This is a genomic window from Nocardia sp. BMG51109, from assembly GCF_000526215.1.
Classification (GTDB): Bacteria; Actinomycetota; Actinomycetes; order Mycobacteriales; family Mycobacteriaceae; genus Nocardia.
Genome location: NZ_JAFQ01000004.1, coordinates 2122618 through 2180288, shown reverse-complemented (window position 1 = coordinate 2180288; position 57671 = coordinate 2122618). Strand labels below are relative to the sequence as shown.

The following is a 57671-nucleotide window of genomic DNA, read 5'->3' as shown; positions in this document are numbered from 1 at the left end:
GTGCTGGGCAGCGTGGTGATGTCGATGTTCCGGTACGGACTGGACGTGTCCGCGGTACCGGCGCCGCAGCTGGGCGCCGCGCGCGAATCGCTCGGCGGTGCCGTGGACGTGTCCGCGGGCCTGCCGGATCAGGTGGCCGCGACGCTACTCGATTCGGCGCGCGCGGCCTTCGTGTCCGGTATCCACCTGGCGTCGATCGCGACCGCCGCGATCCTGTTGCTCGCGGCGGTCATCGCCGCCCGCACCGCGACGTCCCCGGAGCGGCCGGCACTCGATCGTGGCACCGGGCCGCGGGAGCTGTCCGCCACCGAGCGGGTCCCCTGAGAGCCGGGTTCGTCCTGTCGGTCGGTCCGGACGGTCGGCATTGTCGCGCTCACCACATCCTCGGCCCGGCCCTGTCCGCCGACGTCACCGGACCGGCGCCGCGCGGGACCGGCCCGCCCGAGCTGATCTCGCGCGGCATCGTTCTCGTTCGTCGGGTGCGCGACGATTCGGGGCCGCAGGGCGTCCGGTCGGACGGGGCCGACTGGACGGGCATCCGGGAAAACCGTTGGTAGCTGGGCTTTTACATGTTCTACGTGAAACAATCCGCGTTTTCCGGGCGTGTCGTGCCGGGTCAGTCCCTACCGGGCGGGGGGAGTTGGCGCGGATCTCGGTGCTCGAATTCCCGGGCACCGGTGCGGGCGGCGACGGCGTCGTACCGGTTCGGCGTGGTCAGGCCCGCGCGGGCCGGATCCTGCGCGTCGACGATCCGGGATGCCACCTGCTGGGCGTACGGGTCCGAACCGGGGGCCGGTCCGCCGTGGCCCGATTCGTCGGAGTGCACCGTGACCTTGCGGGTACGGCGCAGGGTGAAGGTGATCTCCTCCGCCTCCTCGATCGCGTGCCGGACGGTCCGCAGTGGGTGCGTGGCGGTGCCGACGGCGTTGGCGACGAACGAGGGCACCAGCGGCCGGATCCAGCGGGCCGCGGTATCGGAGAACGGCACCGTGCCGATCACCGGAAGTTCCAGGCCGGCCTCCTTTTTCGCCGGCGGAACGCCGGTACCCGAGGAGGGCCGGGCGGGCAGGCCGGACGATGACATGGTTGCCTCCCGGGGAACGGGGTCGTGCTGTCGATGCTCGGGCGCGGGCGGAAGTTCGGCCAGCGTCTCGAAGTCGGCGACCGCCCGGCGCGCGGGTTCGGTGATGCCGATCTCGAAGTTGCCGAGGGCGGCGACGATGCGGGTGCGCTGCCGCTCGCGGTCGATGGCGGTGTCGGCGTGCGCGGCCAGCCGGGTCGCGGCCAATTCTTGGTCGGCGCGCAGACTTTCGGCCTCGGCGCGGACCTCCGCCCGCTTGATCGCGATAGCCGCCGCGGCGTCCTGCTCGGCCCGGTCGACCACCGCCCGCGCCGCCATGCGGCGTTCGAACGAGGTCTCCCCGCGCCACCAGCGCACCAGCAGGGGCAGCAGAGCGAGTACGACGCCCACCGCGAGGGTCGCGAAGCGCAGCAGCAGGCCGCCGGCGTGGCCCGTGGTGTAGTCGTTCATCGCCAGCCAGCGCGCGCCCAGTCCGCGATCGCCGGTTCCGACCGCGCCGGCGCGGGCCCGGTCGAGGTCCTGCTGCCGTCCGGCGATCCGATCGTCGAGCGGCCGCACCCGCGCCTGCGACGCGACCAGCCGGGCACGGGCGTCGTCGAGCATGGCGTTCGCGGTCTGTGCCTCCGGTCCCTGGCCCGGCACTCCGGTGATCTTGGTCTGCGGGCATTCCGGCGTCGGGTTGTATTCACAGCGAGCGACGATCAGGGCCTGTTCGATATCGCCCTGTGCCGCGGCGACCGTTCGGTCCAGCTCGGCCCGCTCGGTGCGTGCCTGTGCCAGTTCGGCGCGAGCGGTGACCGCCGCGGGCGCGGATTCGGCGTCGCGCCTTGCCCTTTCGTCGAGCGTCCGGTCGACGCTGCCGCCGAGCAGCACGGTCCCGGCGAGTTCGGCGATCACCACACCGGCCAGCACCGCCACGACGACGCGGCCGATCAGCCGGCCGCGGCGGCCGGGCAGCGCGGCAGTGGACAACGTCCGCGAAGAGGGGGTGGACAGTGCCCGAGAACCGGCCGCGACCAGCAGCACGGTGAGCAGTGTCGCGATCGCGACGCCGAGCGGCGGCCAGTGCGCCGCACCGGTGGCCGCGGCGACCACCACGCCGGACACCGCGGCGAACAGCAGCACCGCCGCGCCGCCGACCGCGTAGCCGGAGCGTTCGTGCCGGTCGATGGGTCCGGTGTCGGCGCCACCGAGCCAGGCCAGCGGCGCGGCGACGGAGAATCGGGAGGCCGGGTCGCCGGACGCGGTGGCAGCGGGCGACTCGGGGATGTGGGGGGCGGTCATGGGATCTCACATCCTCCAAGTCCCAGGGATTTTCGCGGGCTCGGCGACAGTCGTTCGGTGTCGCCCACACGGCGGATCGAGCCCGGCGGCGGCTCGCATCACCGCGGTGGCCTCGCCGAGCACGGCCGAGGACCGTGCGCGATCAGACACAGCGTGACAGGCTGGGGCCCGTTCTACCGAGTACGCCCCCGGGTATGTGGTCAGGTTCACAGATCATCGGCGAGTGCTACATCGCGGGCGCTCCCGAATCCATGGGGCACGGTGGTATGGACAATGGCCCGGAATTCGGTTCGGGCTCGGCGACAGGAGGTTTCGCATGCGTGGCGCCGTCCTCGCACTGACCGCGGCGATGTCGTTCGGGGCGGTATCCGTCCAGTTGTTGCCGATCCCCGCGGATCCCGTGGCGGCGGTCGCCGCCGCGGAGGTACCCGGCGATCCGGCCACCCCCGCTGTGGCCACTCCCGGCACGGCGGGCCCCGAAACCCTCGACCGCCTGGTGGAACTGGTGCTGGAGCGGCTGAACACCGCCGACGCGGTGGCCGCCGCCAAGTGGGCGACCTCCGTCCGCACCGGACAACCACCGGTGATCGACGACCCCGTGCGCGAGACCGAGGTCTACGACTCGATGGCCGCCCTGGGCGCCGACCTGGGTCTGCCGGACTCGTGGGTGCGGCAGGTGTTCCTCGGCCAGATCGAGGCCAACAAGATCGTGCAGCGCGGGCTGCACGGCCGGTGGCGGTTCGATTCGCGTTCGGTGCCCGCGACACCGCCCGACCTGGCCGCCGTCCGCCCGGTGATCGATCGGGCGAATGTCGGCATCGTGCGGGAGCTGGCCCGGGGCCGCGCGCTCCTGACCGGGCCCGACTGCACCCAGCGGCTGACCGGCACGGCGCTCGGCGTGCTGAGCTCGGGACGTGTCGATCCGCTGCACGGTGCGGCGCTGGTTCGCGGTTCCGCCGCGCTGTGCTCGGCACCCTGATTCGCGCTGTGCTCGGCACCTTGATTCGCGCTGTGCTCGGCACCCTGATTCGGGTCGCCGGGCGAGGGGCACCGCTGTGTGAGAAACCGCACGCGGTGGGTTTGCTGGCATGGTGCTGAGAGGTTTGTCCGGGAAAGCAAGCCGTACGGTCTGAACGCAGCTGCCTCCTGCTTCCCGCGTATCCGGAACGTCTCCTTCGCGTGACCGCGAAGTTAGCCGCCTTACAGTCGGTTTGTCCGTGGCGGAGCCTGGGAATTCTTTATTGATGCAGGTAAGAGGGCATCTTGCGGCGTATGTGCAGGCACAGCGAGCGGTGCGGCGCGACGATGGCGAACAGTGGCAAACACGACTCAGTGATCATCCAACCCTGCTTTACACTGGAGAACGCGCAGGTAGTGGAGGACCCATGAAGAAGCCCAGGTAGTAGCCATTATTAGCACAACCTAAGTTGGTTGGGCTCAGGTCCTGACTTATCGTTTGCTCTTATGTCGGGCACGAAATGTCCGACTACATCGCCCGTTCCGGCCACGAGCCGTGGCACCCAGCCTAGCGGGCGACAACGGCTCGGTGGGTAGGGAATTCGTAAGAGTTCCGTTACCGCCGAGCACCCGGCTACGACATCGAAGCGGGTAGGACAACTGGAGAGTCGACTGCACGGGATGACCATCAGCGCCGCTGGTCTCCGAAACGTCCGGGCGCAGTCTAGACGGAAGCGTTCGACGAAGGCCCGATTTCATCGAAGGCCTGATTTTTGAAGGCAGAGGCATGACGCAACTTCCTGGCCACCGGTCACCGGGGTCCCACGGGCAGCACCGCAACCCGGGACCCACCGGTCTCTACGATCCGGCGTACGAGCACGACGCGTGTGGCGTCGCGTTCGTCGTCGACATGCACGGCCGCCGCAGCCGCGACATCGTCGACAAGGCTATTACGGCATTGCTGAACCTGGAACACCGTGGTGCCGCGGGCGCCGAGCCCAACTCGGGTGACGGCGCCGGCATCCTGATCCAGGTTCCGGATCGGTTCTTCCGTGCTGTTCTCGCCGAATCGGACGCCGCCTTCGAACTTCCTCCCGAGGGTTCCTACGCCACCGGCATCGCCTTCCTGCCGCAGGCCCGCCGGGAGGCGGCCCGCGCCCGGTACCACGTGGAGAAGATCGTCCGGGAAGAGGGCCTGGCCGTACTCGGCTGGCGCGAGGTGCCCATCGACGAGTCGTCGCTGGGCGCGCTGTCGCGCGACGCGATGCCGACCTTCCGCCAGCTCTTCATCGCCTCGCCGCCCGATTCGTCCGAGCAGCTGTCCGGCATGGATCTCGAGCGCCGCGCCTACGTGGTGCGCAAGCGCGTCGAGCGCGAGCTCGGCAAGCAGGGCCCCGGCGAGGGCGCGGTCGGGCGCGAGACCGTCTACTTCCCGAGCCTGTCCGGCCAGACCTTCGTCTACAAGGGCATGTTCACCACGCCGCAGCTGCGGGCGTTCTACCTGGATCTGCAGGACGACCGGATGGAATCCGCGCTGGGCATCGTGCACTCGCGCTTCTCCACCAACACCTTCCCGTCCTGGCCGCTGGCGCATCCGTTCCGCCGGGTCGCGCACAACGGCGAGATCAACACCGTCACCGGCAACGAGAACTGGATGCGGGCCCGCGAGGCGCTGCTGAACTCCGACGTGTTCGGCGTCGACCACGAGGGCCGCAACCGTCTGGAGAAGGTCTTCCCGGTGTGCACCCCGGGCGCGTCGGACACCGCCCGCTTCGACGAGGTGCTGGAACTGCTGCACCTGGGCGGCCGCAGCCTGCCGCACGCGGTGCTGATGATGATCCCGGAGGCCTGGGAGCGGGCGGAGTCGATGGACCCGGCGCGCCGCGCCTTCTACCGCTACCACTCGTTCCTGATGGAGCCGTGGGACGGGCCCGCGTCGGTGTGCTTCTCCGACGGCACCGTCATCGGCGCGGTGCTCGACCGCAACGGCCTGCGACCCTCGCGCGTGTGGGTCACCGACGACGGCCTGGTCGTGATGGCCTCCGAGGTCGGCGTGCTGGATATCGATCCGGCCAAGGTGGTGAAGAAGACCCGATTACAGCCCGGCCGCATGTTCCTCGTGGACACCTCGCAGGGTCGCATCATCGACGACGACGAGATCAAGACCCAGCTCGCCACCGAGAACCCGTACCAGGAGTGGCTGGACGAGGGTCCGACGAAGCTGTCCGACCTGCCCGATCGCCCGCATGTGCACATGTCGCACGACCGGGTGCTGATCCGGCAGCAGATCTTCGGCTACACCACCGAGGAGCTGAGCCTGCTGGTCTCGCCGATGGCCAAGACCGGCGGCGAGGCGCTCGGCTCGATGGGCACCGATACCCCGATCGCGGTGCTGTCGGCCCGCCCGCGGCTGCTGTTCGACTACTTCTCGCAGCTGTTCGCGCAGGTCACCAACCCGCCGCTGGATGCCATCCGCGAGGAGATAGTGACCAGCCTGCGCAGCATGATCGGCCCCGAGGCCGACCTGCTGCACCCGAGTGCGGAGTCCAGTCGCCAGATCACGTTGACCTCGCCGATCCTGGACAACGACGAACTGGCCAAGCTCGTCCACATCAACGACGACGGCTCGCATCCGGGCCTGCGCTCGGTGGTCGTGCACGGCCTGTACCCGGTCAAGAAGGGCGGCAAGGGCCTGCGCAAGGCGCTGCAGGCGATCAACGAGCAGGTGTCGGCCGCGATCGACGGCGGCGCGCGCATCATCGTGCTGTCCGACCGCGAGTCCAACGAGAAGCTGGCGCCGATCCCGTCGCTGCTGTTGACCTCCTCGGTGCACCACCATCTGGTGCGCGAGCGCACCCGCACGATGGTCGGCCTGGTCGTGGAGGCCGGTGACGCCCGCGAGGTACACCACATGGCGACGCTGGTGGGCTTCGGCGCGGCCGCGATCAATCCGTATATGGCCTTCGAGTCGATCGAGGACATGCTCGAGCGGCACTCGCTGGAGCTGCCCGGCAGTACCGGCGATCTGGCCGTCGACTACGACAAGGCGGTCAAGAACTACATCAAGGGCGCCGGCAAGGGCGTGCTGAAGGTGATGTCCAAGATGGGCATCTCCACCATCGCCTCCTACCGCGGCGCCCAGCTGTTCCAGGTCGTCGGCCTGGCGCAGGAGCTGTGCGACCAGTACTTCACCGGCCTGAACTCGCCGCTGGACGGCATCGGCCTGGACGAGATCGCCGGCGAGGTCGCGGCCCGGCACCGGGTGGCGTTCCTGGAGAACCGCAACGAGCGCGCGCACCGCGAGCTCGAGGTCGGCGGCGAGTACCAGTGGCGGCGCGAGGGCGAGTATCACCTGTTCAACCCGGACACGGTGTTCAAGCTGCAGCACGCCACCCGTTCCGGCCAGTACAAGATCTTCAAGGAGTACACCAGGCTGGTCGACGACCAGTCCGAGCGGCTGGCCTCGCTGCGCGGCCTGTTCAAGGTGAAGACCGAAGGGCGCCATCCGATTTCGATCGACGAGGTCGAGTCGGCGCGCGATATCGCCAAGCGGTTCTCCACCGGCGCGATGAGCTACGGCTCCATCTCCGCCGAGGCGCACGAGACCCTGGCGATCGCGATGAACCGCCTGGGCGGCCGGTCGAATTCGGGCGAGGGCGGCGAATCGCCGGCCCGGTTCGAGCCCGAGGAGAACGGCGACTGGCGGCGCAGCGCGATCAAGCAGGTGGCGTCCGGCCGCTTCGGCGTGACCGCGCACTACCTGACCAACTGCACCGATATCCAGATCAAGATGGCGCAGGGCGCGAAACCCGGTGAGGGCGGGCAGCTTCCGGCGCACAAGGTATATCCGTGGGTCGCCGAGGTGCGGCACTCCACGCCGGGCGTCGGCCTGATCTCGCCGCCGCCGCACCACGACATCTACTCGATCGAGGATCTGGCGCAGCTGATCCACGACCTGAAGAACGCGAACCCGCAGGCTCGGGTGCACGTGAAGCTGGTCGCCGAGCCAGGTGTCGGGACGGTCGCGGCGGGCGTGTCGAAGGCGCACGCCGACGTGGTGCTCATCTCGGGCCACGACGGCGGCACCGGCGCCTCGCCGCTGACCTCGCTCAAGCACGCCGGCGGTCCCTGGGAGCTCGGCCTGGCCGAGACCCAGCAGACGCTGCTGCTCAACGGCCTGCGCGACCGAATCGTGGTGCAGGTCGACGGCCAGATGAAGACCGGCCGCGACGTGATGATTGCCGCGCTGCTCGGTGCCGAGGAGTACGGCTTCGCGACCGCGCCGCTGGTGGTCTCGGGCTGCATCATGATGCGGGTGTGTCACCTCGACACCTGTCCGGTGGGCGTCGCGACGCAGAATCCGGTGCTGCGCCAGCGGTTCACGGGTAAGCCGGAGTTCGTCGAGAACTTCATGCTGTTCATCGCCGAGGAGGTGCGCGAGCTGCTGGCCGCGCTGGGCTTCCGCACGCTCGACGAGGCCATCGGCCGGGTCGACCTGCTCGACACCACCAAGGCCAAGGAGCACTGGAAGGCGGCCAAGCTGGACCTGTCGCCGATCCTCGACGACGTCGAGACGGCGTTCATGTACCAGGACCGCCGCCGCACCAAGGACCAGGACCACGGCCTGGACAAGGCGCTGGACAACGAGCTGATCGCGCAGTCCGCCGATGCGCTGGAACGCGGCAAGCCGGTGAAGTTCGAAACCAAGATCACGAACGTGAACCGGACGGTCGGCACCATGCTCGGCCACGAGGTGACGAAGCTGTACGGCGGCGCCGGCCTGCCCGACGACACCATCGACATCACCTTCACCGGTTCGGCGGGCAACAGCTTCGGCGCGTTCGTGCCGGCGGGTATCACGCTGCGGGTGTTCGGCGACGCGAACGACTATGTCGGCAAGGGGCTTTCGGGCGGTCGCCTGATCCTGCGGCCCGCCCTGAACGCCCCCGCCGAGTTCGTGGCGGAGCGGAACATCATCGCGGGCAACGTGATCCTGTTCGGCGCCACCAACGGGCAGGCGTTCATCCGCGGCGCGGTGGGTGAGCGATTCGCGGTCCGCAACTCGGGCGCCACGGCGGTGGTCGAGGGCGTGGGCGACCACGGCTGTGAGTACATGACCGGCGGTCGCGTGGTCATCCTCGGCGACACCGGCCGCAACTTCGGCGCCGGCATGTCGGGCGGCATCGCGTTCGTCTACGACCCGGACGGCACCTTCGACAGGAGGGTCAACGCCGAGCAGGCCGATGCGATCGAGCAGCTGTCCGGCGACGACTTCACCTGGTTGCGCGACGTCGTGACCCGGCACCGCGACGAGACCGGTTCCGATGTCGCGGACCGGATTCTCGGTGACTGGTCGCAGCAGGTGAATCACTTCGTGAAGGTGATGCCGCGCGACTACAAGAAGGTCCTGCTCGCCATCTCCGAGGCCGAGAAGGCCGGCCGGGATGTGGGCGAGGCGATCATGGAGGCCGCTCGTGGCTGACTGCATGTGGACGAGGCGCTGTCACCATTCGGGGTCGCCCGTCGCTGAGAATTTTGTTGGTAAGGCGCGAAGGGCAGAGGCCGTTCATGGGTGACGCACAAGGATTTCTGAAGCACACGACCAGGGAGCTGCCCGAGCGGCGGCCGGTTCCGCTGCGGCTGATGGACTGGAAAGAGGTCTACGAGGAGGGTTTCCCGGACGAGACCCTGCAGACCCAGGCCAGCCGCTGCATGGACTGCGGAATTCCGTTCTGCCACAACGGATGCCCGCTGGGTAACCTGATTCCCGAGTGGAACGACCTGGTATACCGGGGCAATTGGCGCGAGGGCATCGATCGCCTGCACGCCACCAACAACTTCCCGGAGTTCACCGGGCGGCTGTGCCCCGCGCCGTGCGAGGCGTCGTGCGTGCTCGGGATCAACCAGGATCCGGTGACCATCAAGCAGGTCGAGGTCGAACTCATCGAGAACGCCTTCGACGAAGGCTGGGTGGCCCCGGTGTATCCGACCAGGCTGACCGGCAAGAAGGTCGCCGTGGTGGGGTCGGGGCCGTCCGGCCTGGCGGCGGCCCAGCAGCTGACCAGGGCCGGTCACACGGTGACGGTGTTCGAGCGCGACGACCGCATCGGCGGCCTGATGCGCTACGGCATCCCGGAGTTCAAGATGGAGAAGCGCTTCATCGACCGCCGGCTGGCGCAGATGGAGGCGGAGGGCACGGTCTTCAAGACCGGCGTGAACGTCGGCGTCGACATCACGGCCGCCCAGCTGCGCGAGCGGTTCGACGCGGTGGTGCTCGCCGGCGGCGCGACGATCGCGCGCGATCTGCCGATTCCGGGCCGCGACCTGGACGGCATCCATCAGGCGATGGAGTTCCTGCCGCAGTCCAACCGCGTGCAGCTGGGCGATCCGATCACCGACGAGAACGGCCTGCCCCCAATCAATGCCCGGGGCAAGAGGGTCGTCATCATCGGTGGCGGCGACACCGGCGCCGACTGCCTGGGCACCTCGCACCGGCACGGCGCGGCGAGCGTGCATCAGTTCGAGATCATGCCGCGGCCGCCGGAGACCCGCGCGGAGTCCACGCCGTGGCCGACCTACCCGCTGATGTACCGGGTGTCCTCGGCCCACGAGGAGGGCGGCGAGCGGGTGTACTCGGTCAACACCGAGCGCTTCGTCGGGGAGGACGGCAAGGTGACGGCCCTGCACGCGCACGAGGTGCAGATGGTCAACGGCCGGTTCGAGAAGGTCGAGGGCAGCGACTTCACCCTGGAGGCCGAGCTGGTGCTGCTGGCCATGGGCTTCACCGGACCGCAGAAGGCCGGTCTGCTCGAGGATCTGGGCGTGGGCTACGACCAGCGCGGCAACGTCAAGCGCGACACCGACTGGCAGACCACCGTCCCCGGCGTATTCGCCGCCGGTGACATGGGCCGCGGCCAGTCGCTGATCGTGTGGGCCATCGCCGAGGGACGGGCCTGCGCGTCCGCGGTGGACCGGTTCCTCGAGGGCGAGTCGGCGCTGCCGTCGCCGATTACGCCGACGACGGTCGCCCAGCGCTGACCGGCGACAGCGCACCGAATACACGGAAGTGCCCGCGGCCGCTGCCGCGGGCACTTTCTCGTCCACGGCCGAGTGGATTATGTTCGCGCCCCGGTCGTTTCGCGTGGGCACGGCCGTTCCCGCGGAGCCGGCGGCTGCGACGGAAATCGGACGAGTTCGGGTGGTCGAATGGCACTTCGGGTATATGCCCTCTATTCTTAGCGTCGGTTGTGGCACCGAACCGGCCCTTTGGTCTGTTTCCAAGCTCATAAGAACGAGTGATCCCGGTTAGCCTTTCGTTAACCGAATGGAAATTCGGTTGCCGCACCATGATCAGCAAAGATGGTCGGGATGTCCCCGTGCTGGGGCGGGCTTGAACTGGAGCGGTATGCGGTTGAAGAAGTTGGTCGCGGCTGCAGGGGCAGCGACAGCGGTGTTGTCTGGCGTGGTAACCGGCGTCGCACTCGGAACCGGCCCCGCGGCAGCGGATCCGGGCTGCCCGAGCCTCTACGTGGTGGCGATCCCAGGAACCTGGGAGACCGGCGATCACAAACCCGAGGACATGGTCGGCCCGGGCATGCTGTCCGGCGTCACGCGCGGGCTGCCGAGCTCCGCGGAGGTCGACTACGTGTCGTACGCGGCGACCGCCTTTCCCTGGGAGGGCGATGTCTACGGGGCGTCCAAGAAGCAGGCGATAGATGCCGCGCGCGGGTTGATCCACGATATGGCCGGCCGCTGCGGCGGAACCCGCTACGCCCTGGTCGGATACAGCCAGGGCGCCGACGCGGCCGGCGATCTGGCCGCCGAGATCGGTACCGGCCTGAGCGTGGTGACGCCGGACCGGATCGCGGGTGTCGGTCTGATCTCCGATCCGCGGCGTTCGCCCGCCGATGTCCAGGTCGGCCCGGTGGTCGCCGGTGCCGGCGCGGGCGGGCCGCGGCCGGGTGGGTTCGGCTTCGTCAGCGACCGGGTCCGGACGATCTGCGCCGAGGGCGATCTGTACTGCTCGACCGACGATCAGGACTTCGTCACGCGCTTCGCGGGCTTCCTGGCCCAGGCGTCGGGAGCCACCGCGGCCAACCTGTGGCGCTACCAGCTGGAGGCCGGTTCGATAATCGGTGATCTGATGGCGCACGGCGGAATTCCGACGCTGGGGGCGCAGCTGTCCGAGGGCGCGAACAAGCAGCGGGTGGAGCAGCTCGAGGGCTTCTACGGTTCCGGTACGCACACCTCCTACGGTGACTACTCGGTCGGCGGCGGACAGACCGCCATCAGCTGGATGCGCAACTGGATCGCCGGCATGGCGTAATTCCCGGTCTCGCCGGATTTCGTACACGAACCGAGGGCCGCCCCGCGCGGGCGGCCCTCGGCCGTATCCACCCGGTTTCTCGGCCGGCAGTTTCCTGGGAGTTCGGGAGTTTCACGCCTGCTCGGCCAGGTTGCGCGGCAGCAGGTCCCAGACGTGACCGTTCTCGTTGATGGTCGCCGCGGTGCGCCGGCCGGTGCGCGAGTACAGGATTCGGGTGATCGAGCAGTAGTCGATCGGGAAGGTCAGCGGGCGTTCCAGCCCCAGGACGTCCTGCAGCAGCACATTGATCACGCCGCCGTGCGCGAAGACGACGACGGTGTCGGGGCGGTCCGCACCCGCGGCGATCTCCTCGGCGGCGGCGAGCACGCGGCCGAGGAATGCCGGGCCGTCGATCTGTTCGGGCAGGTGGCCCGCCTTGATGCGTTCGTAGGTTTCCTGGAACTCCCGGCGCGCGTCTTCGATCGGTACGTAGAAGGGTAGGTCGCGGTCGTACTCCGCGAGTCCGTCGACGATATCGACGGGCAGCCCCAGCTTGCCGGCGGTCGGTGCGGCCGTCTCGCGGGCGCGGCGCTGCGGGCTGCTCACCACGCGGGTGATGCGGTGCGGGCCGCCCTGCATCCGGGTCAGCGCGGCCGGGACGCGGTCGGCCTGTTCGATGCCCAGTTCGGCGAGCTCCGGATCGGCGGGACCGGAGGCGGTGAAGTCCCGCCGGGGTTGGGCATGACGGACGAGAACGAGCTGCACCTGTTCCACTCTGCCGTACCCGGGCAGCACTCTCCTGCCGGGGCCCGGCCGACGGGACGCGCGCCCGAGATCAGGTCCGCGGTTTCACCAACGGGAACGGGAGGGTCTCGCGGATGCTGCGGCCGGTGATCAGCATGACCACGCGATCCACGCCGACCCCCAGCCCGCCGGTCGGGGGCATCGCGAACTCCAGCGCCTCGAGGAAGTCCTCGTCCAGTTCCATCGCCTCCGGATCGCCGCCGGCGGCCAGCAGCGACTGCTCGGTCAGGCGCCGGCGCTGCTCGATCGGGTTGGTCAGCTCGCTGTAGGCGGTGCCCAGTTCCACGCCCCAGGCCACCAGGTCCCAGCGTTCGGCCACGCCCGGGACGTTGCGGTGGGCACGGGTCAGCGGCGAGACCGAGGTGGGGAAGTCGATGTAGAAGGTGGGCTCCTCGGTGCGGGACTCCACCAGATGCTCGTACATCTCCAGCACGATCTGCCCGGCGTCCCAGCCGAACTGGTGCGGCACGCCCGCCTTGTCGCACACCAGCCGCAGCCGCTCCACGTCGGTATCGGGGCCGATCTCCTCGCCGACGGCCGCCGAGACGGCGCCGTGCACCGTCCGCACCGGCCAGTCCCCGGAGATGTCCACCTCGGCCAGCGAACCGTCCGGCTTCGGGCGTAACGCCACGCATTTCCCGTTGGCCGCGACGGCGGCCTCCTGCACCAGCTGGCGGCAGGCGTGCATCATCCGCTCGTAATCGCTGTGCGCCTCATAGGCTTCCAGGATCGTGAACTCCGGGTTGTGGCTGTAGTCGACACCCTCGTTGCGGAATACCCGGCCCAGTTCGAACACCTTCTCCATACCGCCGACACACAGCCGCTTCAGGTACAGCTCCGGTGCGATGCGCAGGTACAGGTCCAGGTCGTAGGCGTTGATGTGGGTGCCGAACGGCGCGGCGTTGGCGCCGCCGTGCACCTGCTGCAGCACCGGCGTCTCGACCTCGAGAAATCCCCAGCCGTTCAACGTGTCCCGCAGCGAGCGCACCACCGCGCTGCGCTTGGCGAGCAGCTCGCGCGCCTCGATGTTGACGGCCATGTCGACGTAGCGCCGGCGCACCCGCGCCTCGGGATCGGCGAGGCCCTTCCACTTGTCCGGCAGCGGATGCAGGCACTTGCCGATCATCCGCCAGTCCTGGGCCAGCAGCGACAGCTCGCCGCGGCGGCTGCGCCCGACCTGGCCGCTCATCTCGACCAGATCGCCGAGATCGAAGTACTCGTCGAAGGAGGTGGCGCGGTCGGCGCCGACCCGGCCGCGGTCGATCACCACCTGTATCTCGTCGGACCAGTCGCGCAGCACGGCGAATACGACCCCGCCGTAATCGCGAATGCGCAACAGCCGCCCGCACACACGCACCGTGGTGCCCTTGGGCGAGCGCCTGGCCGCGGCCACGGTGTGTGTCGGCGGGTAGGCCACCGGGTAGGCGTCGACGCCCGCGGCCTCCAGCCGCTCCAGCTTGTCCATTCGAACCCGCACCTGTTCCGGGCGGCGACCGTTGACCTGCGCCGGTTCGGCGGGCGGCGGCTCCGGCGCACTGCCGTCGGCGCGCAGGTCCCGCATGGTCGAAGGCACCGCCGGATGCAGGCCGGTGTGGACCGTGGCGTCCTGCTGCTTGCCGAGGCGCGGCAGGAAACCCTCGGCCAGCGCGCTGGCCATCGCGACCCGCGGCAGCTGGCGGCGATCCTCGAACAGGAAGAACCGGGGCACCCACTGCGGCTGGTACTTCACGTTGGATCGGTACAGCGCCTCCAGCTGCCACCAGCGCGAGAAGAACATCAGCACGCTGCGCCACAGCCGCAGCACCGGCCCGGCGCCGATCCGGGCGCCCTCCTCGAACACCGAACGGAACACCGCGAAGTTCAGCGAGATCCGGACGATGCCGTAGCGGGCCGACGACAGCGCCAGCTGCGAGATCATCAACTCCATGATCCCGTTGGGGCCCTGGGGATCACGCCGCATCACGTCCAGCGACACCCCGGCGCGCCCCCACGGCACCAGCGACAGCATGCCCCACACCCGGGAGTCCGCGTCGAGGGCCTCGACCAGCAGGCAGTCGCCGTCCAGCGGGTCGCCGAGGCGGTCGAGGGCCATCGAGAAGCCGCGCTCGGTCGAGGTGTCGCGCCAGGTGTCCGCGCGCGAGATCATCTGCGCGGTCTCGTCCGGGGTGAGTTCGCTGTGGCGGCGGATCCGCACGGTGAAGCCCTGCTTGCGCAGCCGGTTGGCGGCCTGGCGGACCTGTTTCATCTCCGGGCCGGCCAGCGTGAACGAGCGGGTGTCGAGGATGGCCTCGTCGCCCAGCCGCAGCGCCGACAGCCCGGCCCGGCGGTAGGCGGTGGCGCCCTGTTCGCCGGCGCCCATCACCGCGGGCGCCCAGCCGTGCCGGTCGGCGACCCGCAGCCAGGCGTCGATGGCCTGCGGCCAGGCTTCCCGCACACCGATCGGATCGCCCGACGCCAGGCATACTCCGAGCTCCACCCGATAGGTCACCGCTGCCTTGCCGCTGGGCGCGAAGACGGCGGCCTTGTCGCGGCGGGTGGCGAAATAGCCCAGCGAATCCTCCACATCGGACCGCTCCAGCAGGCCGCGCAGGGCCGACTCGTCCGGTCCGGTCATCGCGTTGGAGGCCCGCTGGGTGCGGAACAGCACCACGACCGCCGCCATCAGGGCCACGAAACCGAAGAAGCCCAGCAGCAGGTCGACCAGGTGCGGCGGGTGACCGTCGAAGTTGTCGTTGCTGACCAGGATCGCCGCGGTCACCCGGGAGACGGCCCACAGCGGGCGCTCCGCGCCGCGCGGCAGGCTGCCCGGGAACAGCTCCACCAGGCCCCAGCCGAGCAGGGAGCCGGCCGCGAGCCCGCCGATCAGGACGCCCAGCGCGGTCCGCGCCGCGCCGCGCCGCACCCGGGTGTAGAACTCCGGCCAGGCGGCGATCAGCAGGCCGATGACCGCGGCGTGCACGACCAGGGCGACCAGATCGTTGACGTCGTGCTCGTCGGCGAACTCGAGGGCGTTGGCGACCGCCAGCAGGGCCATGTAGGCGACCAGTAACCACCAGGCGATCCGCTTGCGGCTCGCGGTGGCCCCGGCCAGCAGGCCCACGATCAGGGCCCAGACGAGGCTGGTGTCGGGGGCGTCGAAATAGTAGGTGTCGAGATAGTGTCGGGGGACCTGGGTGATGAAGCGCAGGCCGGGGGAGATGCTCCACAGACCACACAGCACGGCGAACACGCCGAGAACCAGGCCCACCAGGTGGGGCACCTCGCTCAATCGGCCGTGGCCGCGGTGCGGTACTTCGGATGACCGCGGTCTGTGCTCGGTGTCCTGGTGTTGCCGGTCCTGCGTGGAAGTCACCGCATCAGTGTGAATGTTCACCCCGCTCGAGCGCAGAATGTGGGTGGGCATGTCCGGGGCCGATCGGCTCGGCGTGCCGGAGCCTGGATGGCGCGTTTGCGCCATTGGCGAGTTCGGTTGCCGCGCGGGGGAGTTCGCGCCCGAACCGGATGTCGGACGTTTGCCCGAATCCGGGCGTGTCCCGGCGTGCCGGCAGGGCCTGGGTGCGGCCACCCCGGGCCCGGAAGGTAATGATGTATTCCATGTCGGATCCAGTCGATGTGCCGATCGGTGACGAAGTCATCCGGCTCGGACAATTCCTGAAACTGGCCAACCTGATCGACACCGGCTCGGAGGCGAAGACCGTGATCGCCGCGGGCCTGGTCCGGGTCAACGAGGAGGTCGAGCTGCGGCGCGGCCGGCAGCTGCACCGCGGCGACGTGGTCACGCTGGCCGGGCACCGGGTCCGCGTGGGGGACTGACCTGTTCGGCCCTACTCGGCGCGCACCACGATGCCGTCGGCGTCGCTGTAGAGCATCTCGCCGGGGACGAAGGTGACGCCGCCGAACTCGACGGGCACGTCGCGCTCGCCCGAACCGGTCTGGGTACTCTTGCGGGGGTTGGTGCCCAGCGCCTTCAGGCCGATGTCGAGCGTGCGCAGGATGGCCGAATCGCGCACCGCGCCGTACACGATCACCCCGGCCCAGCCGTTGTCCACGCCGCGGCCCGCGATGATGTCGCCGATCAGCGCCGTATGCACGCTGCCGCCGCCGTCCACCACCAGCACCCGGCCCGCGCCCGCTTCGCCCAGCGTCTGCTTGACCAGCAGATTGTCCTGGTGGCAGCGGATGGTGACGATTCGCCCGGCGAAGGCCTCGCGGCCACCGAACCGCGTGAACTGGACGTCGCAGCTGCGGATGCCGGGGCCGATCTCGTCGGCGAGGTCGGCGGTCGGGATCATCGGCACGGATTCGGTCACGGGTGCCAGCTTGCCATGCGCGTTCGTCGGCGGCGTTCGCCGGGGATCAGGTACGGCCGTACCGCTGTTCGTAGGCGAGCCGGTCGGCGGCCGCGCGCGTGCGGGCGGTGGAATCGGCCAGCGCGGGGTCGAGGCCGTGCTGGAGCAGCCGGTGCCGCCGGTACACGTACATGAGCGCGACCGTGAAATAGATCAGCGGAATGTACAGCAGCGCCATCATCGCCAGACCCATCCACAGCGGCCCCGGAATCAGCAGGAACAGGGCCAGCGGCGCCAGTACCGGGATGAGGAGGCGAGCCAGGTAGCGGCGGGTCGCGCCGGGACCGACCAGGTCCTCGCGCACCCAGTCCCGCATCGAACCGGGCAGGGTGCGGCCACAGATGTAGCCCAGCCGCTGCGGGAACGTGGGGACGGTGCGGTCGGCCATGTATCCAGGATTCGCCGTTGCGGGCCCGGTGGCAACATCGGTCCGACCGGGGGCGCGTGGTATCCGTCACGTCGGGATTCGGACGATTCCGGCGCGGCCCGTGCGGGTGCGGCGCCGCGCTCACGCGGTGACGGCGAGCGTGGCCGCCAGCCCGAACACCAGCGCCATCGCCAGCACCTCGACAACCGCTCGGCGCAGCGAGGATTCGGCGGTCATCCGATGGTCGCCCGCGCGCGGGACCCAACTGCGCCGCCACCACCAGCCCAGCACCAGCAGCCCGGTCAGCAGCACCGTCTTCGCCAGCAGGATCCGCCCGTAGCCGGTGTCGATCAGCGGCGCGAGCCCGCCCATCCGCACCAGGCCGTTGCACACGCCGGTCACCGTCACGGCCGCGACGGCCGGCAGCGCCCACGCCGAATACCGGGGGAGTCGCGCCGCCCATTCGCCCCGGGTCCGGGTCACCAGCGCCAGCGCCAGCAGCAGCCCCAGCCAGAGCGACGCGGCCAGCGCGTGCACGGCCGCCAGCACGGAACCGAGCACCTGCTGCGACATGTGCCCGGTGATCGGTCGCAGAACCAGCGCGACGGCCGCGAAGACGAGCACGGGATCGGCGGTGGCGTGCCGCGGCCGCCGGTAGGCCAGTGTGCAGTAGCCGGTGACCACGCCGGTGCCGATCAGGATCGCGATACCCACCTGCCCGCCGCTGACGTGGGCGAGGTAGTCGCCGAACTGCCCGACCCCCAGGCGGCCCAGCGGCACGCCGACCACCTGGGCGGCCTCGCAGGCGAGTACCGCGAATTCCATTGCGGCCCACAGCCCGCCGAGACCGGCCAGCAGCCGCCACGGCGGCTCCAGCCGGTCGTGCAGGCGGGGCAGCGTGGCCAGGCCCAGGACGGTGGCGCCGGCGCAGTCGGCCAATGCCCGGACCGGCGCCTCGGACTGCACCGGATCCGGTCGCGCCAGCGCCCACGCCAGTGCGGCGCCGAGCAGCGCGGCCGGGACGACCAGCAGCAGTGCCGCCCGCAGCGCGGTCGCACCGCCGCCGGTCGCCTTGTTCATCGCCGGGTACGAGCGCTGCCCCGGCCGAGCAGCAGCACGGCCAGGATTCCGCCCAGAATCACCACGGCGGCGACGATGAACACCCATACCGGCACGCCACCGGAACCGCCGTCCTCGGAACCGCCAGCCGCGTCGGCCTTCGGCCCGGGGGTGCCGTTGCCCGGTGCGGTGAGCGTGAACGTGCGGGTGCCGCTGACCGGGTGCCCGTCGGCCGAGGTCACCCGGTAGGCGACCGTGTACCGGCCGACGGGACCGAGGTCGCCGACCTCGACGCCGACGACGGGCCCGTCCACCTGCGGGGAACCCTTGTCCCAGCGGTTCCCGTCGGGGCCGACCACGGTCAGCGACGGGAAACTGGGCTGCAGGTTCTCGTTGAAGGTGACGGTGACCCGGGCCGGTCCCGCGGCGAGCTGAGCGCCGTCCGCGGGGTCGGTGGCGATCACGGTCGAATGCGCGGCCGCCGGACCGGCGGCCGCGGCGGCGAATCCGGCGAGCAGCAGACCGGCCGCGAGACCTCCGAGCAGGCGGCGGATCACGACCGCCGTCCCCGGGCCAGACCGGCGAGCCCGAGCAGCGCGCCGACCGCGCCGAGGGCCAGTCCGATGCCGCCGAGCCAGCGGGCGGTGCCGTCGGATTCCTGTTGTGCGGCACCGGAGTCCGCGGCCCCGGAGTTCGCGGCGGCCGTGCCGTGGTGGTGACCGCCGCCGCCGGCCGCGAGGGTGAGCTGCGGGGCAGGATGTTCCGGTTCGGAGCCGTCGGGGCCCATCGGCTGGTTCCACTCGACCACCGAGCCGTCGCTGTAGGTCTGCGTGGCCGGCATGGTCACGGTGTCCTGATCGGGCAGCGGGCTGACCGACAGCACGAAGCGCTGGAACTGGTCGGGGGCCACACCGGGATTGCCGGGCTGGGCGGTCCAGGTCACCGCGACGACCTGATTCTTGTCGTTCTTCTCGACCTTGGACGTCCAGCCCGGCATCGGTTCGGTGCGGGCCGAGCTCAGACCGGGCAGCTGGATCCGCAGTCCGGTGGTGCCGGCGGTCTCCGATTCGGTCGGGACCTTGAAGGTGACGACGGCGGAGCCGCCCTGTTCGGCGCCGGGCGCGTCGGCGGTGACGTGGGCGGCGGCGGTGCCGGTACCCAGCAGGGCGAGCCCGGCCGCGGCGCCCACCGTGCCGAGGGCGCGCGAAATCGCTATGGACATGGAGATACTTTCTCGATCGAAGGAAAAGGTGTCGGTGGATCAGGCCGACACCGGCGGCGCGCGCGGGCCGATCGAGACGTCGCGGAGCGAGCGGCGGGCGGGTGCCACGAAACCCGGCCAGCGCCGCGAGTAGCGGGGCGGCGGTGCCGCCGGTGCGCCGACGACCACCCGGATCGCCTGCGAGACAAGGGCGTACAGCCGATCGGCGGCGACGATCAGCACCGTGCACAGCAGCGTCGCGAGTCCGTGCGCGAGCAGCATCCAGCCCGCGGGCAGGTGCACGCCGAGGACGAGAACGTCTGCCGCGTGGTTCGATTCGCCGTGTGCCGGGCCGTGGTCGTGGGTGATCGTTCCGGCCAGCACGGCATGGCCGATCAGCTGGCCGCCCGCCAGCGCCGCGAAAAGCGCCGCCCGCCCGAAGTTTCCGGTACCGCGCGAGATCGCCCCGGCGAACATGCCGCCGAGCACGGCCGCCGGTGACAGGAGCATCAGCGCGGTCGAATCCGGAAAACCGCCCCCGGCCAGCCCGTGCGCCGCTACCGCCAGCACCATGACGGCCGTGCCGACCAGCGGGCCGCGCAGGTGACCGCGGTCCGAGGAGCCGGCGGGCCGCGCACTGCGGGCCGGGCCGATCGGGCGAATCCGCCCGCCGGGCAGGTGCATCCGGTGGTCCGGGGTCGCGGTCGCGCGGTCCGGGCCGGTGCCCATCTCGGTCGCACCGTGGTCGGCGGGCGCGGTCGGGCGGCGGACCCGGTGCTCGGGGGGCCGGCCCGGTTCGGTGCTCACGTCTGTCGTACGTCGGTCATCGGGCCGGATGGGTGCCCGGCCTGCCGGTCGCGGCTCGCCACGTCGGCGCGGCTGCGGCTCGCCGCGGTGGTGACGCATCGATGCGGGTCTCCGGGGTCAGCGCACGCCGAGGCGGGCGAGGACATCGCCCTCGATCCCGGACAGCTCGTTCGAGATGGAGGCGTGCACGGCGCGGCGGCGCTGGGGCGGCATCTGCTCGGCGGTGCGGACCGCGGTGCTCAGGCTGTCGAGGCGGTCACGGGTGGCGGTGACGAACTTCTGGGTCTCGGCGTCGTTCTTGCCGGCCTTCGAGTCGATCTCGGCCAGTGACGACTCGGCACTGGCGACGCGCGCCCGCAATGTGGCGCCGTGCCCGCTGAAGTCGGCGAGCTGGTCCAGGCCGATGCCGAGCCGGTGCGCCCGGCGGTTGTCGATCTGCCCGCGCACGAATGTGGCGGCGCGATAGGCCAGCGGGGCGAGTACCGGAATCAGCACCCGGGCGACGCCGAGGTACTTCTTGACCTGCCCGGCGGACAGCAGGTCGCGATCGGCCTTCTCGGCGGCCTTCAGCGCCGCCTTCTCCTCCGCCTTCAGCGTCGAGATCTGCTGCTTGGCGATGTCACGCTGGGTGCGCAGCTCGGCGCGGTTGCGCTTGCGCTCGTTGCGCGCGCCGAGCTTGGCCTCGACGGCGGCCTTGTGCTTGAGGGCTTTCGCCTCGGCCTTGCGGTTCGACCGCCGCTTGCGCTTGGTGAACAACCCCATGAAAAGGCCCTCCGTCGTGCTGGTTCGCGCAGGCAGCCGGTACCTGCTGTGTCGTCGATGCACACAGTGTGCGTCAACCCTATCGGGTTCGCGCGGGTGCCTGCGCGGGCACGCTGGATCGAGTCGCCGATCGGCCACCGGTCGTCTCGGCGTGCTCGGAGCCCGCCCGTATGCGGAAAGTTTCCCGGCCGAAGCGAGTCGATGTCGCGTCGCGCCGGATCGAGATCCGGCCGTGCCCGGCGAGACCGCGCCGACGAGACCGCTGCATCTCGAGTTCGGCTCGGGTGGGACCGGCGGGTCGATTCGGTCCGAGCCGAGATCGGGCCGTGTCGCGGACCGGCCGGTCGACACCGAGCCGAGACCGTCGCGTGCGATGCGGTTCACGAGAGTGTCGGGGGTCTGGACCATACTGCTTACGTGTATACGGGCAGCGGCGACCGGAATGGTCGCGATGACGACGGCGGGAGCACCGCCGGGCCGGCGGCCGCGGTGCCCGGTGCCGCCGTCGCCGCGGCGGCCGACGAGGTGGCCGCGCGGGCGGTGGCCGGAGCCGAGTCGGGACGGGGTGCCTTCGTCGATGCGCGAGCGCTGGTCGGCTGTCGGCACCGCCTGCATCTGGAGGCCGCCCAGCCCGGTGCGCTGGCGGGGGTGGCCGAGGACGCGGGGGTCAAGCAGCGCCGCGAGGCGGCGGCCGCGCACCGGGAGCGAGTCCGCGACGAACTCGTGGCGGCCGACCCGGAGCACTGGATCGTGATCGATCCCGCGCTGCCCGCCGTCGAGCGGGTCGAGGCCACGCTGCGCGCCTGCGCCGCGGGCGTGCGGCGGATCTGGGGCGCGCTGCTGCCGCGCGAACCCGATACCGGCCGCCGCGGCGGGTCGGAGATCCTGCTGCGCGACGCCGCCCGCGGCGGCTATATCCCGGTGATCGTGGTCAACCACAAGGTCACCGACCCGCGGCAGCCCGACCCGGCCGACTTCCACCCGCTGACCTCGGATCTGTACCGCTGGGATCCGCAGCCGGACAGGCACGTCCGGGTGCGCACCCAGCCTCGCGATCAGCAGCGGCTGGCCCACCTCTACCGCATGTTGCAGCGGCACGGCCTGGCTAGCCCGGCCCTGGTCGGCGGGTCGATCGGCTACCACTTCGATCGCATCCTGGTGCACGATCTGGGGCCGATCCTCGCCGACTACGACCAGCGCTACGCCGATCGCATCGCCGTGGTGCGCGGCGAACTGCCCACGATCCCGTCCAAGGTGCCCGAGTGCCGGCGCTGCCCGTGGTGGTCGCGGCCGGTGCCGGGTTCGATCGTCGCGGGCGGCGCCTCGACCGGCACGACGAGTTGCGAGCGATGGCTCACCGAACATCGCGATGTCAGCCTGGTCGCCCCCGGCTCGCGCGCGGAACTGCTGCGCCGCCACGGCGTGCAGACGATCGACGACCTGGCCGGCTGGACGGGCGAGGACCCCGACGACTGGCAGTACGAGCCGTTCCGCGAGACGGTGGTCACGGCGCGGGCCTGGATGTCCGGCGCGCCCCTGGTCCGCCGCTTCGACGAGGTCCGGGTGCGCCGCGCCGACGTCGAGGTGGACGTGGATCTGGAGAGTTACCAGGAGTACGGCGCCTATTTGTGGGGCACCCTGCTCGACGGCGTCTACCGCCCGTTCGTGACCTGGGACCCGCTGCCGACGGCGGACGAGTCCCGCTCGTTCGCCGAGTTCTGGGGTTGGCTGATGGGCGTGCGGGCCGAGGCCGCGGTAGCGGGGAAGACCTTCGCCGCTTACTGCTATTCGCGCACCGCCGAGGACAAGTGGCTGTACGAGTCGGCGCGCCGCTTCGCGGGCCGGCCGGGTGTGCCGACCGAGGAGCAGGTCCGCGATTTCGTCGACGGCCCGCAGTGGGTGGATATGTTCCAGGCGGTCTCCGAGCAGTTCATCTGCCCGAACGGCAAGGGCCTGAAGAAGATCGCCCCCGTGGCCGGCTTCGCCTGGCGCGATCCGGAGGCCGGCGGCGAGGCGTCGATGAGCTGGTATCGCCAGGCGGTCGGCTACGACGGGGAACCCGATCTCACCCAGCGCACCCGCCTGCTCGAGTACAACGAGGACGATGTGCGCGCCACCTACGCGCTGCGGGTCTGGATGGTGCCCGATCGCCCCGGCGCGCCGGGCGCCGCGACCGAGGTGCCGGCGATGTCGGACTTCCGAGAGCCCAGCCGCGTGCCGTCGGCCCGGCCGCCGACGTAATATCTGGTCGTGACTGAGCACGTCGAAGAACTGGAGTTTCAGGCCGAAACCCATCAGCTCCTGGAACTGATGATCCACTCGGTCTACTCGAACAAGGACACCTTCCTGCGCGAGTTGATCTCGAACGCATCGGATGCCCTGGACAAATTGCGGCTGGAGTCGTTCCGGGACAAGGACCTGGAGGTCGACACCTCGGATCTGCATGTCGAGCTGGAGGTCGACAAGGACAACCGGATCCTGACGGTGCGCGACAACGGCATCGGCATGTCGCGCGCCGAGGTGGTCGACCTGATCGGCACCCTGGCCAAATCGGGCACCGCCGAACTGCGCAGGCAACTACTGGAAGCGAGGGGGCGCACCGAGGCTGAATCCAAGGACGCCGAGGAGCTGATCGGTCAGTTCGGTATCGGCTTCTATTCGACCTTCATGGTGGCCGACCGGGTCACCATGACCACCCGCAAGGCCGGCGAGACAACCGCAACACGCTGGGAGTCGACCGCGGCCAGCTCCACCTACACGATAGAGACGCTGGAATCGGCGCCGCAGGGCACCGCGGTGTCGCTGCACCTGAAGTCGGCCGATGACGACGACCACCTGTACGACTACACCCAGGAGTGGAAGCTCCGCGAGATCGTCAAGAAGTACTCCGATTTCATCGCCTGGCCGATCCGCATGCAGGTCGAGCGGACGGTCACCGTGGACGACGGCGAGGAGGGCGCCGAACCCGCAGAGAAGACGGTCGTCGAGGACCAGACCCTGAACTCGCAGAAGGCGCTGTGGACGCGGCCGCGCAGCGAGGTCTCCGACGAGGAGTACAAGGAGTTCTACAAGCACGTCTCGCACGCCTGGGACGATCCGCTGGAGATCATTCCGATGCGGGCCGAGGGCACCTTCGAGTACCAGGCGCTGCTGTTCATTCCGTCGCACGCGCCGTTCGACCTGTTCCAGCGCGAGCACAGTCGCGGTGTGCAGCTGTATGTCCGGCGGGTGTTCATCATGGACAACTGCGAAGAGCTGATGCCGGAGTATCTGCGCTTCGTCAAGGGCGTGGTGGACGCGCAGGACCTGTCGCTCAACGTGTCTCGCGAGATCCTGCAGCAGGACCGGCAGATCCAGATGATCCGCAAGCGGCTGGTGCGCAAGGTGCTGTCCACCATCAAGGACATGCAGGGCGCCGCCGCCGAGGCACAGGATGCCGGGGAAGACGCCGCCGAGAAGAGCGGCGACAAGTCGAAGTACGAGAAGTTCTGGAACGAGTTCGGCCGGGTGCTCAAGGAGGGCCTGCTGTCCGACTTCGACAATCGCGAGACGATCCTGCAGGTCTCGTCGTTCGAGTCGACCCATTCCGAGCAGGAACCGACCACGCTGGCCGAGTACGTGGAGCGGATGCAGGACGGCCAGGACCAGATCTACTACATGACCGGCGAGTCCCGGCAGCAGATCGAGAACTCGCCGCATATGGAGGCGTTCAAGGCCAAGGGTCTGGAGGTGCTCGTCCTCACCGACCCGGTCGACGAGATGTGGGTCGGCTCGGTGCCGGAATTCGACGGCAAGCAGTTCCAGTCCATCGCCAAGGGCGAGGTGGACCTGGAGACCGAGGAGGAGAAGAAGGCCTCCGAGCAGCTGCGCGAACAGCGGGAGAAGGACTTCGGCGACGTGCTGCAGTGGTTGAAGCAGACCCTCGACGAGAGCGTCAAGGAGGTGCGCCTGTCCTCGCGCCTGACCACCTCCCCGGCCTGTGTGGTGGGCGACGTCTTCGACTTCACCCCGCAGCTGGAGCGGATGTACCGCGCCTCCGGCCAGGTCCTGCCGGAGACCAAGCGGATCCTGGAGATCAATCCGGACCATCCGCTGGTCACCGGGCTGCGGGACGCGTACGGCGAGAACAAGGCGGAGGCCGACGCGGGCACGGCGGAGGAACTCACCCAGACCGCCGAATTGCTGTACGGCACGGCCGTTCTCGCCGAGGGCGGGGAGCTGAAGGATCCGGCGCACTTCGCCCAGGTCCTGGCAGACCGGCTGACCCGCACGCTCTGATTCGCCCGGACCCGAGCGCGGGGCCGATTGTGACCCTGGTCATGGTCGGCCCCCACGCGGGAACCTCTCCGGTTCCGATGCGTTAAGGTGATTGGTCGCATTTTTTGTGTGTTCGTGTTAATCATGCTCGCGCGGAACAGTGTGCGGGCGTCGCTTTCTCCTTGCCGGGCAAGTTGCAAGTCGCCGTCTGGATGCGACTCGGTGCCGCGACCGCGGCGACCGGCAGTAACACCTTTCAGGAGAAAACAAGATGGTTCAGGGAACCGTGAAGTGGTTCAACGCGGAGAAGGGCTACGGCTTCATCGCGCACGAGGGCGGGCCGGACGTGTTCGTCCACTACTCGGAGATCGAGGGCAGCGGCTACCGCGGCCTCGACGAGGGCCAGCAGGTGAGCTTCGAGATCACTCAGGGCAAGAAGGGCCCGCAGGCCTCCGGCGTTCGCGCCCTCTGAGCACAGTCGTTCGTGCTCTCCGAGCGCAACGGTTGCCTGCCTGGTAGGCGCAGCCGTTCGCGCTCTGTGGTGAGCCGTTCGAACAACCAAGGCTCGTATCGAGCCCGGTAAGTATGCGGTCGCCGTGACCTCTCGGATCGAGAGGTCACGGCGACCGTGTCGTTCGCGGGATTGCCCGGAGGACGTGTCCGTTACGCCCGCCGTGGGCATCATGGATGCATGGATGTGCTCGATACGGTGGGGGCGAGTCTCATGGACGTGGCTCGTCGAGACTTCTGGTGGATGGCCTGGAACACCGTGCTGGCGTGGATTCCGGTGGCGTTGGCGCTGTTGGTGTTCCGCACCGGTCGCGGCGTGTACGTCCAGTCCCGCTCGCCGGTGTGGTGGGCCGGCGTCGTGCTGTTCGTGCTGTTCCTGCCCAACGCTCCGTACGTCGTGACCGATCTGGTCCATCTGCGCGAGGACATCCACTTCGTCGGCGACGGGCCGGTGGTCACGACCGTGCTGCCGGTGTATACGGCGCTCATCGTCTCCGGGTTTCTGGCCTATCATTTCGCCCTGGCCGAGGTGGGCCGGTTCCTGGTCGGCAGCGGGCTGAGCCGCTGGCGGATACCGGCGCTGATCGGGCTGCATCTGCTGTGCGCCATCGGCATCTTCCTCGGCCGCTGGGTGCGGCTGAACAGCTGGGAGCCGGTGGTGCAGCCGCGCACCAGCCTCGACCGCATACTGCTGGCCTTCAGCTGGTCGTGGGCACCGGCGGCGATCGCGGTGCTGTTCGTCGTCACGGGCCTCGGGCATTTCGTGACGAAGGCGGTTGTCGAGGACACGATCGACACCACCCGCCGCGCGATCGTGTGGATGCGAACGGCGTAGCCGACGAAGGCCCGCACCGGAGCATGGTGCGGGCCTTCGATATTCGGTACCTACGGCATTCGGTACCTACGGGAGCAGCCGTCCGGTGTCAGCGCGGCGCCATGCGCAGGGCGCCGTCCATCCGGAAGGTCTCGCCGTTGAGGTAGTCGTGCTCGACGATGTACTGCGCCAGCTGCGCGTACTCGTCGGGGCGGCCCAGGCGCGACGGGAACGGCACGCCGGCCTCCAGGCCCTTGCGATACTCCTCGGTCACGCCGGCCAGCATCGGGGTGTCGATGATGCCGGGGGCAATGGTGTCGACCCGGATGCCGAACTGCGCCAGGTCGCGGGCGGCCGGAACGGTCATGCCGGCCACGCCGCCCTTGGACGCGGAGTAGGCGATCTGGCCGATCTGGCCCTCGAACGCCGCCACCGACGCCGTGTTGATGACGACCCCGCGCTGACCGTACTCGTCGACCGGCTCGGTCTTGGTGATGGCGTCGGCCGCCAGCCGCATCACGTTGAACGTGCCGAGCAGGTTCACGGTGATGACGGTGCGGAACAGCTCCAGATCGTGCGGGCCGTTCTTCGACAGGATGCGCCCGGCCCAGCCGACACCGGCGCAGTTCACGACGATGCGCAGCGGCACGCCGGACTCGACGACCTTGTCGACCGCGGCCGACACCTCGTCGGCGCTGGTGACGTCGGTGGGAATCAGGGTGACACCGGCCGGAACGCCGTCGCCGGCGCGCTCGATGGACTGCTGCAGGTCCAGCCCGAACACGGTCGCGCCCTGATCGGCGAAACGCTTCGCGGTCGCGGCGCCCAGCCCGGACGCAGCTCCGGTGATGATTGCGGCGGAGCCCGAAATCTCCACGGTGTTTGGTCCTCTCGTTCGTGACGGCCTTTCGCCGGCCTTCCGTCGACAAGAACACTAACCGGAGGGCCGGTCCGGGTTACGTCGGGCCGTTTGTGAACAGAAGTGTTCTTCGGTGCTACGGTCGTCGATATGCCAGAGCCGGTCAGCCCCACCCGCCAGCTGCCCCGCGGCCGTCACGGCCTGCCCCGGGAGACGGTGATCGCGGCGCAGCGCGACCGCATCCTGGATGCGATGGCCGACGCGATGGTCGAGAACGGTTACGTGGGAACGTCGGTGGCGTCGATCATCAAGCGGGCCGGCGTATCCCGGGAGACCTTCTACGAGCAGTTCCGTTCCAAGGAGGACTGTTTCGACACCGCCTTCGAGCGAGCGGTGCGGCTGCTGCTCGACCGGATCATGGAAGCGGCTCGGGTGCAGGCGGATTCGCTCGAGGCGATGGGCGCGGCCGAGGCATTCGAACACCGGATGGACGCGCTGCTGACCGCGTACCTGGAGGGCCTGGCGAGCGAGCCGGCCTACGCGCGGCTGTATCTGGTCGAGGTCTACGCGGTCGGGCCTGAGGCGATCGCCCGGCGCGCGCAGCGGCAGGAGGCCTTCGTGGCGCTGCTGGCCGATATCGTCGGTGCCCGCACCGAGCAGCAGCACTTCGCGTGCCAGACCCTGGTCGCGGCGCTGAGCGCGATGGTGACCACGCGCATCGCCGCCGCCGATCTGGAGGGCCTGCGGGCCCTGCGCGAACCGATGCTGAACCTCGTGCGCCGCAGCGGCGACCTGCTCGGCTCCGCGGTGGAGCTGGATGCGCGGCCCGTCGCAGGCATCGGATAGGCGGATCCACTGTCGGATCCCGCCGCGCGGCAGGCCAACTCGAATGCGTGGCTTGGCGCGGAGCCGACCCGAGTGTATGGCCTGCCGCGGCGCCGACTCGGATGTGCGGTCCGGCGACCGGATCGCCGTTCCTCGCCGATGCGGAACCGTCCGGTCCGGGCACCGATATCGCTCAGCTCGGGCTGTCGAGCCGCTCCGGTTCGCGGGCGGCGGCCGTGCGCTCGGAGCGGCGGCGCAGCAGCCACAGAATCGCCCCGGCGGCCAGCGGGGTCGCGGCGGAGATCGCCAGCTCCGCCACTCTGCCCAACTCCGGCAGCAGCGCGGACAGCAGGGTGGCGGTGCCGATGTACAGGAACAGCAGTCCCGATCCGGTGGCGATCAGACGCTCGGGCAGGTGCCGGCCGACGGTGATCCCGATCGCGATGGCGAGCGCGCCGGCGGCGACCATACCCAGGACCGATCCCGTCCACACCGCGAACCAGCTGTGGTTGGAGGCCAGTGCGACGGTGGCGAACATCGTCCGGTCGCCGAGTTCGGCCAGCAGGAACGCCGACAGCACGACGAAGAACGCCCGTCCCGGCGGCCGCGGGGCGGTCTCGGACGAACCCTCGGCCTCGTCGTCCCGGCCGAGGGTCTCGCGCAGCGTCCACAGGCCGACCGCCAGCAGAATGACGGCGGTGCAGAGCGCGATCAGATCGGTCGGCAGCGCGGCGCCCAGGAAGTGCCCGACCCCGGCGCCGATCAGATTCACCGCGACGCTGGCGACCGCGATGGCCGACAGCACGATCCACCAGCGATAGCGCAGGGCGAAGGTCAGGGCCATCAACTGCGATTTGTCGCCGAGTTCGGCGAGGAAGAGAACGCCGAAGCTCAGCGCTAGCGTGGCGATCATGAATCAGCTCCCAGGTCTCCGGCCTGCCGGCCGAAGACGGGGCGCCCTCGACCGACAACGCACCCGAAAAATCGATCGGTTTGTCATCGGCCGAAGGTCTCGCCCACCGGTACGGAGCCGGTTCACGTGGCCGGACGCCGCGGAGCGGAATCAGTATGTCGACCACGCGATTGGGGGCTACTCCCCTTCGCTGCGATGAAGCCTACCCTAAGTTGCCGCGATGTGCCACTACCTCATCGTCGAAATCGCAATGCGCGCAATAAGTTTGGCGATCCCCGTGGAAAGTTTCGGGTACCCGTCGCGCGGCGGCAGGGGGCCCGTCACGCGTTCGGCAGCCCACCCGTCACGTCGTCTGAAACACCCGTCACGTCGGCAGGAGCCCCGGTCACGCCGACAGCAGCCCGGTCGCGCCGACGGAGCCCGGTTGCGCGGACGGAGCCCGGTTGCGCGGACGGAGCCCGGTTGCGCGGACGGAGCCCGGTTGCGCGGACGGAGCCCGGTTGCGCGGACGGAGCCCGGTCGCGCGGACGGAGCCCGGTCGCGCGGACGGAGCCCGGTCGCGCGGACGGAGCCCGGTCGCGCGGACGGAGCCCGGTCGCGCGGACGGAGCCCGGTTGCGCGGACGGAGCCCGGTCGCGCGGACGGAGCCCGGTTGCGCGGACGGAGCCCGGTCGCGCGGACGGAGCCCGGTCGCGCGGACGGAGCCCGGTCGCGCGGACGGAGCCCGGTCGCGCGGACGGAGCCCGGTCGCGCCGACGGAGCCCGGTCGCGCCGACGGAGCCCGGTCGCGCCGACGGAGCCCGGTCGCGCCGACGGAGCCCGGTCGCGCCGACGGAGCCCGGTCGCGCGGACGGAGCCCGGTTGCGCGGACAGAGCCCTGTCACGCCGCCAGGAGCATGGCGAGCACGGCGGTGTCGGGATCGCTGATCGGATCCACGCCGACCCGGCTGACCATGGAGGTCACCGTGCCGTCGAGTTCCGCCTCGACCCATGCCGCGCGGTGTTCGAGGCCCAGGTGCGGCACCCCGGGGAGCAGCAGGCAGCCCGAGGCCGCGCCGTGGCATTCGGGGAGCGACGGCTGTGTCTCCGCCGGTGGGTGCAGCATGATCAGGGCGGGTGGCGCATGTTCGGCGAATCGGCCGGGCTCCACGGCCTCGTCGCCCAGCACGGGCCCCTCGGCCAGCACCAGGCCGACCGTCCCCGGCTCGGGATCGTCGGGCAAGTCCTCGCGGGCGCCGAAGACGGTGGAGGTGGCCAGCAGTCCGGGGAGGCTTGCGACCCGGACCGCCAGCACGAGCAGTTGCGCCCATTCCTTCGTGGTGTCGGGCCAGCGGCCGCCGATGAGGAAGCCCCGTAGGAGGCCCTGCGCCTGAAATGGTGTGACCAGGACCTGATCATTGCTTCGCATCGTCGCCTCCCGAGGGGTACGGAGGCCGGCCGCCCGGGTTTCGAGCGAGCACGTCCATTGACTTGTGGGTACCCGAGAATGGCGCGAACAATGTCTGGCACACAAGTACCAGAGAGTGCTAAGTCCCTGGTAACAGGGCTGAAACACGAACCGGGCCCGCGAACCGAAAGTCCGCGGGCCCGGTATGTGTGCGGCGAGTTCAGCCGAAGATGAGGCCCTTGCCCTGTGCGACCGCCTTGGCGAAGCGATCCTGCACATCGGCCCAGTTGACGACGTTCCAGAAGGCCTTGACGTAGTCGGCCTTGACGTTCTTGTACTGCAGGTAGAAGGCGTGCTCCCACATGTCGACCTGCAGCAGCGGAATGATGCCGAGCGGCACGTTGGCCTGCTGGTCGTACAGCTGGAACGTCAGCAGCTTCTGGCCCAGGGTGTCGTACCCCAGCACCGCCCAGCCCGAGCCCTGCAGGCCGTTGGCGGCGGCGGTGAACTGGGCGCGGAACTTGTCGAACGAGCCGAACTGGTCGTCGATCGCGGCGGCCAGTTCCCCGACCGGCTTGTCGCCGCCGTTGGGCGAGAGGTTCTTCCACCAGATCGAGTGGTTGACGTGCCCACCCAGGTGGAAGGCCAGGTTCTTCTCGTGCAGGAAGATCGCGCCGTGGTCACCGGCCTCGCGGGCGGCCTCCAGCTTCTCGAGCGCCGTGTTCACGCCGGCAACGTAGGTGGCGTGATGCTTGGAGTGGTGGAGCTCGTTGATCTGCCCGGAGATGTGCGGCTCCAGGGCGCCGTAGTCGTAATCCAGATCTGGCAGCGTGTACTCAGCCACGATGTCCCTTCCTCATGATGTCGGGCCGGGTGCGCTCGTTGTCTCTCGAGCGCACTCGACCATCATTCGTACACCCGCTCGGTTGCAACCGGGTTCGATGCCCCCGGATTCCAATTGCCCTCCGGCCGCCCGCGATGTGGGCTGTGCGGCCGGAGCGCATCGGGGGATCGACGTGCACGACGCTAGTACCTTCGGCCGTGCCGTGCCTCCGGCGAATACCCGGCCGGTGCGATTTCATAGCGGGCCGGGCCGCTGTTTCTCGGCGGGACGCTCACATCGGCGGCGCGACGTCCGGCAGCATGGTGCGCGGATCGCACGTGTCGTGAGCCTTCCACCAGCGCTGCCCGCCGGCCACGAAATCGGCCGCGGTGACCGGGCGGCCGTCGCCGTCCTCGATCTCCAGGTCGGTGAACCACACTCGCACGTCGAGTTCGCGCGGATCGATGCCCTCCTGCTGAGAGAACTCCAGCAGGTGCACGGCCGGGTGGTCGCCGACGGTGGTGTCGAAGCTCAGCAACTCGCGCCACAGTGACCAGCCGCTGTCGTCGACATCGATGAAATCCCAGCCGTGCAGCGCACCGCCGCCGAAACCGGCGACCGCGTCGGCGAGCGTCTCCAGGGTGAGCGGGAAGATCTGCGGCTCCAGATCGTCCCATTCCTGTTTGCGCAGGGAGGCGGCGACGCGGCTGACTCCCGTCAGGGTCAGGAACACCCGGCGGTCCTCGGGCGGCGGGCCGTCGACCGGGAGGGTCAGCACCTCCAGCTCGAGTCGCAGCCGGGCGGCCTCGGCATCGACCACGATGCCGAGGCACGTGGCCTCCGACAGCGCGGTGTTCAGCCCGGCCGCATCCAATCCGTCGAGTAACCCCCTGCGCGCGTCCATGATCCAAGGCTACCGATCGTGCCGGGGGTCGCCGGGGATTTCGATTCCCCGCCGGTGTGGTGGTCGCTGAGGTTGCCGGGGTTGTCGCATTTCCGAAACTTGTGGGAACCGAACGGCCGGATCTGCCGTCCAAGGTGTTGTCGGGAATCGCACCGCGGCCGTCGAGCGAGAGGGGCCTGCGGAGCGACCCGCTTCGGCGGTGGGTGGCCGTTCCGGGATGAGGAGGGGAGTTTCGGAACGGTCACCCGCATGCCCACCGTCGGGCTACCGCGCCGGTTTCCCGGCCACCGAGCGGCCGGATCGCCCGTGCCTGTGGATCAGGTTGTGGAATTTGTGGATAACAGAGGCTGCACTCTGCACAGTCGGGGGCGTTTCGGGATTCATGACGGGCTACGGCGCCCGGAACAGACCGCGTGTCGGGGGAGCGGTGTGCGGCCGGAACGATGGTGGTACTCCCCGCCCATCCATCGCCCGTGGCAGGATCGAAACTGTGACGAGCCCCGAAGTTCCGTCGGTGCCGGTCGATGAAGTGCCCGCCGAGTTCGATACCGAACCCGGCAGTTCGGCCATCCTGCTCGACGTTCGCGAGGACGACGAGTGGCAGCTCGGACACGCGCCCGGCGCCGTGCACATGCCGATGGCCGACGTGCCCGCCCGGGTCGACGAACTGGACTACGACGCGGAGATCTACGTCGTGTGCCGGCAGGGCGGCCGGTCCATCCAGGTCGTGCGGTACCTGACCCACGTCGGATTCGACGCCTTCCACGTCTCCGGCGGCATGGTGGCCTGGCAGCAGTCCGGCCGCCCGCTGGCGGGTCCGGGTGGCGGCGAAGCGAAGATCTACTGATGGCCCACGGCAATCCATGAAAGGGGGAGGCGCCCGGTGAGTACGGTGGTGCAGCCCTGCGCCCGCTGCGGTTCGCGCTGGGCGGTGCAGGGCAGGCCGATGCATTGGTGCCCGCGCTGCCGCGGCGTGCTGCTGTCTCCGGCTCCGGTCGATGCCCCCGCGGAGCGCCGCAACTACCGCTGGGTGGCGCGGCCGCCGGGCCGTGGCGCGCGCGGCGGCCGCCCGGCGCGCACCGCACCGCCCGCGGCCCCGGCCCCGCGCTACGCCGAGATTCCGCGCTGGGGATTGCGCGACGAGCCGCCGCGGTCGGCGACGGCGACCGCGCGGCACCGGCTGGCCGCCCTGATCGAACGCCGCGACCGGCTGCTGGTGACCACGGCGGTGCTGTTCGCGCTGGCCGCCGTCGCGGAACTCGGGCGGTACGGGGTGCTGCTGCGCAACCGCGCCCGGCTCATCGATCCCCTGGCGCTGTTCGCGTCGGATGTGTCGGTCTACCTGACGGCCTGCCTGGCGCCGGCGTTCGCGCTCGCCGGCGCGCTCGCGCTGGTCGGCTGGCTCGTGCACAGCCGCCGGGACGCCTACGCCGCGGTCGGCCGGAGCGATCCCCGGCCGCAGTGGATGCTGTTGTGCGGCTGCCTGATACCCCTGCTGAATCTCGTGATGGTGGGTGTCTTCCTGACCGAGCTGATCCGGCTGCGCGGTGACGATCCCCGGATCGAGCGCGCCGTGCGGTTGTGGTGGTGCGCCTGGGCGCTCAACGGTGTCATGGTGGTGGCCGCGCTGCTCTGGCGCGCTGCCGGGACGCTGCAGGCGCAGGCCGATGGTGTGATGTTCACCGTCTACACCGATCTCGTCGCGGCTGCGGTCGCCGTGCTGTCGCTGTGGCTGGTCCGCCTGATCGAGGGCCTCGACCTGCGCGGACGCGTCCGGCTGCCGAAACGGTGGGTGGTGACGTCGGATCCGGTGGCGCCGGTCATCGAGCCCGTGCATCCGGTCGCCGCGCCCGGCGAGGCGACGCCGGAGGCGGCGACCGGGAAGAATGACGCCTCCGAGGCGACGCCCGTTCGCGCGTCCGATGCCGCACAGGAGGAGGTCATGGCGAAGTGAACCGGGACAGTCGCGCCCCGTTCGTGGTGGCGCATCGGGGCGCGTCGGGGACCCGGCCGGAACACACCCTGGCGGCCTACGACCTGGCGCTGCGGGAGGGCGCCGACGGTGTCGAATGCGACGTCCGGCTGACCCGGGACGGGCATCTGGTGTGCGTGCACGACCGGACGGTGGACCGGACCTCCTCGGGCACCGGACTGGTGAGCGAGATGAGCCTGGAGGAACTGCGGCAGCTGGACTTCGGCGACGACGGCGCGACGGCCGACGTGCTCACGCTCGGCGAGCTGATCTCGCTCGTGCTGGACTGGCGCAGCCGCCCGACCAAGCTGTTCATCGAGACCAAGCATCCGGTGCGCTACGGCGCCCTGGTGGAGGCCAAGGTGCTGGCCGAACTCCAGCGCTTCGGTATCGCCGCGCCCGCCTCGGCCGATCATTCGCGGGCCGTGGTGATGTCGTTCGCCGCTACCGCGATGTGGCGGATCCGGCGGTCGGCGCCGTTGCTGCCGACGGTGCTGCTGGGCGAGTCGTCCCGGTATCTGGGCGGCAGCGCCGCCACGACCGTGGGCGCCACCGCCGTCGGGCCGTCGGTCAAGACGCTGCGCGAACACCCCGAACTGGTCGACAAGGCGGCCGCGGCCGGGCGTGCCACCTACTGCTGGACCGTCGACGCCGCCGAGGACGTCAAGCTGTGCGCCGATCTCGGTGTCAGCTGGATCGCCACCAATCACCCGGGCCGCACCAAAGCCGTTCTCGCGACGATGTGAGCCGTTCGCGCAAACGATGTGAGCCCGTTCTCGCGACGAGGTGATCGCAGGCGCGCCGACACCGAGACCGGCGCGCGGCTTTCGGTGCGCCCGCCGGGTCCGCGCGAATCGCGGCTCGCACTCGTGTCCCCTTGTGCTGTGCGCAATCCGACACTGTAGGTTCACCGTTCGTGGGTAAGTCGAAGCGGAACAGTCCCAAGCCCGACAGTAACCGGGCGCAGCGTCTCGCCGAGCGCCGCGCGGCGCGGGAAAGGGCGGCGCAGACGATCACGCGCCCGTTCGAGGGCTTGGCCGCCGAATGCGATCTCGTCGCCCTGCGGGAATTCGTGCCGTCCGCAACCGCGACCCTGAAGCTGTCGCCGCAGGTGGCCGCGCAGCGCCCCGTCACCTTCGCCACCGTGCTGCCCGGCGCCGTGGCCGCTCTGGTGCGCGCCGGCGACGAGCCGGCCGGATTCGTTGCCGCCCAGGTGCAGTTCCAGTCCGATGATCCGGCCGCCGATCTGGCCGCCGCCGTGTTGTGGACGCAGAAGGCCGAACCCGGCGAGTCGCTGCAGTCGGCCGCCGACGCGTCCGGGGACGCGCCCCCGTCGCTGGCCGAGGTCATCGACGCGGGTGCGGGCCTGGATCTGACCGTGCACCAGGACTTCCGCTGGTGGGTGCCCGAGGGTGTCACCCCGGACCCGCAGGTCGCGGCCACCATCGAACAGGCCGACCAGGCGATCATGCCCTCGGACCGGTTGGAACTGGGCGGGGATTCGCGCGGCGCGGCGTGGTGGGTCGACGCCGGTGAGAAGGCACATCTGCGCTGGGTCCGTCCGGAGGACGAGGACGAGCTGATGTTGGCGCTGGCGCGGGTGCACGCGGCCGGCGGCCTGCATCTGGGTGAGGGTTCGCGTTTCGCGGGATCGTTCCGCACGCACGGGCTGCTGGTCCCGGTGTTCGACCTGGACCGCGAGAAGCACCAGAGCGAATGGGTGGCGCCGGCGGCCGAGTTCGGTGCGCGCCTGGCCGAGGCCCTGGCCACGGATGCGCCGATGACCTCGGACGAGCGGCGGTCCCGGGACGGGCTGCGATCGCGTCAGGTCACGCTGCGCTGAGCGGTCGCCATCGGGCGTGTCGCCGGGCCGGATTCCGTTGGGGCGGCTGATTTCTCAGCCGCCTGGGTGTTGTCCGGTGCGGCATGCCGACGTGCGCGACATGCCGGTGACCGAGTCGGCCGCGGGCCACGAAAAACCCGGTCCCGCATCGTCTGCGGAGCCGAGCGTTCGCGGCGTGACAGGGGAGAACGTCAGATCGATCCGCCCGCGGCGTGCGGTGCGAACGAGGCGGTGTCCGGGCCGCTCATCTCGCGGCGGACGAAGTTCTCCAGATCGAACAGGTTGGACCCGGCGCGCTCGGCCACGGTGAGCAGCGTGCGCATCCGCGCGACCTCCTCGACCTGCTCCTTGAGGAACCACTGCATGAACTGCTCGCCGAGGTAGTCGCCCTCTTCCCGGGCGGTGCCGGCCAGCTGCACGATCTGATCGGTGACCGTCTTCTCCTGCTGCAGCGCGAGGGCGATGGGCTCGTGGGCATTCTCGAATTTCGACTTCGCCCCGTCGACGCCGGACAGTTCGATGCTCATATCGCGATCGAGGAAGTACTGCGCGATCATCATCGCGTGGTTGCGTTCCTCGACGGCCTGCTTGTAGAAGTACTTCGCCAATACCGGAAGATCGGCATTGTCGAACCACACCGCAATGGCGATGTACTGATGTTCGGCATTGAATTCGTGCCGAATCTGGTCGTGTAGCAAGTGATGGAACTTGCTGCGTGGGGGCTCGGGGTTGGTGGACATGATCCCGACATTAATGCTGGTTATCGGTCCTGTCATCCAAGTGCACCCTTATTGAGCGCTGCCTTATTGAGGCAAGTATTGCCTAATCAATTGCGGATTGTTCCGGCCATTTTGGGTGCGTCCGGGCCGGGCTCCGGTGCGGGCTTCTCCTCGCTTGCGACGAAATCCTCGACAGCGAACAAGTCGCCGTCGGCGCGGTCGAACACCGCCAGCAGGGTGGTCATCCGTGCGACCTCGTCGGCCTGGTCCCGCAGGAACCATCGGACGAACTGCTCGCCCACGTAGTCGCCGGTCTCCCAGGCGTTCCGGCTCAGCATGCTCAACCGGTCGGCCAGCAGGCGTTCCCGGCGCAGCATGAAATCTATTGCCGCGCGCGGGGATTCGAAGTCCGGCACGATCTCCTCCAGGCCGCCGACCCGGATCGGGAGATTGCGGTCCAGCAGGTGCCGGATCATGCGTAGCGCGTGTGCGTGCCGGTGTCCGGAGCCGCGATAACAGACTCCCGCCAGGCGCGGCAGCCGCAGCGCGTCCAGGTGGACCGCGGCCGCCAGGTATTGCTGCGCCGCGGTGAACTCGTGCCGCACATGATCCTGCAACAGGTCGGAGAACGGGCGCTCATCATTCGGATTACCACTGCCCGGATTGCCGCTGGGATTACCGCTGCCCGGGATATCGCTGTCGCCCGCGGTCCGGCCGTCGTTCGGCATGTGATCGACGTTACCGTGTGAGCAGGTCCTCCGGGACGGGCTTATCCGACGCGAGGGCATCGAAGAAGCGGCTCGCCCGGTCCTTGTCCCACACCAGCACACTGCCGCTGCCGGACACCTCGTCGAATCCGCCGATCGGAACCGTCGTCGTCACGGTGCCGCTGCGCAGCGCCCAGCCCAGCCGGGCCAGATCCCAGATGTGGTCGTCGTTGTCGACCTGCAGCGAGTTGGTCAGGCCCTGCGCCAGCGGCCACAGCCGGAACGGGTTGACCAGGGTGCCGGTGTCGGTCGACTTCTTCAACAGCGCCGACAGGAACATCTGCTGATTGCGCATGCGGTCCAGGTCCGCGCGGGGGGTAGCGCGGGTGCGGACGAAGCCGAGTGCCTGCGCGCCGTCGAGCCGCTGGCAGCCGGCGGGCAGGTCGATGCCGGCCAGCGGATCATCGATCGCTTCGGGCAGGCACATGTCGATACCGCCGACGGCGTCCACCATGCCCGCGAAACCGCCGAAGCCGATCTCCGCGAAATGGTCGATGTGCAGGCCGGTGGCCGTCTCGACGGTCTGGGCCAGCAGTTTCGGGCCACCCGCCGAGAAGGCCGCGTTGAGCTTGTCCCGGCCGTGGCCGGCGATGGGGACGTAGGAGTCGCGCGGCAGGCTGACGATGGTGGCGGCGCCGGATTTCGGGACGTGCACCACGATGATCGTGTCGCTGCGCTCGCCGCCGGCGTCGGAGGTGCCGCCGGTGGACAGCTCACTCTCCTGGTCGGAGGTCAGTCCCAGGCGACTGTCGGATCCGGTCAGCAGCCAATTCGTGCCCGGGGTGTCGGCGACCCGGCCCGAATAGTCGGCGAGCGCGTCGATGCGATGCAGTGAGCGATCCAGGTAGATCGCGGCCGCGATCGGCGTGATGACCAGCACCAGCAGCAGGACCAGCAGCCAGCGGCCCCAACGCCGCCGCTTGCGGCGCATCCGTGGCTCGTGGGGCGGCCGGTCGCGGCGGCGCGACGGGGCCGCGGGCGGGGGCGGCGGCGGTTCCCGGTACCGCTCGGGCCGCTGCGGCGGCGCGTGCGTCGGCGGTTCGTTCGGCGGGCGCCGGCGGAAGCGGGGCGGGTCCTCGTTCGGCGGCGCCTGTGACCAGGCGAGGGCCCGGTCGGGGTTGCCGTCACGCCGCATCACCTGGGTCGACTCGACCGGCCGGCGCCGGGGTGGGCCGTCGCCCGGCGGTGGAGGTGGTGGGCCGCCCCGCCTTTGCGGTGGTTCGCCCCCGTGCCGACGGGGTGGTTCGCCGCTGTGCCATTGGGGCGGCTCGCCGCCGTGCCATTGGGGTGGTTCGCCGCTGTGTCGTTGGGGCGGCTCGCCGCCGGGTTGCCGCTGGTTCCCGGGAGGAGGCCCGGGACGTCCGCGTCCTGGCGGCGGCACCCGGCGCGTCCGCGCGTACTGCTGGGGGTCGTCGCCGTTCATCACCGTGATGGTACTGACCCGGGGCGCCCTCGGGTTCATCTCGATTCGATGACGAAGCTCACGGCAGCCAGGACACGTGCCCGTGCAGCACGGCATAGCCGATGTAGGCGACGGCGTCGATGGCGGCGTGCGCGAGCACCAGCGGCCACAGCCGGTTGGTGCGCTGCCAGAACGCGCCGAAGACCAGGCCCATCACCAGATTGCCGAGCCCGCCGCCGAGACCCTGATAGAGGTGGTAGCTGCCGCGCAGCAGCGCCGAGGCGAGCAGCGACCGGTGCTCCGTCCAGCCCAGCGCCCGCAGCCGGGTGACGAGATACGCCACCACCAGCACCTCCTCGGCCACGGCGTTCGCCACCGCCGACAACACCAGTACCGGCAGCCGCCACCAGTGGTCGCCGAGCGAGCTCGGCACGATGGTCACGCTCATCCCGAGCGCGTGCGCGATGAGATACAACCCCAGCCCGGGCAGTCCGATGACCGCCGCCAGCACCAGCCCCGGCAGCACGTCGCCGCGCCACCGCATGCGCGCGAGCCCGATCATTCGCGGCCCGATCCCACTGCGCCACAACAGGTACAGCCCGAGTGCACCCCAGCCCAGCAGCCGGAGCACCCCGAGCAGCTGGAACAGCAGATCGATGGTCGACTGCGCCGCCCGCGACGGATTCAGCGCCGCCGTCTGCCCGCCGACCCCACCAGGCGACAGCGCGCTCTCGATCAGCGACAGCGCGGCGTTGATGCCGCTGAGCCCGAACGTGACGACCAGAACGATCGCGATCTCGAGCTGTATTGCTCTGCGCTGCTGTCCGTCTGCGGGCTTGCCCGGTCCGGAACCGGTATCGGCGGAAAACACCATGCCCGCCAATCTATGGCTGTGGTTCGAGTGACACCTGGCCGGTGGCTTGCGGGCGTGCCCAGCTCAGGTGGTCGGGACTCCGATTGTGGCTTCGGCGGTGGGTACCGACGCACCGAATACCGCGCGGTGCCCGCGGGCGGTGTCCATGTACTCCCGCACCCGGTGAATCAGCCCGTCACGCAGTTCGAAGACGAGACAGTAGTCGTTGACGTAGGCGTTCCCGTTGGCCAGCGTCGCGCTCATGGTCTCCTCCACGATCACCCGGTCGCCGTCGACGTGGAAGCCGTGGAATTCGACGGCGACGTCGCGCACGAACAGCCGCCCGAAGTCGTCGGCGAGGAAACGGGTGATGGCGGCGCGGCCGACCATGTGGCTGGGTCCGCCGAGGGCGACCGCGGTGGCGTTGTCCGTCGGGGCCAGCCACTCGGCGTCGTCGGTGAAACAGGGGGCGATCCGCTCGGCCTCGTGGCTCGCGAAGGCGCGCCACGCATTCTGGATGATGGTCCGATTGTCAGGCATGTCGTGATCGTAAGAGCGGCGAGTGCGGACGGCTGGCGGGAAACGGACGGGGTCATCCGATTGCCGCAGCCCATCGCGAAAAGGTTGCGGGCCGGTCGGATTCAGCGCATGCCGTGCAGGAAGGGGCAGCCGGCGAGGATGCGGACGGCGCGGCTGAGGGATTGCACGTCGTCCACGGGGGTTTCGAACGGCAGCCGGACGTCGTGGTCGCTGTCGCGGCTCTCCACCCGCAGGGTCACGCCGTAGCGGTCGATGGCCAGCGGGTGCACCGCGCCGCCGCGCAGCCGGACCGGCAGGTGCCGCGCCAGTTGCGCCACGACGTCGGCGTGGTCGGCATCCATGTGTTGCAGCCACGCCGATTCCAGCTCCCAGAACGGGTCGGGGTGGGCGGAGCGCAACTGGTCCAGGCAGGCCGCGGCGGCACCGCTGGAATCGGCGACCACGGCGGAGTCGACGACCACCCGCAGCAGCGTGGTGGTGTGGCCGACATCGAGCAGCGACGGGTGCGGGTGGTCCTTGGCCACCTCGCCGGCCAGGGCGCGCTGGGCGTACCCCGGCACCGCGCGGACCCGGCCGCGCAGCCACACCAGCGACCGGACCGGCTCGCGCAGCGGGAGCGGGGCCATATCGGTCAGCTCGAGCACCGCCGGGGAACCGAGCGGACCGGCGGCCGCTTCCACGGCGGAGGAATCCAGGGCGACAGCGATCACCGCGTCGCCGCACGCGCGCAGATGGTGCACGGTCGTGGAAACCGGATCGGCGCCGGGGAGGGCGAGGACCGCATGCTCGGCGTGGGCACAGGCACTGCGCACCCGCTCGGCGGTGGTCGGTGCGGCGGTGGTTGTCGTGCGGGGCATGCGTACCTCCAGATATCCGAACCCGGCGCCATAATTAGGTAAACCTAAGCTAAGTGACGAAGCGGCGTTGCGCAAGCGTTCCGATCGCTACGGTGGAAACCGTGCCGCACGATTCGAATCCAGCCGCCGAGCCCGTTCTGGTGCCGCTGCACATGCCGGCGCCTCGCGCGAGCCTGGTGGGTGGCTTGGTCCGGGCGGTCTCCGCCGAATCGAGTCCGGCGGACGGTTCGGGCTTGATGTCGCTGGACGGTTCGGGCTTGATGTCGCTGGACGGCGATGCCGCCGATGAGCGGGTGGCCGACTTCCTGGCCGCCGCCGCGCACGCCGATACCGGCTTCGTGGTCCGCACGTCGTCGGGCGAGCGGGCGCTGGCGCTCGTCGCCGCCACCGCCGCGGCGCTGTGCGGTGACGATATCCGCGCGGCACTGCGCCGGCCCGATGTCGAATTCCTGCGCGGCCTGCAGCCGCCGGCGGTGCGGGCGCTGCGCGAGGTCCTGCTGGCTATCGAGTCGGACGAACCCGAAGAAGTGGCCCTCGGCCTGGCGGTACTGGCATCCGACATCGCGCAAACTCCGAGCTTGCCCCCGACTCCCCAGTAATGTCGTATTCGTGCCGCACATCGCCTATTTCGGGCCGTCGGGAACATTCACCGAGATGGCCCTCGCCCAGCTGGAGTCCGCGAACGCCTTCGAGGGGCCGGTCGAACGCATCGCCGCGCCGAGTCAGGGGGCCGCGCTCGAGTTGATCCGGGCCGGTGAGGTGGACGGGGCGGTGGTGCCGATCGAGAGCTCCGTCGAGGGGTCGATCTCGGCGACGCTCGATGCGCTCGCCGTCGGGCCGCGGCTGCAGATCGTGGCCGAGACCGAGCTGGATGTGGCGTTCACGATCCTGGCCCGGCCGGGCGTCGAGCTGTCCGAGGTGCACACGATCGCCGCCTATCCGGTGGCCGCCGCGCAGGTGCGGATGTGGCTGGCGCACCGCCTGCCCGAGGCCCGGTTGTACACCTCGGCGTCCAACGCCGCCGCGGCGGAGGACGTGGTCGCCGGGCATGCCGACGCGGCCGTATCGACGACGCTGGCGGGCGAGCGGCTGGGCCTGGCGGTGCTGGCTTCCGGTGTGGCCGACCACGATCGGGCGGTGACCCGGTTCGTGCTGGTGACCAGGCCGCGGACGGCGCCGCCGCGCACGGGTGCCGACCGGACCTCGCTGGTGGTGCTCGAGCTGGCCAACGAGCCCGGCGCGCTGATGCGGGTGTTCGCCGAATTCGCCGACCGCGGAGTCGATCTCACCCGCATCGAATCGCGGCCGACGCGCACCGGGATGGGCAGCTATCGGTTCTATCTCGATTGTGTCGGCCACATCGACGACACCGCGGTCGCCGAGGCGCTCAAGGCGTTGCACCGCACCGCCGGACGGGTCCGCTTCCTGGGTTCGTGGCCGGCGAGCGCGCCGAGCGGCACACCGCCGCCGCCGGACGAACCGGCCGCGGCATGGCTGGCGGATCTGAAGAAGGGGGTCGCGGACCTGTGAGTGAACGCAGTGCGGGCGGCGGTGAATCGGACAGAGTCGGCAGGGAGTCGGACAGAGTCGGCAAGCTGATCCTGGTCCGGCACGGCGAGACCGAGGGCAATGTCGCGAAGGTCCTGGACACCCGGGTGCCGGGCCTGCCGCTGACCGAGCGCGGTGTGGCGCAGGCGAAATCGTTCGGGGCGACGCTGAGGACGCCGCCGCGGCGGCTGTTCAGCTCGGCGGCGTTACGCGCCCGCCAGACCGCCGGACACGTCGAATCGGTGACCGGGGTGTCGGCCGAGGTGCTCGACGGGGTGTACGAGGTGCAGGTCGGCGAGCTGGAGGGGGCCAATTCCGATGCGGCGCACGAGATGTTCCAGGATGTCTACCGCACGTGGCATCTGGGACGGCTGGATGTCCGGCTGCCCGGCGGCGAGACCGGGCAGGAGGTGCTCGATCGGTACCTGCCGGAGCTGGAACGGCTTCGGCAGGAATTTCTGATTCCCGGCGCCACCGCGGTCGGCGACATCCTGGTGGTCAGCCACGGCGCGGCCATGCGTCTGGCCGGTCGGGCGGTGGGCGGGGTGGCGCCGCCGTTCACCACGAACAACCATCTCGACAACACCGAGACCATCGAGCTGCTGCCGCGCTACGGCGGCCCGGACGGCCGCGGCGAGTTCCGCGGCTGGGAATGCGTGCGGTGGGGCCGGTACACGCCGCCGTTCGAGGCCGACATCGAACCCACCGCCGACGATCCGATGGGATGAGCGCGCGAGCCGGCGGATCGGCCCGCGCGCTCAGCTGCCGGCGGCGCTCAGGTGCCCAGCGGTGAGCTGCCGTGCGGGAAGTCCTCGCGGAGCGGCATCGAAGCGATCAGGTCCTGCAACGCGATGCGCAGCCGGGCGGACGTGCCGGTGCTCAACGAGGACCACTTGACTCCGTCGTCGGACACGCTCGTGGTCGACAGGAATCGGCCGTGGCGGGTGTTGATGACGGAGATGTGGTTGGGGGTGAAATCGCGGGTGCCGTCGCCGTAGATGAGGCCGATGATCTCCGCGGCCGACTCGATTTCCACCAGGGCCGCGGCCAGGGTGGGAGCATCCTGACTCGGCTTGCCGAACTTCGCCAACCGCTGCGCCGTGGTGGTGCTGTCGCCGGTGTCGCCCAGGATCGGGGCGAACTCCTCCGTCGGTATGTTCATGCCGTACAGCTCGAGCGGCTGGGCCGGGCCCAGCGCCGCGATCACGGTTCCCGGCAGGTCGGGGCCGGCCTCGTCGACGACGTACGTGCCCTGTCCGCGCAGGACGACGACCTCGAGCTTGTCGCCCTTGGCGATGCAGAGCCGGTTCACCTGCTCGCCGACCATCCAGCGCATCTCCAGCGCCCAGTGCGGCAGGCTCAGTGCGCGCAGGCGTTCGGCCAGCTCCGGTGTGACGACGTCGCCGTGCAGCAACTCCCGCTCGGTGAGTGACCGCTCGGCGATCGACATCGCCTCGGAGTAGGTGTCGGAGTTGTCGTAGTACCGGTTCGCGGAGAGTACGACCGGGATGTCGACGAGCTCCAGATTCTGCTGTAGAAACTGGAACTCGTCGAACGACAACACCACCGATTCCAGCATCGACGGCCCGTGGCCCTCGCCCAGCACCGTCACCTAGCGCTCTCCGCGGATGGGTCGCCACCGATGACACCGGGCGCGATGACGCCGCCCTGCCCGAAGTGGTCCCCCCGCAGATAGTCGTTGCCGTGCTGCTCCGACTCCTCCTCGTCGTCGCGAGACTGGTTGCCGAGCAACGGATTACCGGACGTTCCGGCCGGCCGGGTCGGCGCGGGCGCCGGGCCACCGGCCGAGGCCGGGCTCACCGGTTGCACCGTCGTCGGACTCGCCGCACCGCCGCCGCCGATGGCGCCGGCACCCCAGCCCTCCGGCAGCTTGAGCGACCCCGCGTTGTTGCCGATGCCGACGGTGGAACCACCGGACAGCGACATCGTGCGGGTCGCCGTCGCGGTGCCGCCACCGACGGCGCCGATCGACGCCATCATCGGCCCCGCGAAGCTCGGCACCCCGCTGCTGCCGTGGACGGCCGTGGAAATCGCTGTGCCGGCGACGTTTCCGGCGGTGGTGACGCCGGAGCCGGCCATCGACATCGCCGACGAGGCGGCCTGCGTCGCGGTGCTCACCACGGACGGGTTGCTCGCGACCGCCTGTGCGGCGGCGATGGTGGCCTGTAGCGGATCGCTCGGGTTGGCCTGCATGGTCGCCCCCTGTGCGGCCTGGCCACCCTCGGCCGCCGACCCGGCGCCCGGGACGATCGGCGGCGGCAACAGGAACTCGCCCGGCGTCGTCGCGATGGCGCTGGTCGCCGCCTCGTAGATCTCCATCACTATGGCCGCGCGGGCATCCATCGCCGCCCGCGCCGCCTCGGCCAGGGCGAAGCTGCCACATGCGATCCCGGGCGGGGTGTGCGCGGCCGTCACTGCGGCGTTGGTGGCCGTGATCTCCGGCGGGCTCGGCATGGCGAGCGCCGCGACCCCGTACGCCACGGCATTACCGGTGGCCTTGGCGGCCATGACCGTCGACATGGCGGTCTGCTGGCCGGCCCAGCCGAGGAAGCCGCCCAGCTTGGCCAGCGCGGCCACGCCGCCGAGGCCCTCCATGCCGACACCCAGTTCGGCCATCGTGCGGACCACCGTGGCATCGGCCTCGGCCCACACCGCGGTGAGGGCTCCCCAGGCCGTCGCCGCCGCCGTGATCGGTACGGCGTGCGCGCCCGCATGCAGTGTGGCGCAGTTGACTTCGGCGGGGCGTAATTCCCATATCGCCCCCGTGATACCTACAACCATGGTTGTTACTCCCCTGTGCGGTACAAGTCGTGGTCGGGTGGTGCTGCGAGGTCGGGTGGTGCTGCGAGATCGTGGTGCGAGGTCTAGGGCGTGATCGCGTTGACGGCGGTGACGGCGGCGGCCTGCACCGCGTCGCCGGCCAGGTGGCTCGCGCACTGCATGCGGAGGGTGTGCGCGCAGTGATGCAGCTCGAGCGCCCCCTGCGCGACGGCGCCGTCATGGGTGGCCGCGGCGTGGTTGAAATGACCGGCGGCCAGCAGGGACACCTCCTCGCAGCCGGAGGGCAGCACGTGGGTCGCCGGGCCGCTGAGTGCCGATGCCGCCATCAGCCGCTCGGCGAGCAGATCCAGCTCGGCGGCGGCGGCGAGCATCAGTTCGGGCGATATGAGCATGCCAACCATGACTCGAACTCCTTCTTGTGGTGGCTGAAGCGCTGACGAGCCGACATAGGTCGACCCTTCGGTGGAACCACAATTCCCCCTACGAGTTGATTGGACGCGATGGCCCGCGTTCCGGTTCCCTCGAGTCCATAGTTTTCTCCGGCTTGACCCGCTTCGCGGGTCAAGACTAACCCCATCCCAGCTCATGCAGGCGGTCTTCGTCAATCCCGAAGTAGTGAGCTATCTCGTGAATCACCGTGATCGCCACCTCCTCCACCACGTCCTCCGCGCTGTCGCAGATCTCCAAGATGGCGTCGCGGTAGATCGTGACGGTGTCCGGCAGCGCGCCGCCGTACTGGCTGTCGACCCGGTCGATCAGCGAAATGCCGTGGTAGAGGCCCAATAACTGCGGGTCCTCCGGGTTGCGGGGCTCGATCAGCACCACCACGTTGTCGATCGCGCGGGCCAGCTCCGCGGGGATCAGGTCCAGCGCCTCGCCGACCAGTTCCTCGAACCGGTCGTCGGATATCGAGACGGGCATTCGGTCGCTCACCACCCGTAAGTCCGCTATCGCGGGGGCGGGGCGCCGGGGAGTGGTGACGGGGTGGAACGGCCGGAATTCGGCGGTGGCACCGGCGCCTGGCCGTCGATGAGCACATCGCCGCGGGCCGAGCCGGTGATCGTGGAGAAGCCGTCCTGGGTTCCCTTGCCCACCAGGCAGTTCAGCCGATGACTGCCGACCAGCCAGCTGCGCGTATCGAGGTTGTCCCAGAAGATGGTCAGCGTCTTGTTGATCAGCGCGTCCTGCCCGCCGAGGTATTCGTCGGCGGCGCGGGAGCACTCGTCCTGCATGAACTTGTCCTGGTCGGCGTTGTCCGGTGCGGCGCCGGTGAAATGCGCGCCCAGGTCGACCGCCGACATCACCTCGTAGGCATGCGGTTTGGCGCAGTCGACCGGCTCGTTGGTCGGCAGGCTCTGGCTGATGCCTATGCAGGTGCCGGCCTCGAAGGTGCGGGACTGGTCGCTCTCGCTCACCCGGCCCGCGGTCGGCTGGGTGGCGTTGCCGGTGGCGCTGACCAGCTGCAGTCCGCAGCGGATGGTGCGGTCGCCGTTCGCCCAGCCGGGTTCGCCCGGGTTGATCATGCCGACCACGAAGCGACCGCGCGGGTCGAGACGGCCGCCGAGGTAGGAATTGGCGGCGGGGGTGCAGTGCTCGTCGCGGAGTTCGGAGAAGCGCAGCGAGTCGGGGAATCGCGAACCGGGCCCGAATTCGCGGCCGGGATAGCGGCTCAGGTCGATGTCGGCGGTGACCTCGAACAGGTGCTCGTCGGCGCAGTTGACCTTCTGCAGATCCAGTGTCTTGGCGTTGGTCCAGGACAGGCAGTCGCCGGATTTCGCGCTGCCGAACGCCGTCACGGCCCGCTTGCCGGCCGGCCCGCTGCCGGGATCGTGCGCCTCCAGGCCGTTCGAGCTGCGGAAACCGGTGAAGAACATGGTCACCAACGCGGCCACGACGGCGCCGATCGCCACCGCCAGCAGCCCCCACCGCAGCTTGTGCGCGGGCAGGTGCACCCGCCGGGACGGCGTGGCGTGTGCGGACGACCTCGAGCCGCGCCGATCCGGACTACCGGGGGCACCGGTCGGTTCGCTGCGGGGGTCGGGCGCCTGAGGCACGTCATCGGTGGACATCGCGCTCCATCATGGCAGTGCTGTCTCCGACCCGCTACGACCTGTCTCCGACCCGCCGCGCCTTGTGCTCCCGCGATCTGTTCTTCCCCGACCCTGTCTTCCCCGACCGGCCGCCGACTCGTTCCGGAGCGGCCGCGCGCGGGGGGTGAGCCCGGTATTGCTCGCTATACCTGTGGAAATTCGTTTTGCGGCGGCTACTAGGCTGACAACCCATGATCGACCTCCGATTCCTGCGCGACGATCCGGACGCGGTGCGCGCCTCGCAGCGGGCCCGCGGTGAGGATCCGGCGCTGGTGGACGCCGCGCTCGAGGCCGACGCCGCGCGCCGCGCGGCGGTCGCGACCGCCGACAACCTGCGCGCCGAGCAGAAGGCGCTGGGCAAGAAGGTCGGCAAGGCATCCCCCGAGGAGCGGCCCGCGCTGCTGACGCACGGGCAGGAGCTGGCGGCGAAGGTCAAGGAGGCCGAGGCGGCCGAGCATGCGGCCGATCGCGAACTGGACCGGGTGCAGCGCGAGCTGTCGAACGTCGTGCGGGAGGACGTCCCGGCCGGCGGCGAGGACGACTACGCCGTGCTCGAAACCGTCGGCACGCCCGCCGCATTCGACTTCGAGGCGCGCGACCATCTGGAACTGGGCGAGTCGCTCGGCGTGATCGATATGGAGCGCGGCGCCAAGGTGTCCGGTTCGCGCTTCTACTTCCTGACCGGCTACGGCGCGCTGCTGCAGCTGGGCCTGCTGCAGCTGGCGGCCCAGCGCGCGGTCGCCAACGGTTTCACCATGATGATCCCGCCGGTGCTGGTGCGCCCGGAGATCATGGCGGGCACCGGATTTCTCGGGCAGCACGCCGCCGAGGTGTACCGCCTGGAGGAGGACGATCTGTATCTGGTGGGCACGTCGGAGGTGCCGCTCGCCGGCTACCACTCGGGCGAGATCCTCGATCTCGGCGCCGGTCCCAAGCGATACGCGGGCTGGTCGTCGTGCTTCCGCCGGGAGGCGGGCAGCTACGGCAAGGACACCCGCGGCATCATCCGGGTGCACCAGTTCGACAAGGTCGAGATGTTCGTCTACTGCAAGCCGGAGGAGGCCGACGCGGAGCACCGGCGGCTGCTGGGCTGGGAGCAGGACATGCTGGCCGCGATCGAGGTGCCGTACCGGGTGATCGATGTGGCGGCCGGCGATCTGGGCAGCTCGGCCGCGCGCAAATTCGATTGCGAGGCATGGGTGCCCAGTCAGGGGACCTACCGCGAACTCACCTCGACATCGAACTGCACCACGTTCCAGGCGCGCCGGTTGTCGGTGCGCTACCGCGACGACAACGGCAAGCCGCAGACGGCGGCCACCCTGAACGGAACCCTGGCCACCACGCGCTGGCTCGTCGCGCTGCTGGAGAACCATCAGCGGGCCGACGGATCGGTGCGCGTTCCGGCCGCGCTGGTGCCGTTCGTCGGCCGGGAAATCCTGGAGCCGTTGCGGTAACTGGTGATTCGCGCGAGTGCCTGAAATGACGCATGTGTGCCCGTGCATGAGCCTAGAACGTCGAAATCTGTGACTTTGCCGGTCGATTCCTGCCGATGTGACTACTGCACCGGACAACTGTTCTAGGCTAGGCATCGTGCGAGGAATCGACTCTCGCGGCGATACCCGCACGCGGGTGCGGACGGCATCGGCGCTGGCGACGGCAATGGTCATGGCTCGGACCACGGGGGCCTTCTATGTGATGGGCGGGGTGCTGGGCCTGGTGATCACCGTCATCGCCCCGGGTGACGAGGGAAACCGGCCGCTGGTGGGCGCCGCGGCGGCGGTCGCGCTGCTGCTGGGGGTCAGCCTGCTGCTGTGGGGCCCGCGGCTGCCGCATTCGATTCACCACGTCTATGTCGCGGTGGCCACGATCCTGGTCACCGTTGCGGTGCACTGGTTCCCGAATACCGTCGGCGGTATCGGGCTTGCCGCATTCTACGTGTTCGTGGCCTGCGATGCCGCGATCTTCTTTGCCTGGCAATGGGTTGCGGCGCATGTGCTGTTCGCGGTGGTGCTGTGCCTGTGGGCCGTGCCCTCGCGGGGGCTGCCGTGGTGGTCGGGTCTGATACCGGCCGGTGTGACGGTGGGCGCGGGCATCGTCGTCGGAATCCTCACCCGGATGGCCTCCGACGCCGATATCGATGTGCTCACCGGCCTGCTGAACCGGCGCGGCTTCGATCGAGCCCTGAATACCGCCATCGCGCACGCCGGCCGCACCGGCCAGGGCCTGGCGCTCGTGCTGGTGGATCTGGACCGCTTCCAGAAGATCAACGACCATCTCGGGCACCGGGCCGGCGACGCCGTGCTGCAGCGGGTCGCCGACACCTGGTCCAAGCTGCTGGGGCCGGATCAGCGGCTGGCCCGCTACGGCGGCGACGCGTTCGCGCTGCTGCTACCCGACACCACCGAACAGGCCGCGATCCTGCTCACCGAGCAGCTACGGGCGGCGGTGACCACCGGATGTTCGGCGGGCGTCACCTCGTGGCAGCCGGGCGAATCCGGGTCGCTGCTGGTCAGCCGCGCGGACGTCGGTCTGTACCGGGCCAAGCAGGCCGGCCGCAACCGGACCGTGCTGGAGTCGTCGCGGCAGCTCCCGTTGGCGGTCGAGCTCCGCCAGGCCATCGACGAGGGCGCGCTGGACGTGCACTACCAGCCGATAGTGAGCCTGACCGAGGGCGGCGGCAAGGCCGTCGGCGTGGAGGCCCTGCTGCGCTGGTCGTCGAACGCCCAGCCGGACGTCACCACCGAGGGGCTCATCCGGGTGGCCGAGGAGTACGACCTGATCTCCGACCTGGACGAGCTGGTGCTGCGCCGCGCCTGCGCCGACGCGGCCCGGCTGCAGGACACCTTCGCCCAGCTCGATCTCACGCTGAACGTCAATGTGAGCGGGCTGGAACTGGCCGAATCCGATTACGCCGACCGGGTTTCCGGGATTCTCACCGATACCGGATGGCCCGCCGAGCAGCTGGTGCTCGAGGTCACCGAGAGCGAACTGGCCGCCGAATCGCAGACGGCCGTCGAGAACCTGAACACGCTGCGCGAGCGTGGCGTACGAATAGCGATCGACGACTTCGGCACCGGATACTCCTCGCTGAGCCGCCTGGCGACCATCCCGAGCGACATCCTGAAGGTCGACCAGTCCTTCGTCGCGGCGATCCGCTCGGGCACCCCGGCCCCGCCGCTGCTGGGAGTGATTGCGGCGCTGAGCAAGTCGCTGGACCTACAGGTCATCGCCGAGGGCGTGGAGACCGAGTACCAGGCGGCCGTGCTCACCGAACTGGGTTTCGCGCTGGCCCAGGGGTACCACTACAGCGACTCGCACCCGGTGGCGGAGCTGATCGACGATCTCAACGACCGGCACGGCCTGGTCGGCGCCGGAGCCGACCGCGAGTTCTCCACGAACGGCTGGGTCCCGATCGATAACCCCTTCGACACGGGATCGTTCGGCAGCCAGAACTGAGCATTGCGTTCGGCCGCCGGCCATCGGCGCTCGGTGTCTCGAAACGTCGCGCGCGGAAGAGCGTGCGTGAACGATCTTCGGCGATCGCTGATTCGACGGATCCGCACAGTCCGGCCGGTGCGTCGCGTCTCTCGCGATACAGGCGAGAAGGCCGCGGCTGAATTCGGGGATCGGTCCGAGGGGCCGGGGATGCGTGAGTCGGCCGGGGAGCCATGCCTGGTCGACAGACACAGGCGGCCCTGCGTCGGCGGCGGGCGAGTTCCGCATCGAGCGCTCGGGCGGTATGCCGTGGGTGTTGTGCGCACACGGTGATCGCGACGGGGGACGGTTCGACCGGGTAGTCGGCTGGGGGTCGAGTGCGGCGGCTGGGCCTGAGCGAGTCGGCGGGCCGGTGTCGGTCGTGCGGTGTCGGGAACTCGTTTCTCGAGTCGTTGTGGCGTGGTGGTGGGCGGGAGCCGGTGGGGATCCGGAGAATCGGGCGGGTGGGTAGAGGTTGGGGTATCGGGGCCGGGCTGTGTATCGGTGCGGGGGTGGCGGTTCAGGGGCGGGTGAACGGGGCGCTGGGGGTGCGGTTGCAGGATGGGATCGCGGCGGCGGTGATCAGTTTCGGGTCGGGGCTGGCGGTGTTGGCGGTGGTGTTCGTGGTGAGCGGGCGGTTGCGGGCGGGGGTTCGCGAGGTGTGGCGTGCCGTGGCGGGTGGCGGGCTGCGCTGGTGGCAGCTGCTCGGCGGGCTGTGCGGGGCGTTCTTCGTTGCGTGCCAGGGGCTTACGGTGGCGGCGATCGGGGTGGCGGCATTCACCGTGGCCACCGTGGCCGGGCAGCTGACGAGCAGTCTGGTGGTGGACCGGCTGGGGTGGGGGCCGACCGGGCGAACACCCGTGACCGCACTGCGCGTCACGGGTGCGGCGCTGGCCTTGGCGGCGGTCGGGATCTCGGCGGTCGGTGGGTCCGGATCGGGCGCCGCCGGGTCGGCGGCCGGGGACCTCGTGCGCGCCGTGCCGGCCGCGGCGCTGGTGCTGCTTCCGGCGCTGTCGGGTATCGGCCTGGCCTGGCAGCAGGCGATGAACGGGCAGATCGGCGTGGTGGGCGGGCCCTACTCGGCCACGCTGGTCAACTTCGCCGCCGGTGTCGCCGGGCTGCTGGTCGTCGAGGCCCTGGTGCTCGCCCGGGTCGGGTGGCCGCAGCGTTTTCCGACCGAACCGTGGCTGTACCTCGGCGGCGTCATCGGTGTCGTGTTCATCGCGCTGGGGGTCCTGGTGGTTCGTTGGATCGGCGTGTTGTTGCTCGGCCTGACCTCGGTCGCCGGGCAGCTGCTCGCGGCGGTGGTGCTGGACATCGTGGTGCCCACCGGCTCCGGATTGTCCGCGTCCACCGTTGTCGGCGGCGCCCTGACCCTGGTCGCCGTCGGTATCGCCGCGCTACGGCCCGTTCCGGCCCGGTCGTAGGAGCGCTTCGCCGGGCCGGCGGGGCGCTCCTGGCCGGATCGGATGCTCGGATGAAGTTGTCGGATGCTGCGTTGCGGGTGGCGTATGGGCCACAGGCATGCCGGAGGAGGGCGTGCCGGGTAATGCGGGATTGGGACGGGAGAGCACTGGGGAATGATGGTCGGATCGAAGGCCGGTGGTCGAGGAGGACGGTATGGCGGAGCTGGGTGTTGCGGTGATCGGGTACGGGCTGGCCGGGGCGGTGTTTCATGCGCCGCTGGTCGCCGCCGAACCGCGGCTGCGGGTGGCCGCGGTGGTGACGTCGTCGGAGCGGCGGGCCGAGCAGGCCCGGCGGGAACATTCGGGCGCGCGGGTGGTGCCGACCGCCGATGAGCTGTTCGCCGATCCTGCCGGGGTCGACCTCGTCGTGGTCGCCACGCCCAACCGCACGCATGCGCCGCTGGCGACCCGGGCGCTGGCAGCCGGACTGCCGGTGGTCGTCGACAAGCCGTTCGCCCTGACCGCCGCCGAGGGCGAGCAGATGATCGCCGCCGCCGAGCGGGCCGGCCGCCTGCTCACGGTCTTCCAGAATCGGCGCTGGGACAGCGACTTCCGCACGGTGCGCCGGCTGATCGAGGACGGCAGCCTGGGCGCGGTGCGGCGTTTCGAGTCCCGGTTCGAACGGTGGCGGCCGGTGCCGAAGGGTGGCTGGCGGGAGGTCGGCGGCGCCGCCGAGGGCGCGGGCATCCTCTACGACCTGGGCAGCCACCTCGTCGACCAGGCCCTGCACCTCTTCGGTCCGGTGGCCGGCATCTACTGCGAACTGGATTCCCGCCGCGACGGCGTACCCACCGACGACGATGCCTTCCTGGCGCTGACGCACGTCTCGGGCGTGCGGTCACATCTGTGGATGAGCGCCGTCGCCCCGCAGCTCGGGCCCCGCTTCCGGGTGCTCGGCTCCGACAGTGGTTATGTGAGCTACGGTCTCGACCCGCAGGAGGAGGCGCTCCGCTCGGGCCGCCGCCCGGACGGCAGGAAGCCTTGGGGCACTGTCGATTCCGAGAACTGGGGTCTGCTCGGCACCGAGGGCGACGTGCACCCCACGCCCAGCGAGCCGGGCGATTACCCGGCCTTCTACGCCGCGATGGCGGACGCACTCCTGGACGGGCTCCCGGTCCCGGTCGACCCGTGGGACGCCGTTGCCGCACTACAGGTTCTGGAGCAGGCGCGGTCGGTGGCAGCGGCGGAGTCCTGAAGCGGGACGGCACCGGGGTGTGCCGGTCAGACCAGCTTGCGGGAGCGCAGTTCGTGGCCCTTGGAGGTCTTGCAGCGGCCGGACTCCAGGTCCCACTGCCAGCCGTGCAGGTTGCAGGTGAGCGTGTTGCCCTCCACCACACCGAATTTCGACAGGTCGGCCTTCAGGTGCGGGCAGCGGCGCTGCACCTCCCAGCCGGCCAGCTCGCACGACGCCGAATCGTCGTGTGCCTCGGAGAACCAGCCGTCGGCGTAGGCGATGCGCTCGTCGGTGAGGCACTTGAAGAACGTGTACAGGTACTCGTTGTAGCCGCCGATGCGCCACGCCTGGAAGCGAGTGGACAGGAAGATGGTGTTCACCCAGTCCGGCTCGTCGTCGCGCAGCACGGTCCGCACCAGCTGCGGATCGATGCGGAATCCGTAGCGGTACTTGCCCTCTCCGTCGATCGGGCCGCGCACCACGCGCTTGGGGAAGTCCAGCACCACGGTCTCGTCGCCGAGTACCAGGCCGACCGGATAGCCGATGCCGTCGCAGATCAGGTCGCTCTGCGTCATGATCGGCTCGAACAGCTCCTTCAGCCGCGGGAGCAGCGGGTCCTCGCCGGACGCCCGGGACGCCCGCTCGGCGGCCAGCACCGGCGCCGCGCGCTCGGCCATCCGCTCGATGTATCCGGCCTTGTCGTCGTAGATCTCGGCCGGATCGAACGGATGGGTCAGGCTCAGGTCGGCGCCGTGGACGTCGGCCACCGAACCCGGAATCATCAGCACCCCACCCGAATTGCCGTGTTGGTGCAGATGTTCCAGGAACACCGTCTGGTCCGGGAAGATGTTGCCGTTCTCCTCGGAGAAGCGGTCGTCGCCGTCGTCGTTCAGGTAGCGCAGCTCCGGGTCCAGGAACATCGGCGGACCGGCGGAGGGGACCACCCAGGTCGCCGCGACCTGGTCGACGTAGCTGCGCGCCCGGTCCATCCCGCGCTGCCGCTTCTGCTTGCCGAAGTTGGCCTTGGTCCGCCGGGGGATGTCGTAGACCATCGGGTACCAGATGGCGCCCGAGTACTGGAGCAGGTGGATATCGATGTGGCCGAACTGTTCGTGCAGCACATCCATGTCGACCGGCCGCGCGTCGTTCATGTTGAAGCACACCGTCTCGCCGTCGGAGACCACCAGGCCGGAGTCGCCGATCGGCCCGTCGGCCGGGGCGCGCAGCGCGATGATCATCACGTCCAGCTCGGCCCCGCCGGCGCCGGTCACGGTGTGCTTGACCGAATCCTCGGTCTCGAAGAACGTGTGGAAGCCCAGTTTCTCCAGCTCGCGGCGGAGATCGGGCACCGGGTAGTCGGGCAGCAGGACGGTGGCGTCCTTGTTGATGTGTTCGGTCAGGTTCTTCGCGTCGAAGTGGTCCCGGTGCAGGTGCGACACGTAGAGGAAGTCGCAGTTGCCCAGCTCGTCCCAGTCCAGCCCGGTGTTGTCCGGGAACGGGAACCACGAGCCGAAGTACGCCGGGTTGACCCACGGGTCGCAGAGGATCGTCCCGGCCGCGGTGCGGATATGAAATCCGGCATGTCCGACGCTGGTGATCTGCACGAAGAAGTCCCTCCTGAACCGTTTTCAGCCACCCAGAGTAGCTCTGTCCGAATGGCGGCGCCTGCGGGTCCCTCCGTGGTTACGCAGGCTGCCGCCTCCGGGCCCGTCGCAGCCGCCGCGTGTCCGAATGGCGGCGCCCCCGGGCCCGGCGCAGGTGCCGCGTGTGCGAGAAGGGCGCCGCCCGCGTCAGGGCGAGACGTCGCCGATGCAGTAGCCCTGGTCGGTCTCGCGCACCGTGAACGTCCGCTCCTGCTGCGCGCCGGTGGCGTCGGTGACCGGCGCCGTCACCGCGAGATATCCCGTGCGCAGCTGCTCGGACGTGATCGACTGGTCGGCATAGGACCGCACACCGGTGAGCTTGTCCGGGGTGGCGGACAGCGGCGGCACGCTCGACCGGCCGCTGCCGGTGGGATCCCATGTCGCCGGGCTCGCCGCGCACACCAGCGGATGCGCGGCCTCCCGGTCGGCCGGGTCGAGCGGCCGGCCGGTGCTGCGGGCCAGATACCGCCGGACGGTGTGCCGGGCGTCGGCCGTGGTGAATCCGGTCTCGGCGCCGGCGGGGAAGACCCGCGGACAGGCGTACCCGGTGGCGATGTCGGTGCGGCCGGCGACGACCGTGACCGCCGCGGCGGCCGAGGTCGCTGCCGGACTCTGCCACACGACCGTGCCTCCGTCGGGGACGCCGGGTTCGGCGAGCGCCGCCAGCACCGCCTGCTTGTCGGCGTACATGGACTCCACGTCCTGCGGCGAGATCATCCAGCACTTGCCGGCCAGCCGCTGCGGCGGCAGTTCCTGCAGATCGATCGCCCAGCGGGTGAGCGCGTCGGCGGTCTCGGAGTCGGGCGTCGCCAGCGAGACGGTCACCGCCGCCTCGCCGGCCCGGGGCCGGGCGGGCGGCGCGGCCGACGTGGACGCCGCCGCGGATCTTCCGGTGTCGGTGTCGTAGTCGGTGCCCTCGATGCCGACCGCCGAATCGCATCCGGCCACGGCAACCGTCGCCAGCAGGCCGAGCCCTCCCATGCCGAGCTTTACGGCGCCGGGCCTTCCGAAGCCGAGCCTTCCGAGTAGCGTGCCCCGCCGCGTCCGGCCGTCTCGTGTGCGAGATGCTGCTCGGGGCCGTTTCACTGCGGTGAACCTCTTTCCTGCGCGTGCGCTGGGAGTGCCGAATGTGACAGCGACTACGCTAGCTGAATTGTGGAACCCGTCTACCGGACGATCATCGGCCTGGCTCGCACCCTCTTCTTCGCGCAGGGGTTGAAGTTCGACGTGCGCGGCGACGAGAACATCCCCGCGACCGGTGGCGCCGTCATCGCGATCAACCACACCGGATACATGGACTTCACCTACGCCGGACTGCCCGCCCGCACACCGAAGCGATACATCCGGTTCATGGCGAAGAAGGAGGTCTTCGACGACAAGATCTCCGGGCCGATCATGCGGTCGCTCAAGCATATTCCGGTCGATCGTTCGGCGGGCGCAGATTCCTATCACGCGGCGGTGGAGTATCTGCGCCGCGGCGAACTGGTGGGTGTGTATCCCGAGGCGACCATCAGCCGCAGCTTCGAGATCAAGGAATTCAAGTCCGGCGCCGCCCGGATGGCCATCGAGGCGGACGTCCCGATCATTCCGATGGTGATCTGGGGCGCGCAGCGGGTGTGGACCAAGGGGCATCCGAAGCGGCTGGGGCGCACCAACACCCCGATCTCGATCGCGGTCGGCGAGCCGCTGCGGCCCGCGGGGACCTCGGATGATGTCGCCGAGACCGCCGCGGAGCTGACCAGCACGCTGCGCTCGACGATGCAGCGATTGCTGGCGGAGTTGCAGCAGGACTACGTGCACGAGTCCGGGGCATACTGGGTCCCGGCCCGGCTCGGCGGGAGCGCGCCGACGCTGGCGGAGGCAGACGCGATGGATGCCGCGGAGGCCGCCGAGAAGGCCGCGCGCCGCACGGCCAGGAACGGTGCGCCCACGGACGGTGCGACACAGTAGAGGCACAGGAGTTTCGAGTATGGCGCGCGAGCCCGTCTTCGACATTCTCACCGGACTGGTCCGCACGCTGTTCCGGGCGCAGGGTCTGCGCATTGATATCGGCGGGCAGGAACATATTCCGCGCACCGGCGGCGCGGTGCTGGCGGTGAATCACACCGCGTATCTGGATTTCATGGAAGTCGGCCTGGTGGGCCGCGAATCGGGCCGCAACGTCCGCTACATGATGAAGGCCGAACTCGAACGCGGCATCGTGGGCTGGTTGATGAAGCAGTGCAAGGCGATCGGCGTGGACCGCAGCGCCGG

Annotated in this window: 52 protein-coding genes (2 of these 52 only partly in view); 24 read left to right on the top strand and 28 right to left on the bottom strand. The window is 70.0% G+C overall.

What is annotated here, in order from left to right; genetic code table 11:
* Positions 1 to 324 carry the end of an MFS transporter gene (locus D892_RS0111320; RefSeq protein ID WP_024801348.1) on the top strand. 1257 nt of this gene lie to the left of the window's left edge, so the window shows 324 of its 1581 coding nt (coding positions 1258-1581); the start codon falls outside the window, past its left edge; its stop codon occupies positions 322 to 324.
* Between the two features lie 292 nt (positions 325 to 616).
* On the opposite strand, the gene D892_RS49375 is transcribed toward D892_RS0111320, so the two are convergent.
* Positions 617 to 2365, bottom strand: coding sequence for a DUF4407 domain-containing protein (locus tag D892_RS49375; protein ID WP_024801347.1), 1749 nt, complete (start codon positions 2363 to 2365; stop codon positions 617 to 619).
* A gap of 316 nt (positions 2366 to 2681) precedes the next feature.
* Between D892_RS49375 and D892_RS40935 the strand changes: the two genes are divergently transcribed.
* The 4 genes from D892_RS40935 (at position 2682) to D892_RS0111295 (ending at position 11648) form a co-directional block, all read left to right on the top strand.
* Complete coding sequence (locus D892_RS40935; protein WP_024801346.1) at positions 2682 to 3344, top strand: chorismate mutase; 663 nt, start codon at positions 2682 to 2684, stop codon at positions 3342 to 3344.
* A gap of 765 nt (positions 3345 to 4109) precedes the next feature.
* Positions 4110 to 8804, top strand: a complete 4695-nt coding sequence (gene gltB, locus D892_RS0111305; protein ID WP_024801345.1) for a glutamate synthase large subunit — start codon at positions 4110 to 4112, stop codon at positions 8802 to 8804.
* Between the two features lie 86 nt (positions 8805 to 8890).
* Positions 8891 to 10360, top strand: a complete 1470-nt coding sequence (locus D892_RS0111300; protein ID WP_024801344.1) for a glutamate synthase subunit beta — start codon at positions 8891 to 8893, stop codon at positions 10358 to 10360.
* 367 nt (positions 10361 to 10727) lie between these two features.
* On the top strand, positions 10728 to 11648 hold the full coding sequence (locus D892_RS0111295; protein WP_084161027.1) for a cutinase family protein: 921 nt from the start codon (positions 10728 to 10730) through the stop codon (positions 11646 to 11648).
* A 111-nt stretch (positions 11649 to 11759) separates the two neighbouring features.
* On the opposite strand, the gene D892_RS0111290 is transcribed toward D892_RS0111295, so the two are convergent.
* Together D892_RS0111290 and lysX are read right to left on the bottom strand one after the other, a co-directional pair.
* The gene (locus D892_RS0111290; protein ID WP_024801342.1) at positions 11760 to 12392 is read right to left on the bottom strand and encodes a histidine phosphatase family protein; all 633 of its coding nucleotides are present in this window, start codon (positions 12390 to 12392) and stop codon (positions 11760 to 11762) included.
* Between the two features lie 70 nt (positions 12393 to 12462).
* A complete protein-coding gene (gene lysX, locus D892_RS0111285; protein ID WP_084161026.1) occupies positions 12463 to 15834 on the bottom strand; it encodes a bifunctional lysylphosphatidylglycerol synthetase/lysine--tRNA ligase LysX in 3372 nt (1123 codons plus the stop codon).
* A 191-nt stretch (positions 15835 to 16025) separates the two neighbouring features.
* Here lysX and D892_RS0111280 point away from each other — a divergent pair, with 191 nt between their 5' ends.
* Positions 16026 to 16244, top strand: coding sequence for an RNA-binding S4 domain-containing protein (locus D892_RS0111280; RefSeq protein WP_024801340.1), 219 nt, complete (start codon positions 16026 to 16028; stop codon positions 16242 to 16244).
* Between the two features lie 11 nt (positions 16245 to 16255).
* Here D892_RS0111280 and rraA read toward each other — a convergent pair whose 3' ends face one another.
* The 7 genes from rraA to D892_RS0111245 form a co-directional block, all read right to left on the bottom strand.
* Entirely contained in the window at positions 16256 to 16723 is a 468-nt protein-coding gene (gene rraA, locus D892_RS0111275) for a ribonuclease E activity regulator RraA (RefSeq protein ID WP_156959944.1), read from the bottom strand.
* A gap of 64 nt (positions 16724 to 16787) precedes the next feature.
* Positions 16788 to 17168, bottom strand: coding sequence for a DUF5313 family protein (locus tag D892_RS0111270; RefSeq protein ID WP_024801338.1), 381 nt, complete (start codon positions 17166 to 17168; stop codon positions 16788 to 16790).
* Between the two features lie 120 nt (positions 17169 to 17288).
* Entirely contained in the window at positions 17289 to 18227 is a 939-nt protein-coding gene (locus D892_RS0111265) for a CopD family protein (RefSeq protein ID WP_024801337.1), read from the bottom strand.
* Positions 18224 to 18763 (bottom strand): copper resistance CopC family protein, encoded by a 540-nt coding sequence (locus tag D892_RS0111260; RefSeq protein WP_024801336.1) that lies wholly within the window; start codon positions 18761 to 18763, stop codon positions 18224 to 18226. The genes D892_RS0111265 and D892_RS0111260 overlap by 4 nt, the downstream gene beginning before the upstream one ends.
* Positions 18760 to 19428, bottom strand: coding sequence for a YcnI family protein (locus tag D892_RS0111255; protein ID WP_024801335.1), 669 nt, complete (start codon positions 19426 to 19428; stop codon positions 18760 to 18762). The genes D892_RS0111260 and D892_RS0111255 overlap by 4 nt, the downstream gene beginning before the upstream one ends.
* 39 nt (positions 19429 to 19467) lie before the next feature.
* Positions 19468 to 20214 (bottom strand): hypothetical protein, encoded by a 747-nt coding sequence (locus tag D892_RS43615; protein WP_024801334.1) that lies wholly within the window; start codon positions 20212 to 20214, stop codon positions 19468 to 19470.
* Positions 20215 to 20331: 117 nt separating this feature from the next.
* Entirely contained in the window at positions 20332 to 20976 is a 645-nt protein-coding gene (locus tag D892_RS0111245; RefSeq protein ID WP_024801333.1) for a DUF6474 family protein, read from the bottom strand.
* 525 nt (positions 20977 to 21501) lie between these two features.
* Between D892_RS0111245 and D892_RS0111240 the strand changes: the two genes are divergently transcribed.
* From D892_RS0111240 to D892_RS0111225, 4 genes are all read left to right on the top strand, one after another.
* Positions 21502 to 23217 (top strand): TM0106 family RecB-like putative nuclease, encoded by a 1716-nt coding sequence (locus D892_RS0111240; protein WP_369801819.1) that lies wholly within the window; start codon positions 21502 to 21504, stop codon positions 23215 to 23217.
* Positions 23218 to 23226: 9 nt separating this feature from the next.
* Positions 23227 to 25254 carry a molecular chaperone HtpG gene (htpG, locus tag D892_RS0111235; RefSeq protein ID WP_024801331.1) on the top strand — a complete coding sequence of 676 codons (2028 nt, stop codon included), beginning with the start codon at positions 23227 to 23229 and terminating at the stop codon, positions 25252 to 25254.
* Positions 25255 to 25504: 250 nt separating this feature from the next.
* Positions 25505 to 25705, top strand: a complete 201-nt coding sequence (locus D892_RS0111230) for a cold-shock protein (RefSeq protein ID WP_024801330.1) — start codon at positions 25505 to 25507, stop codon at positions 25703 to 25705.
* Positions 25706 to 25924: 219 nt separating this feature from the next.
* On the top strand, positions 25925 to 26578 hold the full coding sequence (locus D892_RS0111225; protein ID WP_024801329.1) for a DUF1361 domain-containing protein: 654 nt from the start codon (positions 25925 to 25927) through the stop codon (positions 26576 to 26578).
* A gap of 88 nt (positions 26579 to 26666) precedes the next feature.
* Here the strand turns inward: D892_RS0111225 and D892_RS0111220 are convergent, their stop codons facing one another.
* On the bottom strand, positions 26667 to 27434 hold the full coding sequence (locus D892_RS0111220) for an SDR family NAD(P)-dependent oxidoreductase (RefSeq protein WP_024801328.1): 768 nt from the start codon (positions 27432 to 27434) through the stop codon (positions 26667 to 26669).
* Positions 27435 to 27566: 132 nt separating this feature from the next.
* Here D892_RS0111220 and D892_RS0111215 point away from each other — a divergent pair, with 132 nt between their 5' ends.
* A complete protein-coding gene (locus D892_RS0111215; protein ID WP_024801327.1) occupies positions 27567 to 28262 on the top strand; it encodes a TetR/AcrR family transcriptional regulator in 696 nt (231 codons plus the stop codon).
* A 172-nt stretch (positions 28263 to 28434) separates the two neighbouring features.
* Here D892_RS0111215 and D892_RS0111210 read toward each other — a convergent pair whose 3' ends face one another.
* From D892_RS0111210 to D892_RS0111195, 4 genes are all read right to left on the bottom strand, one after another.
* Entirely contained in the window at positions 28435 to 29154 is a 720-nt protein-coding gene (locus tag D892_RS0111210; RefSeq protein ID WP_024801326.1) for a TMEM165/GDT1 family protein, read from the bottom strand.
* An 880-nt stretch (positions 29155 to 30034) separates the two neighbouring features.
* Entirely contained in the window at positions 30035 to 30562 is a 528-nt protein-coding gene (locus tag D892_RS0111205) for a hypothetical protein (protein WP_024801325.1), read from the bottom strand.
* Positions 30563 to 30761: 199 nt separating this feature from the next.
* Positions 30762 to 31385, bottom strand: coding sequence for a superoxide dismutase (locus D892_RS0111200; protein ID WP_024801324.1), 624 nt, complete (start codon positions 31383 to 31385; stop codon positions 30762 to 30764).
* A gap of 271 nt (positions 31386 to 31656) precedes the next feature.
* The gene (locus tag D892_RS0111195) at positions 31657 to 32268 is read right to left on the bottom strand and encodes a hypothetical protein (protein ID WP_024801323.1); all 612 of its coding nucleotides are present in this window, start codon (positions 32266 to 32268) and stop codon (positions 31657 to 31659) included.
* Positions 32269 to 32758: 490 nt separating this feature from the next.
* Here D892_RS0111195 and D892_RS0111190 point away from each other — a divergent pair, with 490 nt between their 5' ends.
* From D892_RS0111190 to D892_RS0111175, 4 genes are all read left to right on the top strand, one after another.
* Positions 32759 to 33115 (top strand): rhodanese-like domain-containing protein, encoded by a 357-nt coding sequence (locus D892_RS0111190; protein ID WP_024801322.1) that lies wholly within the window; start codon positions 32759 to 32761, stop codon positions 33113 to 33115.
* Positions 33116 to 33151: 36 nt separating this feature from the next.
* Complete coding sequence (locus tag D892_RS0111185; RefSeq protein WP_024801321.1) at positions 33152 to 34222, top strand: DUF4328 domain-containing protein; 1071 nt, start codon at positions 33152 to 33154, stop codon at positions 34220 to 34222.
* Entirely contained in the window at positions 34219 to 34986 is a 768-nt protein-coding gene (locus tag D892_RS0111180; protein ID WP_024801320.1) for a glycerophosphodiester phosphodiesterase, read from the top strand. The genes D892_RS0111185 and D892_RS0111180 overlap by 4 nt, the downstream gene beginning before the upstream one ends.
* Before the next feature lie 170 nt (positions 34987 to 35156).
* A complete protein-coding gene (locus D892_RS0111175) occupies positions 35157 to 36083 on the top strand; it encodes a DUF5926 family protein (RefSeq protein ID WP_024801319.1) in 927 nt (308 codons plus the stop codon).
* A gap of 191 nt (positions 36084 to 36274) precedes the next feature.
* Here the strand turns inward: D892_RS0111175 and D892_RS0111170 are convergent, their stop codons facing one another.
* The 6 genes from D892_RS0111170 to D892_RS40925 all read right to left on the bottom strand — a co-directional run bounded on the left by D892_RS0111170 (position 36275) and on the right by D892_RS40925 (position 41221).
* Positions 36275 to 36823: a ferritin gene (locus D892_RS0111170; RefSeq protein WP_024801318.1), complete on the bottom strand. Its 549-nt coding sequence runs from the start codon at positions 36821 to 36823 to the stop codon at positions 36275 to 36277.
* Between the two features lie 86 nt (positions 36824 to 36909).
* Positions 36910 to 37530 carry a ferritin gene (locus D892_RS0111165; RefSeq protein WP_024801317.1) on the bottom strand — a complete coding sequence of 207 codons (621 nt, stop codon included), beginning with the start codon at positions 37528 to 37530 and terminating at the stop codon, positions 36910 to 36912.
* A gap of 10 nt (positions 37531 to 37540) precedes the next feature.
* Positions 37541 to 38707 carry an LCP family protein gene (locus D892_RS0111160; RefSeq protein WP_024801316.1) on the bottom strand — a complete coding sequence of 389 codons (1167 nt, stop codon included), beginning with the start codon at positions 38705 to 38707 and terminating at the stop codon, positions 37541 to 37543.
* Positions 38708 to 39050: 343 nt separating this feature from the next.
* Entirely contained in the window at positions 39051 to 39845 is a 795-nt protein-coding gene (locus D892_RS0111155; protein WP_024801315.1) for a CPBP family intramembrane glutamic endopeptidase, read from the bottom strand.
* A 63-nt stretch (positions 39846 to 39908) separates the two neighbouring features.
* Positions 39909 to 40364, bottom strand: a complete 456-nt coding sequence (locus D892_RS0111150; protein WP_024801314.1) for a nuclear transport factor 2 family protein — start codon at positions 40362 to 40364, stop codon at positions 39909 to 39911.
* Positions 40365 to 40465: 101 nt separating this feature from the next.
* Positions 40466 to 41221, bottom strand: a complete 756-nt coding sequence (locus D892_RS40925) for a DUF2470 domain-containing protein (protein ID WP_036566919.1) — start codon at positions 41219 to 41221, stop codon at positions 40466 to 40468.
* A gap of 101 nt (positions 41222 to 41322) precedes the next feature.
* On the opposite strand from D892_RS40925, the gene D892_RS0111140 reads away from it, so the two are divergent.
* The 3 genes from D892_RS0111140 (at position 41323) to D892_RS0111130 (ending at position 43497) form a co-directional block, all read left to right on the top strand.
* Positions 41323 to 41820, top strand: coding sequence for a hypothetical protein (locus tag D892_RS0111140; RefSeq protein ID WP_024801313.1), 498 nt, complete (start codon positions 41323 to 41325; stop codon positions 41818 to 41820).
* Between the two features lie 10 nt (positions 41821 to 41830).
* Positions 41831 to 42751 (top strand): prephenate dehydratase, encoded by a 921-nt coding sequence (gene pheA, locus D892_RS0111135; RefSeq protein WP_024801312.1) that lies wholly within the window; start codon positions 41831 to 41833, stop codon positions 42749 to 42751.
* A 65-nt stretch (positions 42752 to 42816) separates the two neighbouring features.
* The gene (locus tag D892_RS0111130) at positions 42817 to 43497 is read left to right on the top strand and encodes a histidine phosphatase family protein (protein ID WP_024801311.1); all 681 of its coding nucleotides are present in this window, start codon (positions 42817 to 42819) and stop codon (positions 43495 to 43497) included.
* A 47-nt stretch (positions 43498 to 43544) separates the two neighbouring features.
* Here the strand turns inward: D892_RS0111130 and D892_RS0111125 are convergent, their stop codons facing one another.
* The 5 genes from D892_RS0111125 to D892_RS0111105 all read right to left on the bottom strand — a co-directional run bounded on the left by D892_RS0111125 (position 43545) and on the right by D892_RS0111105 (position 47640).
* A complete protein-coding gene (locus D892_RS0111125; RefSeq protein WP_024801310.1) occupies positions 43545 to 44381 on the bottom strand; it encodes an ESX secretion-associated protein EspG in 837 nt (278 codons plus the stop codon).
* Positions 44378 to 45571, bottom strand: a complete 1194-nt coding sequence (locus D892_RS0111120) for a PPE domain-containing protein (protein WP_024801309.1) — start codon at positions 45569 to 45571, stop codon at positions 44378 to 44380. Before D892_RS0111120 ends, D892_RS0111125 begins: the two co-directional genes overlap by 4 nt.
* An 83-nt stretch (positions 45572 to 45654) precedes the next feature.
* Complete coding sequence (locus D892_RS0111115) at positions 45655 to 45972, bottom strand: PE family protein (RefSeq protein ID WP_024801308.1); 318 nt, start codon at positions 45970 to 45972, stop codon at positions 45655 to 45657.
* 166 nt (positions 45973 to 46138) lie between these two features.
* Positions 46139 to 46492: a metallopeptidase family protein gene (locus D892_RS0111110; RefSeq protein ID WP_024801307.1), complete on the bottom strand. Its 354-nt coding sequence runs from the start codon at positions 46490 to 46492 to the stop codon at positions 46139 to 46141.
* Between the two features lie 26 nt (positions 46493 to 46518).
* Complete coding sequence (locus D892_RS0111105) at positions 46519 to 47640, bottom strand: septum formation family protein (protein WP_024801306.1); 1122 nt, start codon at positions 47638 to 47640, stop codon at positions 46519 to 46521.
* A 212-nt stretch (positions 47641 to 47852) separates the two neighbouring features.
* On the opposite strand from D892_RS0111105, the gene serS reads away from it, so the two are divergent.
* The 4 genes from serS (at position 47853) to D892_RS0111085 (ending at position 53796) form a co-directional block, all read left to right on the top strand.
* Positions 47853 to 49115, top strand: a complete 1263-nt coding sequence (gene serS / locus D892_RS0111100; RefSeq protein ID WP_024801305.1) for a serine--tRNA ligase — start codon at positions 47853 to 47855, stop codon at positions 49113 to 49115.
* A 136-nt stretch (positions 49116 to 49251) separates the two neighbouring features.
* Positions 49252 to 51117 carry a bifunctional diguanylate cyclase/phosphodiesterase gene (locus D892_RS0111095; protein WP_232236057.1) on the top strand — a complete coding sequence of 622 codons (1866 nt, stop codon included), beginning with the start codon at positions 49252 to 49254 and terminating at the stop codon, positions 51115 to 51117.
* A 482-nt stretch (positions 51118 to 51599) separates the two neighbouring features.
* The gene (locus tag D892_RS0111090; protein ID WP_024801303.1) at positions 51600 to 52562 is read left to right on the top strand and encodes a DMT family transporter; all 963 of its coding nucleotides are present in this window, start codon (positions 51600 to 51602) and stop codon (positions 52560 to 52562) included.
* Positions 52563 to 52755: 193 nt separating this feature from the next.
* Positions 52756 to 53796: a Gfo/Idh/MocA family oxidoreductase gene (locus D892_RS0111085; protein WP_024801302.1), complete on the top strand. Its 1041-nt coding sequence runs from the start codon at positions 52756 to 52758 to the stop codon at positions 53794 to 53796.
* A 26-nt stretch (positions 53797 to 53822) separates the two neighbouring features.
* Here D892_RS0111085 and D892_RS0111080 read toward each other — a convergent pair whose 3' ends face one another.
* On the bottom strand, positions 53823 to 55379 hold the full coding sequence (locus D892_RS0111080; RefSeq protein WP_024801301.1) for a Rieske 2Fe-2S domain-containing protein: 1557 nt from the start codon (positions 55377 to 55379) through the stop codon (positions 53823 to 53825).
* Between the two features lie 186 nt (positions 55380 to 55565).
* On the bottom strand, positions 55566 to 56399 hold the full coding sequence (locus D892_RS40920; protein ID WP_024801300.1) for a hypothetical protein: 834 nt from the start codon (positions 56397 to 56399) through the stop codon (positions 55566 to 55568).
* A 174-nt stretch (positions 56400 to 56573) separates the two neighbouring features.
* Between D892_RS40920 and D892_RS0111070 the strand changes: the two genes are divergently transcribed.
* Complete coding sequence (locus tag D892_RS0111070; RefSeq protein WP_024801299.1) at positions 56574 to 57368, top strand: 1-acyl-sn-glycerol-3-phosphate acyltransferase; 795 nt, start codon at positions 56574 to 56576, stop codon at positions 57366 to 57368.
* Between the two features lie 19 nt (positions 57369 to 57387).
* A protein-coding gene (locus D892_RS0111065; RefSeq protein WP_024801298.1) for a 1-acyl-sn-glycerol-3-phosphate acyltransferase crosses the window boundary here: on the top strand, positions 57388 to 57671 show its start. The gene runs 466 nt beyond the window's last position; the window shows 284 of its 750 coding nt (coding positions 1-284); its start codon is at positions 57388 to 57390; the stop codon falls past the right edge of the window.

What these genes read in the sequence shown, in the direction of transcription:
- D892_RS0111085 (WP_024801302.1), top strand. Translation starts at nt 52,756, where the DNA reads ATGGCGGAGCTGGGTGTTGCGGTGATCGGGTACGGGCTGGCCGGGGCG.
- D892_RS0111110 (WP_024801307.1), bottom strand. Translation starts at nt 46,492, where the DNA reads ATGCCCGTCTCGATATCCGACGACCGGTTCGAGGAACTGGTCGGCGAG.
- D892_RS0111105 (WP_024801306.1), bottom strand. Translation starts at nt 47,640, where the DNA reads ATGTCCACCGATGACGTGCCTCAGGCGCCCGACCCCCGCAGCGAACCG.
- gltB (WP_024801345.1), top strand. Translation starts at nt 4,110, where the DNA reads ATGACGCAACTTCCTGGCCACCGGTCACCGGGGTCCCACGGGCAGCAC.
- D892_RS0111205 (WP_024801325.1), bottom strand. Translation starts at nt 30,562, where the DNA reads ATGCGAAGCAATGATCAGGTCCTGGTCACACCATTTCAGGCGCAGGGC.
- D892_RS0111270 (WP_024801338.1), bottom strand. Translation starts at nt 17,168, where the DNA reads ATGGCCGACCGCACCGTCCCCACGTTCCCGCAGCGGCTGGGCTACATC.
- D892_RS49375 (WP_024801347.1), bottom strand. Translation starts at nt 2,365, where the DNA reads ATGACCGCCCCCCACATCCCCGAGTCGCCCGCTGCCACCGCGTCCGGC.
- D892_RS0111170 (WP_024801318.1), bottom strand. Translation starts at nt 36,823, where the DNA reads ATGTCCACCAACCCCGAGCCCCCACGCAGCAAGTTCCATCACTTGCTA.
- D892_RS40920 (WP_024801300.1), bottom strand. Translation starts at nt 56,399, where the DNA reads ATGGGAGGGCTCGGCCTGCTGGCGACGGTTGCCGTGGCCGGATGCGAT.
- serS (WP_024801305.1), top strand. Translation starts at nt 47,853, where the DNA reads ATGATCGACCTCCGATTCCTGCGCGACGATCCGGACGCGGTGCGCGCC.
- D892_RS0111195 (WP_024801323.1), bottom strand. Translation starts at nt 32,268, where the DNA reads ATGGACGCGCGCAGGGGGTTACTCGACGGATTGGATGCGGCCGGGCTG.
- D892_RS0111245 (WP_024801333.1), bottom strand. Translation starts at nt 20,976, where the DNA reads ATGGGGTTGTTCACCAAGCGCAAGCGGCGGTCGAACCGCAAGGCCGAG.
- D892_RS0111150 (WP_024801314.1), bottom strand. Translation starts at nt 40,364, where the DNA reads ATGCCTGACAATCGGACCATCATCCAGAATGCGTGGCGCGCCTTCGCG.
- D892_RS0111255 (WP_024801335.1), bottom strand. Translation starts at nt 19,428, where the DNA reads ATGTCCATAGCGATTTCGCGCGCCCTCGGCACGGTGGGCGCCGCGGCC.
- D892_RS0111300 (WP_024801344.1), top strand. Translation starts at nt 8,891, where the DNA reads ATGGGTGACGCACAAGGATTTCTGAAGCACACGACCAGGGAGCTGCCC.
- D892_RS0111280 (WP_024801340.1), top strand. Translation starts at nt 16,026, where the DNA reads ATGTCGGATCCAGTCGATGTGCCGATCGGTGACGAAGTCATCCGGCTC.
- lysX (WP_084161026.1), bottom strand. Translation starts at nt 15,834, where the DNA reads ATGCCCACCCACATTCTGCGCTCGAGCGGGGTGAACATTCACACTGAT.
- D892_RS0111165 (WP_024801317.1), bottom strand. Translation starts at nt 37,530, where the DNA reads ATGCCGAACGACGGCCGGACCGCGGGCGACAGCGATATCCCGGGCAGC.
- D892_RS0111295 (WP_084161027.1), top strand. Translation starts at nt 10,728, where the DNA reads ATGCGGTTGAAGAAGTTGGTCGCGGCTGCAGGGGCAGCGACAGCGGTG.
- D892_RS0111210 (WP_024801326.1), bottom strand. Translation starts at nt 29,154, where the DNA reads ATGATCGCCACGCTAGCGCTGAGCTTCGGCGTTCTCTTCCTCGCCGAA.
- D892_RS0111225 (WP_024801329.1), top strand. Translation starts at nt 25,925, where the DNA reads ATGGATGTGCTCGATACGGTGGGGGCGAGTCTCATGGACGTGGCTCGT.
- D892_RS0111115 (WP_024801308.1), bottom strand. Translation starts at nt 45,972, where the DNA reads ATGGTTGGCATGCTCATATCGCCCGAACTGATGCTCGCCGCCGCCGCC.
- D892_RS0111265 (WP_024801337.1), bottom strand. Translation starts at nt 18,227, where the DNA reads ATGAACAAGGCGACCGGCGGCGGTGCGACCGCGCTGCGGGCGGCACTG.
- D892_RS0111230 (WP_024801330.1), top strand. Translation starts at nt 25,505, where the DNA reads ATGGTTCAGGGAACCGTGAAGTGGTTCAACGCGGAGAAGGGCTACGGC.
- D892_RS0111215 (WP_024801327.1), top strand. Translation starts at nt 27,567, where the DNA reads ATGCCAGAGCCGGTCAGCCCCACCCGCCAGCTGCCCCGCGGCCGTCAC.
- D892_RS40925 (WP_036566919.1), bottom strand. Translation starts at nt 41,221, where the DNA reads ATGCCCCGCACGACAACCACCGCCGCACCGACCACCGCCGAGCGGGTG.
- rraA (WP_156959944.1), bottom strand. Translation starts at nt 16,723, where the DNA reads ATGATCCCGACCGCCGACCTCGCCGACGAGATCGGCCCCGGCATCCGC.
- D892_RS40935 (WP_024801346.1), top strand. Translation starts at nt 2,682, where the DNA reads ATGCGTGGCGCCGTCCTCGCACTGACCGCGGCGATGTCGTTCGGGGCG.
- D892_RS0111120 (WP_024801309.1), bottom strand. Translation starts at nt 45,571, where the DNA reads ATGGTTGTAGGTATCACGGGGGCGATATGGGAATTACGCCCCGCCGAA.
- D892_RS0111155 (WP_024801315.1), bottom strand. Translation starts at nt 39,845, where the DNA reads ATGGTGTTTTCCGCCGATACCGGTTCCGGACCGGGCAAGCCCGCAGAC.